This is a genomic window from Pseudomonas sp. 13B_3.2_Bac1 (assembly GCF_025466205.1).
Lineage (GTDB): Bacteria > Pseudomonadota > Gammaproteobacteria > Pseudomonadales > Pseudomonadaceae > Aquipseudomonas > Aquipseudomonas fluorescens_H.
Window position 1 is genome coordinate 1 of the sequence record NZ_JANLOG010000070.1, and the last position, 56,857, is coordinate 56,857.

A 56,857-nucleotide genomic window follows, 5' to 3' on the forward strand; every position below is an offset into this window, starting at 1 on the left:
TTGATATTGCCCGGTATCAAAAATTGGGTTCGACGCCCAAATCCTCGGGCGTCGAAGGGTCTATCAGGCTTGCGTCAGTGTTGCTGCGGCGCGTTCGAAGCGGTCCAGACCGGCGTCGATATCGGCGTCTTCCACCACCAGGCTCGGGGCGAAACGAATCACGTCCGGGCCAGCCTGCAGAATCATCAGGCCTTCTTTTTCAGCGGCGTTGAAGATGTCCTTGGCCTTGCCTTTCCAGGCTTCGCTCAGCACACAACCGATCAACAGACCGAGGCCACGCACCTGAGTGAACAGGCCGTACTTCTCGCCGATCTGCTGCAGGCGGGTCTTGAATTTGTCGTGCTTGGCGTTGACGCCGTTCAGCACCTCAGGGGTGTTGATCACGTCGATCACTGCCTCGGCAACGGCGCACGCCAGCGGGTTGCCGCCGTAGGTGGTGCCGTGGGTGCCGACGACCAGATGCTTGGCCAGCGCTTCGGTGGTCAGCATCGCGGCGATCGGAAAACCACCGCCCAGGCTCTTGGCGCTGGTCAGGATGTCCGGGGTCACGCCGTAATGCTGATAGGCGAACAGGTGGCCGGTACGGCCCATACCGGTCTGCACTTCGTCGAACACCAGCAGCGCGTTGTGCGCGTCGCACAGTTCGCGGGCACCTTGCAGGTAAGCCAGCTCGGCCGGCAGTACACCGCCCTCGCCCTGGATCGGTTCGAGCACGACCGCACAGGTCTTGTCGGAAACCGCCGCTTTCAGCGCGGCCAGGTCGTTGTAAGGGACGTGGGTGATGCCGGTGATTTTCGGACCGAAACCGTCGGAGTACTTCGACTGGCCACCGACGTTGACGGTGAACAGGGTACGGCCGTGGAAGCTGTTGAGCGCGGCGATGATCTCGTACTTCTCGCTGCCGAAACGGTCGAACGCTACGCGACGGGCCAGCTTGAATGCGGCCTCGTTGGCTTCAGCGCCGGAGTTGCAGAAGAACACGCGCTCGGCGAACGTGGCGTCGATCAGCTTGTGCGCCAGGCGCAGGGCCGGCTCGTTGGTGAACACGTTGGATACGTGCCACAGCTTGTTCGCTTGCTCGGTCAAGGCACCGACCAGCGCCGGGTGCGCATGGCCCAATACATTAACGGCGATGCCGCCGGCGAAGTCGATCAGCTCGCGGCCGGCCTGATCCCAGACGCGGGAACCGGCGCCACGCACCGGAATGAAAGCGGCAGGCGCGTAGTTGGGAACCATTACCTGGTCGAAATCGGCGCGTTGTACCGCAGCGTGCTCAACGGACATCGGAGTCTCCTGATGAGGGCCACCCGCCTGAAACTGGCGAGCGATGGGGGGATTGTAAGGACAGTTTTCAGCCCGGCCTTGCCGCCAAGCGACAACTTCTTATAGCGCAAACCCCGGATTTTCCCGGGTTTACGGCAATGCGACATATAGCGTCGCAAAGGCGCAGTTTAAACTGCACGCCGCCGTTTGCGCAGACGTACTCGGGATCTTACGCAAGAGAGTTTTATGGGGTGCGGTATATATGTACCGCACATCGAATCAATGGCCGGTGTTTGCTATGGACCTTTCCCAGGCAAATGGCCTCACCCCATGATTCACGAAACCACCTCCACCCTCGCGACACTGCCCGACGCACTGCTGCTTCCCCGGCAGGACGCACACTATCAACCGCTGCTCCAAGCCATTCCGACATGGTTGAGCAAGGCTGCAGCACACAAGCGCGAAGCTTTGAAACAGGCCAGTCCTCTACTGCCCGTCAGCCTCGTGCGAGCATCGCGCAACGACCATGAAAAGCTGCGCACGCTGAATGCCGCGCACTGGACTGCACACAACCGAGTCGAGCAAAGCCTTGCCCGCCTGCAAGACGCCAAAACCTTCGCCGAACCGTTACTGCGCGCCGAGCTGCAAAAACGCTTTGGCCTGCTGCTGGATGTCAGACAGGTTTTCCTGCGCCTGTACCTGCCAGCTCATGTTCCGTGGCTGCGAATCAAATCCGGCGCCGCGCGCACCTGGACCGTCTCGCTGCTGGACGCCGCGCTGCACAACTTTGAAAGCAGCGAGACCTCCGATGACGCTTTCGAACCCGCTTCGGCCTATATCAGCCAGCCTTCACCCGAAGGCCGGTTCCGCATATTGCCGGGCATGCTTGAGTCGATGCCGATCATCGCCTTCACCCGCCTGTGCCGCGAACTGGATATCGGCCGGCGCTACAGCGTGTATCTGCAAGACAACCTGGGCTTGAGCAATCCGCTGGTCGCGGCGGTGCTGCAAGCCAGAGTCTGCGCCAGCGAAAAAGCCGCGCTAGTCGCCGCCCTGCAGATGGCCTACTTGCAAAAAAACCTCGGCGCCGATGTGCATCGCCTGATTCTCGGCCTGCTCGATGGCTTGCAGCATTTGCGCCTCAATCGTCAGGCGTGGCAATGCCATGCGCTGACGATGCTGGACGCCAGCCTGACCGGCATCGTGCTGTTCGCGCCGAACCTTGAAGCAGCAAACGCGCCAGCGCGGGTGGTGGTGTACATTCCCGATGACCCGCTGCACCCGATCAAGGAGTACGCCAGCACCGGCGCCTTTACCGAGGAGCTGGCCCAGCGCCTGCGCGATCCGCAATACCAGGCCTTTTTCAGCCGCTTTATCGAGCATGCCGAGCGCGGTCATTTTTTCGGACGGTTGAACAACCTCCTCGGCCCTGTCACCTGGCAACCGGTACAGACCGGCGACCCACGCCCCACCTGGCGCGAGACCGCGACTGAACGCCCGCTCCTGCAAATAGCCGCGACCGCGATTCGCGCTGAGCTGTTCACCTATCTGTACCAACGCAAGCTCGACAAAATGCTCAACGATGCCCGCGTCGTCGCCGTTTCGACCGCCACGGTCGATCGCAAAGCGCGCTGGGCACTCTGGGATTCCTTCACCGAAATCGCCCAGACCCTGCTCAATATCGTCGCTTTCGTCGCCCTGCCATTCGTGCCGTTTCTCGGTGAACTGATGCTCGCCTACACCGCCTACCAGATGCTCGACGAGGCGTTCGAAAGTATCGTCGACTGGGCCGAAGGACTGCCACGTGAAGCCCTCGGGCACTTCATGGGCGCCGTGGAATCCGTCGTGCAAGTCGGCACCTTTGCAGCCGGAGGCGTCATCACGGCCGGCGAGTTTCGCGCGCTGCTGCCGAGCGATGTCGTCAAGTTCATCGACCGCTTCATTCCGGTGAAGGCCGCGAATGGCAAGACCCTCTACTGGAAGCCCGACCTGCGCCCCTACGAATTGCCCGGCGCCTTGCCCAAAGACCTGCAAATCGACGCATTGGGCCTGCAACACCACCAAGGCAAAACCCTGCTGCCCCTGGGACAAAAGCGCTATGCCGTCAGCCGCGCCGCCGAAACGGGCGCGCATCGCATCGACCATCCGACGCGTCCCGAGGCCTACAAACCGGCCCTGCGGCACAACGCCGCCGGCGCCTGGCAAACCGAACTCGACCAGCCACTGGGCTGGGACCGCGCCACCGTGCTGAGCCGCAGCAGCCCGTTGATGCAGCGTCTTCCCACCGAGCTGCAAGAACGCCTGCTGAACATCAGCGGCTGCGAAGAAAACGCCTTGCGCCAGATGCATGTCGAGCTCGGTCAGTTGCCACCGCTGCTGGTCGACACGCTCGAACGCTGGCAGATCGACCAGGACCTTCAATTGTTCATCGAACAGGTCGGCAGCCACCGTGCCGAGGACTACCTCAAGGCCGATCCCGCCAGCCAACTGCAACTGCTGTTTGACCACGGCCACTGGCCCGCCGACTGCGGCCTGAAACTGATTGATCGCCAGGGGCGAACCCTGTGGCGCAGTCCCGTCGCCGATGTGCCATTCATCCAGATTGAAGGAACACGGCTGGACGATGGCGACCTGCTGAAAACCTGGCTGCGACGTCTGACCCCTGCACAAAGAAACACACTGCTGGGCGAAGCACCGCAGGCACCGGCCCCCACACCAGAGGCGGCTGCCACGCGCCTGCGCCAAACCGTTGCCGAACTGGCGCAACAGCAGCGCCAACGCCTGTTCGAAGATCGCTATCGCCAACTGCAACGGGGTGCCGGCGCGCTGACCCAGGCATTGATGGACGCCGAACCCGACCTGCCCAGGCATCTGGCCCAGGCAATCGTCGAAACCGCGAGTGACGCCGAGTGCCAGCAACTACAGCGCTCGACGCTGTCCCAGCGTCTGGTCGAACTGACTCAGGAGGCGCGCCTGCAAGTGCGCGCAAGCCGAGCCCTGGAGGGCCTGACGCTGAAAGCCACAGCGCACAATCTCGACACGGATCGCCTGATCCTGCACACACTGCCACGCCTGCCGGGCTGGTCGGATTCGTTGCGCCTTGAGGTCAGGCATTACAGCCGCAACGGGCGCCTGCTCGACAGCATTGGCCCGCAGAGCGCTACCATTCGCAGGACACTGGTGCTGACTGAACAGGGTGATTATCAGCCCTTCGATGAGACCGACCAACCACTGCGCACCTCCGGCTCACTGCCCTCCAGCCTGCTGCAAGCCTTGCCAGCCACCGAGCGCTCGGCGCTGAACATCGGCATTGGCGAAATGACCGAGTTCGAACAGCTGATTCGCCAACACTCGCTGCCCCGGGAAACGCTACTGGCACTGCTCGCACAAAACCCGAACCGCAAACCTGCCTACGACCCGACGATCATGCGCTTGCACGGAGGCGCCACCGGCCATCGGCGCATGCCCACCGACACGCCGACCTTGCAAACACACGCGCACTGGCTGCTGCCGCATTTGCTTCCGGAAGAGCTGGAAGAATTTGTCGCCCGCCTGCAACGCCACCCGAATGGTCCGCGCAGCGAGCTGTACCGGTTGATCACTGAGCGTCAGCGCCTGGTCGCAGTCCTTGATCCGTGGGTCGATGCGGTGCCCCAAGTGCACCCGGAAACCGGGGTCCAGCTCAACACCGAGCAGTACGCCATCCAGCGCCAGCGCCGACGGCAAATGCGCGTCGACCTCATCGACTGCTGGAAGCAACAGGTGGTGCTGCCGGAAGACACCGAACACACGATCGACCTGCGCCTGTCCCATCCGATTCTCGGCGAGCTGCCGCAAGTGGAGGTCAATTTCAGTCACGTGGATTACCTGACGATCGAAGGTGTCGCCGGCACTCGGGGGGTGCACGGGTTCCTCAACAACTTCTCCGGCCTGCGGCGCCTGGTGTTGCGCAGCATGCCTCTGGGCGAACTGCCGCAAGCCATCAACCGTTCACCGCAACTGCGCGAACTGGTGCTCAGCGAGTGTGGCATTACCCTGACGCCGGAAACTCAAGCAACACTGGCAGCCCAGACAAATCTGAAAATCCTCGACCTGTTCCATAACCCGCTGGGCCTTGCGCCCAACGTCGAGAGAATGGCCAGGCTGAGTTACATCGACGTCTCGGAAACCGGCATTTCGACGCTGCCGGCCGGCCTGTTGTCGCGCCAGCAACTGCGCACCGCATTGCTCAATGACAACGCGATCGAAGCGTTACCCCAGGCGCTTTTCGACCTGCCCAACAACATTCCGGAAGGCTTCGACCTCGGGGGTAACCCGATCGGTGCCGCAGACCGCGAACGGATCAAACATCACTTCAATCAAACCCGTCAGGACTTCGGCGTACTGGCCGAGACCGCCGACCTGCAGCGCGTACAAGCGCTGTACACCCAGATGGATCAGGAACAGGCCAGCGAGCTCTTCTACCTGCTGCCCGGCACGCTGGCTGAGGGCCGAGTCGAGCTGACGCGCCGCGAGTCCGAGTTTCGCGACATGAGCGACAGCCTCGCCGACTGGAGCACCGAACACCCCTTGCTGCATCCGATCAGTGGCGAACCCTTTACCCTCGAAGAGGTATTGAACGAGCAGGAAGCGCGCCTCGAATTCAAGAACCGTATCGAACAGAGCTGGCGCCGGGAAACCGAACAGGATGATTTTGATCAGGACAGCCAACCGCTCTACGACCTGAACCTGTCCATGACCATCACCGGTGATCTGCCCGTGCTCAACGCTGACTTTTCCCACCTCACGCATCTCTACATGAGGAGCCGACCGGGGCACACCTCCGGCACTGCGGAGTTTCTGCAGACCTTTCCCAACCTGAAGGCGCTGACGCTCTACCAGTTCCGGCTCGAACAGATTCCTGCGGCGATATTCCGGATGGCCGACCTCAGCTACCTGTCGCTCTCGGAATGCCACATCACCCTGACCCGCGAAACGGCTCTGGAGCTGGCGCAAATGGAGCGCCTGGATCATCTGGATCTGAGCGACAACCCACTGGGAGAAATTCCGGATGTCAGCCAGATGAGCGACCTGTCGACTCTGCTGCTGGACAACACCGGCATTACCGGCCTGCCCCGTGGCTTGCTGCAGCTCGAACATCTGGATGTCGTCGCGCTGGATGGCAACGCCATCAGCGATATCCCCAGCGACATCCTCGAACTGCCCGAGGAGCGCGCAGACAAAATCAACCTGCGGGACAACCCGCTCTCTGAAACCAGCATTCAACGGCTGATCGCCTACTTCAGAAACTACCGCATCGACTTTGGCGTGGAGGCGGTCATCGACCGCGCGGAAATGGAGGTATCGACGTCCGAAGACTCCGAAGCCGACGAGTGATGTTCAGCGCGATTGGCCGGGACGCGTCAACCGCGCTCCGGCGGCACCGACGACAGTTCGAACGGACTGCTGCTGCGCCGCTGGTTGCGATCTTCCCGCGGCGTGGCGCCGAAGAAGTTGCGATAGGCGCTGGAGAAATGCGGTCCCGAGGAGAAACCGCAGGACAGGCCGATCTGGATGATCGACTTGCTGGTCTGCATCAACATCTGCCGGGCCTTGTTCAGGCGCAGTTCCAGGTAGTACTGGCTCGGCACGCGGTTGAGGTATTGCTTGAAGATCCGCTCCAACTGCCGACGGGACACGCACACATGCTGGGCGATTTCGTCGGTGGTCAGCGGCTCTTCGATATTGGCTTCCATCAGCAACACGGCTTGGGTGAGCTTCGGATGGCTGGAACCGAGGCGGTTCTGCAATGGGATGCGCTGACGCTCGCCGCCCTCGCGGATGCGTTCGACCACCAGTTCTTCGGAGACCGCACCGGCCAGTTCTGCTCCATGATCACGGGCCAGCACCGCCAGCAGCAGGTCGAGTACCGACATGCCGCCGCACGCGGTCAGGCGATCGCGATCCCAGTCGAACAGGTGACTGGTGGCGATGACTTTCGGGAAGCGCTCGGCGAAATCGTCCTGCCAGCGCCAGTGCACGGCCGCGCGATAACCGTCGAGCAGACCGAGTTGCGCCAACGGATACACGCCCGCCGACAGGCCACCGATCACGCAACCGGCCCGCACCAGTTGCTTGAGCGCGCTGCTGAGTGCCGGGGCCAGGGTGGTCGGCGGCTCGTCGGCGAGCAGGAACAGTTTCTGGAAGTTTTCCAGCTTGCCGGTCCAGGCCTCGCCCGGCAGTTGCCAGGCGCCTTCGGCCGTGGCTTCGGTGCCGGCTTCGGCCTGCAGGAACGACAGTTCGTAAACCACCTCCGGATGCACCCGCTGAGCAACACGCAAGGCCTCCTCCGCCAGCGCCAGCGTCAAAGCTTTAGTGCTGGGCCAAATCAGGAAACCAATTCGATGGGCAGTCATGGGCGGGCAATCCGAAACGAAGAACGGTGATGAAGGCATGGGCCAATGCTAGCCCGTAATCGAAACTGTCGCAGATCCATTGTGGGAGCGGGCTTGCTCGCGAATGCGGTAGATCAGACACCAATGATGTCGACTGAAACACCGCTTTCGCGAGCAAGCCCGCTCCCACAGAGGGCCGAGCAAGTCTTCAGGTCGCGAAGCATGACCTAATTTGGTGCATAACGGGAGCGATTACTTGAGGCTACCCGACAGGAATTGTTGCAAGCGCTCGGATTGCGGATTGACCAGCACTTCGCGCGGGTTGCCACTCTCTTCCACCACACCTTTGTGCAGGAACACCAACTGGTTCGACACTTCACGGGCGAAGCCCATTTCGTGCGTAACCACGACCATGGTGCGGCCTTCCTGAGCCAGCGCTTGCATCACTTTGAGTACGTCGCCAACCAGCTCCGGGTCGAGGGCCGAAGTCGGCTCGTCGAACAGCATCACTTCCGGTTCCATCGCCAGCGCACGGGCAATTGCCACGCGCTGCTGCTCGCCACCGGACATGTGCCCCGGGAACGCGTCTTTACGATGGGCCACGCCAACCTTGTTCAGGTAGTGCTCGGCCTTCTCGCGCGCTTCAGCCTTGGAAACACCGAGTACGTGGACCGGCGCTTCCATGATGTTTTCCAGCGCGGTCATGTGCGACCACAAGTTGAAATGCTGGAACACCATCGACAGGCGCGAACGCATGCGCTGCAGCTGTTTCGGATCAGCGGCCTTCAGCGCGCCGTCCTTGTTCGCCACCAGCTTCAGCTCTTCGTTGTTGAGCAGGATCTTGCCCGCGTGCGGCTGCTCAAGCAGGTTGATGCAGCGCAGGAAAGTACTTTTGCCGGAGCCACTGGAGCCGATGATGCTGATCACATCGCCGGCTGCCGCTTTCAGGGACACGCCCTTGAGCACTTCGTGACTGCCATAGCGTTTATGCAGGTCTTGGACTTCAAGTTTGTACATGCGGTCGGTTCTCACAAAAACAGTCAGTCAGTCGTTGAGCAAGCGCCCGTGACGCAGCGCTTCGCGCCCCGCCACCTTGGCCAGCCAGAAACCGGGTTGGGCATAGCGCAGCCGTTCAATGGCAAACAGCACCCCGGACGTACCAGCACACACCGTGCTGACCCGATCGGACACAGGGTCGATCACTTCGAAAATCTCATCCCCGGCTTCAACCCACTCGCCGGGTTTACGCAGAAAACTCACCACACCGGGGTGCGGTGCCAACAGTAATTCAGTGCCTTCGAACGGCATGCCTTCGCACGCTTCGTTGGCCGGTTTCGGCCACTCGCCCGTAATCAGGCCCTGCTCGGCAAGGAACGCCAGAATGCCTTCGGCCCAGGCCACCGCATCAGCGCGGTCGGTATTGGCCTGACCGCCGAGCTCGACGGTAGTCGCCAGGCACGCCAGCGGAATCTGCGCATCCGGGAACTGCCGCGACAGGCGCAGCCACGGCAACGAGCACGCTTCATCGAAGGAGCTGCCGCCGGAATCTTCCGCCAGCAACCCGACCTTCACATTCAGGTGCGCGGCCAGCGAACGCCACTGCGGCCAATGCTGCGGCAGCGCATACATGTGCAGCGCGGCTTCAGCGTCGCAATGCAGATCGAGCACCACGTCGGCGGTGCAGGCGTGGCTGAGCAAAACGCGCTGCATGCCTTGCAACTGGCTGCTCGCCTCGGGCAGTGCCGCCAGATGATCAGCCATGGCCTGACGGATCAGGCGAATGTTGGCGTGTGGATCGTCACCGAGACGGTCGGCCAGCGCCGCCGCAACCGGCGCGCTCAGCTCGACGAAATCACGGTTGAAATTCTTGCCGCTGCCCGCCTCGAAACGCCCCTGATGATTGCCTTGCAGCAATTGGCCGAGGCCCAGCGGGTTGGCGACCGGCACCAGCTCGATCACACCGTTGAGCAAGCCTTGGGCTTCGAGCTCGCCAAGGCGCTTTTTCAGCTCCCAGGCGGTGCGCATGCCGGGCAGTTCGTCGGCGTGCAGGCTGGCCTGGATGTAAGCCTTGCGCTCGCCGCTGCCGAAGCGGAAGACCGAGATCTTGCGCTCGCTGCCCAAGTGGCTCCACGGCAATACGTGGTCGATGCGTTCCATATCAGTGCTTCCGCGGGGCCAGGTAGCTCAACCAGCGGCGCTCGGCCAGCTTGAACAGCTTCACCAGAATGAAGGTCAGGCACAGGTAGAACACGCCGGCGGTGATGTACGCCTCGAACGGCAGGTAGTACTGCGCGTTGACGGTACGGGCCGCGCCGGTGATGTCGATCAGGGTCACGATGGACGCCAGACTGGTGGTCTGCAGCATCATGATCACTTCGTTGCTGTACTGCGGCAGCGCCCGGCGCAGGGCCGATGGCAACAGGATGCGCTTGTACAGTTTGAAGCGCGACATGCCCATGGCCTTGGCGGCTTCGATCTCGCCGTTCGGCGTGGCCTTGAGGCTGCCGGCAATGATCTCGGCGGTGTAGGCGCTGGTGTTGATCGCGAACGCCAGGCACGCACAGAACGTCGCGCTGGACAGCCACGGCCACAAGAAGCTTTCACGTACTGCTTCGAACTGCGCCAGACCGTAGTAGATCAGGAACAGCTGCACCAGCATCGGCGTACCGCGGATCACGTAGGTGTAGAGCCACGCGGCGCCGTTGACGATCGGGTTCTTGGAGACGCGCATCAGGCCCAGCGGCAGTGCCGCCAACAGACCGAACAACAGCGACAGCGCGAGCAGTTTGAGGGTAGTCAGCAGGCCGCCGAGGTACAGCGGCATGGCCTCCCAAATGACGTTGTAGTCGAAGATCATAGATCAGCCGCCCTTACGCCTACCGAGTAGCGCTTCTCAAGGTGACGCAGCGCCAGCAACGAGACACTGGTAATCACCAGGTACATCGCCGCCACTGCGAGGAAGAAGGTGAAAGGCTCGCGGGTGGCATCCGCCGCCTGCTTGGCCTTGAACATCATGTCTTGCAGACCGACCACCGAAATCAGCGCGGTGGCCTTGGTCAGCACCAGCCAGTTGTTGGTGAAACCAGGGATCGCCAGACGAATCATCTGCGGCACCATCACCCGGAAGAACACTTGAAAACTGCTCATGCCGTACGCCATGCCTGCTTCAGCCTGGCCCTTGGGGATCGCCATGAACGCGCCACGGAACGTCTCTGACAGGTACGCACCGAAGATGAAACCGAGAGTGCCGATACCGGCGGCCAGCGGATTCAGGTCGATGTAGTCGTCATAGCCGAGCATCGGCGCGACGCGGTTGAGCAAGTCCTGACCGCCGTAGAAGATCAGCAGGATCAGCACCAGGTCGGGAATCCCGCGGATCACCGTGGAATACAGATCGCCCAGCCACGCCAGCCAACGAATCGGCGACAGGCGCAACGCGACCCCGATCAGCCCGAGAACGATGGCCAGGGCCATGGACGACAAGGCGAGCTGAAGCGTCAGCCATGCGCCATCGAGGATGACAGCCCCGTAGCCTTTCAACATGATTCAGGTCCTCGAAAGTTGGGATGAAAAAATGGCGCAAACCGCAGAGATCCTGTTGCTTGCGCCATTTCTGACTTGTCGCAGAGACGTGTTACTTGCCGTAGATATCGAAGGCGAAGTACTTGTCCTGGATGGCTTTGTATTTACCGTTTTCACGGATGGCCGCGATGGCCGCGTTGATCTTGTCTTTCAGCGCGTCGCCCTTGCGCACCGCGATGCCTACGCCGTCGCCGAAGTATTTGACATCGGTGAACTGCGGGCCAACGAAGGCGAAGCCTTTGCCGGAATCAGTGTTCAGGAAGCCGTCCTGCAGCAGGGTGGCGTCAGCCACGGTACCGTCGAGGCGACCGGCGGCCACGTCGAGGTAGATTTCGTTCTGCGAGCCGTATGGCTTGATCTCGGCACCCAGCGGGGCCAGGACTTCGCGAGCGAAACGCTCGTGGATCGAGCCACGTTGCACACCGATGTTCTTGCCCTTGAGCTCAGACAGGTTGTCGCTGACAACGGTGCCTTGCTTCATGACCAGACGGGCCGGGGTGTTGTAGTACTTGTTGGTGAAGTCCACGGATTTCTTGCGGTCTTCGGTGATCGACATGGACGACAGGATCGCGTCGATCTTGCGCACTTTCAGTGCCGGGATCAGACCGTCGAACTCTTGCTCGACCCACACACACTTGACCTGCATCTGCTCGCACAGGGCGTTGCCGATGTCGTAGTCGAAACCGACGATGCTGCCATCCGGCGCTTTGGAAGCGAACGGAGGGTAAGCCGCTTCGATACCGATCTTCAGAGGTTTTTCATCAGCGAAGGAATTCAGCGACAGCACGGACAGTGCCAGGGCGCCAAGCAGCACAAGTTTCTTCATCTTGGGACTCCATCGGTAAAGGGCAAAAACGGCAGAGTGAGCGACAGCCCAATATGCGAATGGGTGAATCGGGAAAGCGGCGCAGCATCGGTGGGAAATTTCCCATTGAAACCATCGGGGGTTTCAACGTCAGCCACGATGAGCGAGTGATCGGCATTCTAACGACAGGCCCGAAGCCGATATTTCTTCAATGCGACAACTAATTACAGATGCACAGAGAAACCCGCTTGAGCGCATTGACAGCCTTGCAAATTCATGCAAGAGCGAAAGACAGTGAACCGATCTATGCTGCAAATTGCGGGCCTATTATTCGCAAACCCTTCTAATCCGGCAAGCGCAGCGTTGTGTCTTATTTTTCACCGGGAGTTTTAAGGCTCTAAAACGGGGCATTGCGTTTCCCTTCGCCCCGCGGCGGGGCGGGCGGTTACACATTTGGTTACTCGGACGGGGATGGGTAACAGCGGGAAGGGGCTTACGCAGGAAATCGATAATTATTGGCTGGGTGGGTTGGGTTTCTGACAGGGGATTACTGCGGCGTCTGACAGATTGCCTTCGCGAGCAAGCTCGCTCCCACAGTGGCCCTGCATTCTTTCAGACGGACCGCGATCAACCTGTGGGAGCGAGCTTGCTCGCGAAGAGGCCAGCAAAACCACCACAAACCCACCAGACAAAATAGCCCCGGCTGGACTGCATTCTTCCAGACAGACCACACATCAACCTGTGGGAGCGGGCTTGCTCGCGAAGAGGCCGGCCCTGCCACCCCAAAACTTCCAGACACAAAAAAGCCCCGCCCGGCATCACCGGACAGGGCTTCTACAGAGCTAACGCTTACGCCACATTCATCGTCTTGTGCGTATCAATCAAATGCTGCACCACACCCGGATCCGCCAGGGTAGAGATATCCCCCAACCCCTCGTACTCAGCCGTAGCAATCTTGCGCAGAATCCGCCGCATGATCTTGCCCGAACGGGTCTTCGGCAACCCCGGCGCCCACTGGATCACGTCCGGCGAAGCAATCGGGCCGATCTCTTTGCGCACCCAGTTCTTCAGCTCCAGACGCAACTGCTCGCTCGGCTCTTCACCATTCTTCAGGGTGACGTAGACATAAATGCCCTGCCCCTTGATGTCGTGCGGCACACCGACCACCGCCGCTTCGGCGACTTTCGGGTGCGCAACCATGGCGCTTTCGATCTCGGCGGTGCCCATGCGGTGGCCGGAGACGTTGAGCACGTCGTCGACACGCCCGGTGATCCAGTAGTAACCATCAGCGTCACGCCGCGCACCGTCACCGGTGAAGTACATGCCACGGAAAGTCTTGAAGTAGGTGTCGACAAAGCGGTCATGATCGCCATACAGCGTACGCGCCTGACCCGGCCACGAATCGAGAATCACCAGATTGCCCTCGGCCTCGCCCTCGATGATGTTGCCGAGGTTATCGACCAGCGCCGGTACCACGCCGAAAAACGGACGTGCCGCCGACCCCGGCTTCAGCGCATGCGCCCCCGGCAGCGGACTCATCATGTTGCCGCCGGTTTCGGTCTGCCACCAGGTATCGACGATCGGGCAACGCGACTTGCCGACATTCTTGTAGTACCAGTCCCAGGCTTCCGGGTTGATCGGCTCGCCCACCGAACCGAGCAGACGCAGGCTGCTGCCATCCGCGCCTTCAACGGCGGCGGTGCCGGAGGCCATCATCGCGCGGATCGCGGTTGGTGCCGTGTAGAGGATGTTGACCTTGTGCTTGTCGACGATTTTCGCCACCCGGGTGATGTCCGGATAGTTCGGCACGCCTTCGAACAGCAGGGTGGTCGCGCCATTGGCCAGCGGGCCGTAGACGATGTAGCTGTGACCGGTGACCCAGCCGACGTCGGCGGTGCACCAGTAGATTTCGCCCGGGCGGTAGTCGAACACACGCTCGTGAGTCATCGCCGCGTACAACAGATAACCGCCGGTGGTGTGCTGCACGCCCTTCGGCTTGCCGGTGGAGCCGGAGGTGTAAAGGATGAACAACGCCTCTTCGGCGCCCATCTCTTTCGGCGCGCAGACGGTGCCCGCCACTTTCATCAGGTCTTCGTACCAGATGTCGCGATGCTGGTTCCACTTGATGTCGCCACCGGTGCGCTTGCACACGATGACTTTCTGGATGCTGCTGGTTTCCGGATTGGTCAGCGCGTCATCAACGTTGGCCTTCAGCGAGATCTTCTTGCCGGCACGGATGCCTTCGTCAGCGGTGATCACCACTTTCGATTTGCAGTCGATGATCCGCCCGGCCAGCGCTTCCGGCGAGAAGCCACCGAACACCACCGAGTGAATCGCGCCGATCCGGGTGCAGGCCAGCATGGCGACCACGGCTTCGGGGATCATCGGCATATAGATAGTCACCACGTCGCCGCGGTGCACGTCCTGACCACGCAGGGCGTTGGCCAGTTTGCAGACTTGTTCGTGGAGTTCGCGGTAGGTGATGTTGCGGCTTTCGGAAGGGTCATCGCCTTCCCAGATGATTGCGATCTGATCGCCGCGCTCGGCCAGATGACGGTCGAGGCAGTTGTAGGAAACGTTCAGGGTGCCGTCGGCGAACCATTTGATGTCGACATGGTGATCGTCGAAGGAAGTCTGCTTCACCGTGGTGAAAGGCTTGATCCAGTCGAGGCGCTTGGCTTGCTCGCGCCAGAAACCGTCAGGGTTGACGACCGACTGCTGGTACATGGCTTTGTAGGTCGCCTCGTCAGTCAGCGTATTGGCCAGAACCTCGGGACGAACGGGATACAGAGAAGCCGCACTCATCTTTCTTACCTCGGTGAAATAGTTGTTTTTGTATGACCCCGTTGTAGCCGGGCCGGGCCCATAGAACCATTCGACGATGGTAGTAACAAGCCCTGCGCCCTCAAGACCCCCACCCCTGTAGGAGCTGCCGAAGGCTGCGATCTTTTGATCTTGCCCTTTAAAAACAGGATCAAAAGATCGCAGCCTTCGGCAGCTCCTACAGGGGATTTTTGGTGTTTTGCGGCGATTGTTACCAAAACCGCGAAAAGTGTTTATCAAAACCCCACCTGTTTACCCCCACCCCACCTCCCTAAAATCCGCATCGCCGACAAGGCAAACCGATTAACAACGTTACAGCCCCCACGAAGGCCGTTAATCAACTTATCCAAGTGATGAAGTTCCACACGCAACCCTAAAAAGGTTGCGTGACCCCACTCGACCTCAAAAAGGTAAATCTGAAATGAAAGCTTTATTGGTTCTGGCCCTCAGCAGTCTGTGCGCAACCGCCATGGCAGACGAGGTCCCGACTGATGTCGCACAGCAACAACCGGCTATCGAGGAATACACTTACTCGACTCACCTGGACATCGCCAACGTAGTTTCCATGAGCGAAGTTCCAAACGTCTGCGAAGTTGTTCCGATGAAAATGGAATACGACGACTCCAAGGGTCAGCGTCACATCCTGCGCTACAGCGTCATGGGTAACGGCTGCACCAATTGATGATCGAGACTGCACCGAATCGGACCGCTCAGCGCCTCATTTGAGGGTCGATCCCAGCCCGACTTCGGTCGGGCTCAGTTGTGTCTGGAGTCGTCAAAAATGCTTGCAAAACACTAGATGTAGTGAAAAACCGGTTTTTTTGTTCGTTTTTTGAGCAAATCCACAATCGCGAGATTTTTGCGAAAAAAAATCTATCCCCGGCAAAGCCCTGTAAACCCGCACTCTCATCGAAAAACCAGCCTCCTCGACCGCTCCATGCGCGGATTCGCCTCAGCACAGCCGTGTTTTTTTCCCTATAATGCCGCCCTAATCGGGTCAGCAATATTCCCTTACAGGGAACAAAAGCCATTCTGAAGCCCCGCAGCAGCGTCAACGCTGAGCTGCGCCCGTCAGAGGCTCTCGGAAACCCGTACAAAATTCTGTTTTATTGCCTGCCTTAGCTGCTGCAAAAAACGATTCCTTAAGATCCAACGCGGTCTGTACGACCGTGTGAACAACCAACCAATCAGGTTTCACACGGGGCGACAGGCCCTCACGCAGGAGACGACACGTCATGCTGAGCTGGGACGAATTCGACAAAGAAGACAGTGAAGTAGCAACCGTGAAAGGCGCCAACGCCGGCCACGCTACTGAAGCCAACATGGACCGCCTCGACAGCGCCGGCGGTGCCGCAGCGCTGGAAGCCCGCGCCGTGACCGCCGACGACTCGGCCGCCGTGGCCCGCGCCAAGGCCGCACTGGATTCCCTCGACGTCGCCGAAGGCCTCGCCGAACTCGAAGGCGCCTCCGCCCGTGTCGCCGTTGACGAAAAGCGCATGATCAACTGCCGCGCCGACCTCAACCAACTCGTACCTTTCAAGTACGACTGGGCCTGGCAGAAGTACCTGGACGGCTGCGCAAACCACTGGATGCCGCAAGAAGTCAACATGACCGCCGACATCGCCCTCTGGAAAAACCCGGAAGGCCTGACCGACGACGAGCGCCGCATCGTGATGCGCAACCTCGGCTTCTTCTCCACCGCCGACTCCCTGGTTGCCAACAACCTGGTTCTGGCCGTGTACCGCCTGATCACCAACCCGGAATGCCGCCAGTACATCCTGCGCCAGGCGTTCGAAGAGGCGATCCACACCCACGCCTACCAGTACTGCATCGAATCGCTGGCCATGGATGAAGGCGAGATCTTCAACATGTACCACGAGATCCCGTCGGTCGCGAAAAAGGCAGCCTGGGGCCTGAAGTACACCCGCTCGATCTCCGATCCGAAGTTCGAAACCGGCACCCCGGACACCGACAAAGAACTGCTGCGCAACCTGATCGCCTACTACTGCGTTCTGGAAGGCATCTTCTTCTACTGCGGCTTCACCCAGATCCTGTCCATGGGCCGCCGCAACAAAATGACCGGCGTCGCCGAGCAGTTCCAATACATCCTGCGCGACGAATCCATGCACCTGAACTTCGGCATCGACGTGATCAACCAGATCAAAATCGAAAACCCACACCTGTGGGATGCCGAGATGAAGGAAGAAGCGACCCAGATGATCCTGCAGGGTACGCAACTGGAGATCGAATACGCCCGTGACACCATGCCTCGCGGCGTGTTGGGCATGAACGCGGCGATGATGGAGGACTACCTGAAGTTCATCGCTAACCGTCGTTTGTCGCAGATTGGTTTGAAGGAAGAGTACCCAGGGACGACTAACCCGTTCCCTTGGATGAGCGAGATTATGGACTTGAAGAAAGAGAAGAATTTCTTTGAGACTCGGGTTATTGAGTATCAGACTGGTGGGGCGTTGAGCTGGGATTGATGATGGCTCAATAACATGATAGAAATGCTCCTACCAATAGGGACATTTTAAAAACCCCGCATAGCGGGGTTTTTTTTGGAGCACATAATGACAAATAACAATTCAAACTCGACAAAAAACACCCAAACCCTGACCTTCTACAACAATAAAGGTGGAGTATCAAAAACCACCACTTTATTTAACGTAGGTGCTTATTTATCAAAACTTGGGAAAAAGGTTCTTTTTATAGACGCCGATTCTCAATGCAACCTCACAGAGCTCTTCTTTGCGAATGATGAGGAATACTTCGACAACCCAAACAAACAACTACCTGGAGATTCGATACTTGACGTCTTCAGACCACGACTAGACGGCGCAGCAGCCCGCATAGATGTTAGAAATATTTCCCTCGCCGAATCGAACATATACAGCAACCTCTACCTAATACGTGGCGATATAGAATTTAGTGCACAAGCAGAACCTTACTTCGGAACATCTATCAACCAAGCTATAACTACTAACATTAACGAAAAAAATACTTACATTAGCTTTCGTAGGCTTATTGAAGATCTAGGTAAAGAGTTTGCCCTAGACTACATATTGATTGATCTCGGACCAAGCACTGGCGCTATTACCCGACTGGCTTTTCTTGCTTCGGACAAGTTCATCATTCCAGTCACGCCGGATCGATTCTGCTATCTAGGGATAAACACGCTACCTAAACTTATCGAAGACTGGATTAAACACGACAAAATAATCCTCGACACTCTAGAGCCATATGGAATCGAGAGCAACTATGGATCGCCAGAATTCTGTGGACTGATTAACCAAAACTTCCAAGTTCACAAATCACTCATCAAAGAATCATATCAAAAATGGTCTAAAAATATAAAGAAAGAAATCAAGTCAAAACTCATGGCCTCAAAAATTATCAATATAAAGCCAGGACTTTCTGATCCTATAATTTGTTCAATTGAAAACCTTGGACAACTGGTTCCTGTTTCCCAAATGCTAGGGAAAGCAATTTTCGACCTTACCCAATCAGACTCAGCATTAGCATCAAAAAGCGGTGTTCAGTTCTATGGAAGTGTCTGGGAACCATGGGATAAAAAAATCAATGCCTACAGAAACGAAATACAAAAAATCACGAAGGCTATTGAATAATGGCTTACTCGTACTTCGCCTTTCTCGACGTCATGGGTTATCGTTATTATCTTAATAATGACGAAAAAAATGGTACTGAGCTTTTCAAAGAAAAACTGATTACCTCATATAGAGTATTTGAACAGATGGAAGTAGGAGCTGTTCAGCACAAAAGCATTTCCGACTCAATATTTATGAGCTCAAGCAATAATATCGTTCAGTTTCTGAACGCTGCAAAAGATGTGTATCTTCGCTTTTTACAGAATGGACTTCTTATAAGAGGCGGGATTGCTTACAATAAACATTATGAAACCACTCACATTACCTATAGTCTCGCCTTGACAGAAGCGTACAATCTGGAGTCTTCAAAATCAATTTTTCCAAGAATCCTAATCCATAAATCTGTCATTCAAAAGCTAATCAACGAGAGTGAGAGCCCGGCCGAAAGCGATGAATTAAGCCAATTAATTCAAAAAAAACTAATAATCCGATGTGGGGAACACTACCAACTTCATGTTCTTGACAGCAAAAACTGGAAGAAGGTATACGATAACGCCAAATCCATTTACCTTGACAATGAATCCCATATCTTGGATGACCCAAAGCTTCTTGAGTACCATAGCTGGCTGCAAAACTACTTATTTCATTTCCAGCCATCTAGAAGTAAAAAGTCTAGATACATTAAAAATTTTGAATTGTTAACACACCCGATCGTTTCTAGTTAGCGCTCATAACACTTAGGATTAATCCTACATCAACGGTGTCTACAGATAGCTAAGTCATAATCGTCAACACAGCACCTAAGAAATGCTTCAAGTAGCGGCCTGACCGCATCCGAAAGATGCGGCTCTTTGCCTACAGACTTCTTGTGATTTAAGAAACCCTGATATGACGGAAGTGGGCTAATACAAGACCCGCAAGGGAAATATGACTGGCCTACTATTTGGGGTTTCTTAACTCCCGACGCCCTTGTCCTAAGAAATCTATTAAGTAGGCATAATAGATAATCCTGAGCATTTCCATTCGGCATGAAGCAAATCGCCTACAGCTTTGCTGCTGAAATTATGCTTCCTGTTCGGAAGGCTGATCATGTCTGACTCACGCAATTCCACAGTATTTACCCCCCATAACCTTCATCTGCATAGCCTCCTTCCCGAAAAGGAACCGTGGTCCAGTGCACGCGATATAGATCGTTTAATGGGCGTCCAGCTCAGTGATCGCATGGTCGCTAGGCTAGACAAGGTTCAATACCGTTTTCTGTGGATTAATCATTACCGGCAGCCTGAAAAGCTGTTGATGATCAGCGAGTCCGGCGTCTATGCGCTGCTTATGTATCACTACGTCCCAGAAAATCGGCTTTTGCGTGAACGGCTTACTCATCTGGTGGTGCCAACGTTACGCGACTCGGAACACTCGATAAGTTCAGATCGGCCAATGTCGAGTTTGCTGAATTGGCCAGAGATGTCGTTGAGCTTGGTGCATTGGCAGGACGAGAGCTGGATCCGGCTAAGAGATATGCCTTACCTGCGGAACCATCAGTCCCAACGACAGGTTGCAGTGCCAAAGCCTTGGTGGCGTAGGGTTACGCAAGTGTTTCAACCGTCGAAGCATCTGATGGGCTAGAGAGGTGTTTGTAGGATCTCGCGAAATCCGTCGCTATTTCTTGTAGGAATTTTCGTAGACAGCCATGATGGCCACTCAGTATCGTCCGAGGGTTTTCAACCCTCGGCGATTATATGGATACTGGAAAGAGCAACAGCGATTGGAGTGACGCGGAGATTCAGGCTGCGGTCGATGCCTATCTCAGCATGTTGTCACGCGAGCAAAGCGGTCAGAAGGTCAATAAGGCTCATGAGAATCGCGTGCTGCGCAAGGGTGCCTTAGCGGGCCGCACCAAAGGTTCGGTTGAGTTTCGGATGCAAAACATCTCTACCGTGTTAATCGAACTCGGAAGAGATCGCATTGAGGGGTACAAACCCGCCAAGAATGTCGGTGCAAATGTTGAACGCAGTATTCGTGAAGCACTTAACGCTCGAAGCACTTTGACGCCCGAAGATTTTGCTCCAACGGCTGATGAGGCAACACTGGAGCGCCGCGCCGTCAAACTTGAGAAACAGCAGTTCAAGGGTGAGCCGAAAGGGATTGTGGAACCAGAGCAAATTCAGACAAGCGGAAAATCCTATGTTCGCGATCCGGAGGTGAGAGCATGGGTTCGTCAAGAGGCCAAAGGTATCTGTGAGGGCTGCGGCCAACCAGCTCCGTTTGAAAAAGACGGCAGACCGTTTCTTGAGGTCCATCACGTTAAACATTTGGCGCAGGAAGGTTCGGATCGTCCGAGCAATGCCGTGGCCCTATGTCCGAATTGTCATCGACGCTGTCACCATGCAAGTGATCGGGATGAATTCACAGCTTCGCTTTATATGAAGGTTGAGCGGTTGAAGCCTGAGTAATTGGGCTGAATAAAATTGTGACGAGGGATCTTGTTCCCGTTCGACTGCTAAGAGTTCGCCAAGCAAACAACTTGATCTGTCTGATGTACCACGTTTGTCGAGTTTTGGGCTGCTGAGCAGCCCAGCGAAAGCAAATTCCCTCCCCACAAATGTATGCGTATGTACAAGACGTCAGTTACTGATTTTTTTGAGAACCCCGAGCTTTTAGATTAAAGCAAACTAGTACTTGGATTTAAGCTTTTCTAGTTCTTCCATAACACTATTAACAAAGTGCCCACCTGCCTCCCAATCTCCTGAAGCAGGAGCTAAGTGACCTAAAGGGCCATCAACCTTCAAGTAATTAACTATATCTTTATAGGGCAACTTAACTACAAAGCTCCCGCACACCCCGGGCGTAACCTCATACTCACTAAACACAAACTCAACATCATTTTCTTTAATAAAAAACCTAGGCACATAACTTGCTTTTTCAAAACGATCATCAAATACACCATACTCACATATCTTACTCATCTCCCTAGATATCTTCTTCTTAAGCTCATTTAAAGCATCTCGCCTTGCATCAAAAACATCGAAAAAATCAAAAAACCTCTCTGCAACAGGATCAAAATTAAGAGAAAACTCAGACTCATTCCCGTTCATCGCACCATCGTAATAATAGTATTGATAAACTTTCAAACTAATTAGATTCTTCGTCAAAACACCAGTTTCATAACGCACCCGATATTCCAACAAATTACTTTGAATCGCATCCAAAACATTACTTTCAATCTCTCGATTAATCTTATCAACAAAACCACTTGAAATTATCGTACTAACGTATGGATAAGATACATCTATATTGCGATCCGAATTAAAGCTAGAAAAAACGTCCTTAAAATCATCTCCCACCATCACGACATCAACAATACCGATTTGACTTGACAAATACCTCTCCACCTTTACAGCAACATAAGACATCCCACCTATAACCATAGGCAACAGTGTTAAATAAAAACCCACCGCTGTTAACTTACTAGGCAGACTCCACCCAATCCATTGCTTTTTGCTTGGAAAAAAACGCACTTACATCTCCTTTCTTAATTAAGCATCCAACATCACCAAACTTAGCAACCCAGTAATCAGAAGATTAAACCACAACAATAAATCGTGAAAAAGCACTTCCACCCTACCTATCCTATAAAAAGGAAAACGTGCACTCTAGCCTCTACCCCAACACCTAGGAACCGAGCCTGCCATGAAATTCGACCTCGCCTATTGCCTCAGCCTCGACGACAAGCTGTCGATCTATGACGTGCGCGATTTGAATTTCGACGAAACCATGGAGTTCGATTCCGCCAAGGAGCATTTCCAGTGCCCCAACGATGCCTGCCGTTTGGCGTTCGATGCGGCCAACTTGTTGGGGACGTTCAACGCTAAGAATGTGAATTACGTGCGCACGCCGCACTTCAAGAACATGCCCAGCACGCGGCATGTGTCGGATTGCCCTTATGTCAGACTGAAGACGCCGGCGTCGGGCCTGGAGGCGGACGGGGCGGAATCGGATGACGGTCGGGAGGAGCATTTTCCGTCGGAGTTGTTGCTGACGCGGCGTGAGTATGTGCGCAAGCCTATTGCGCCAGCGGATGCGGCGGATGTGTTGCGGGATGATCCGGTGCGGGTGGCGCAGGTGAGTTCCAGGGAGTCGCCGGGGCGTGAGACGGCGCCGGACAAGACCAGTGTGTTTGCGCATCCGGTGGAGTGTTTTGTGTCGAACTTCGCCGACAAGGAATTGCTCAAGCGTATGCCGTTGAAGATCGGCGACCACACGGCGCCTTATGGCTCGTTCTTCAAGAAGATCGAGTATCTGACGGATAACAAGGGGCTGATTTACTGGGGCAAGATCAAGGAGATCAGGGATTACACCCAGAGTTTTCGCATAGATTTCGAGCAGAAAGTCTGGTTCAAGCAGGCGGATGAGGCGAAGAAGAAGCCGTATTCGGTGAACGTTTACTTGAGCAAGAAGTTGATCGACAACTACCGCAAGCGCAAGGCGTTTCTGGAAGAGATCAAGCACGCGATCGACAGCGACAAGGAGTTGTTCTGTTTCTTCTATGGCGTGACGCCGGAGTTGAAGCAGGTGCCGAGCAAGAAGAACCCCGAACAGACGTTCGGGGTGTTCAGTGCCAACATTGAGAACCTGGATCACTTCATTGTGCGGGAAGCGCCGGGGTTGGCGTGACGGTTAACCTTTGGGCAATTGCAGTTTGGCTGCGCCACGATGCTGGTTGACCAGCGAGTACGGCAGCACTGACCAATCGGGGTTGTCGCAGTTACGTTGGTAACGGGCGAAGTAAGCGCCCAGGTAAATCCCCTTCGGCGCGAAGTGCCAGTTGGAATAACCCCAGACACTTTCATCGGAGTAATCGCAACTGCCGTCATCTTCGGCGGGCTTCTTCATCTCTTCGGGATAGAGCGTGGTGAACTGTTTGACCAGCCACGGCGCCATGACTTTCAGCTGATCGTATTCGGTGGCCGCGCTATTCGGTTCACCAATCCACAGTACATCTTTGAGTTTCAACAATTCGCCGGTGTGGACGTCGAGGTTGATTGGCGAACTGCCGAAATCCGGGTGGGCACCGCCGCAGCTGTAACCGGTGGAGATGTCCAGGCTGACCACGTCCGGCGAGAGAAACTCAGGGGCAGCCCCTTGATCGAACTCGGCGTATTCCCCGCCATCCATCATGCAGCGGTGATAGTCGATGACTTCAGTCCAGAGCCGTCCGAGCAAGTGGTTATTGATCCGCTGCTGCTCTTCTTTCGTATAGCCAGACTCGACACTGAACAACGATATCTTCGACTCAGGCTCCGTCCACCATTGCAGGTCGTAGCCCATGAAGTTTTCTTTCTTCTCCGGCTTGAGCTTGAGCCCCTGTAAGCGCAAATACTCGTAGGGATCGCTCTTCGGCAAAGTGGCAATAAAGGGCAGCGTAGTTGCGCTCGGCGCAGGAAGTTTGGCTTCGGTCAGTTGCACCGGCAGCTTCTTGCCCTTGGGGTTTTGCCATTCGCCCTGCCAACCATTGGCGGTGGATTTCAACTTCAGGGTGGGCAGCGGTTTGTCGTCGCCATAGCGGTTGTTGCCTTCAACGAGATTCAATGTGCTGTCTTGCAGCGAGCCGCTGAGTTCCAGGTCGCGGTGATACTTCTCGTAGAAGTAGCGGCCGGTGACTTCGTCCTGCTGCGTGGTGTTGAGCTCCACCACAATCGGCATCTTGCCCAGCGTACCGGTGAACACGCGCCGGCCATCTTCGGCATGGCTGGTGGTGGAAATCAGTGTGAACAGCGCCGCAGCGTATGGCGCCAGGCGCAGCAGTCCCTTGAGCATGGATCGATCCCTGAATGAATGAGGCTGCGAAGTATGCAGAGGATGCGCGCAGGAATCGAGGCTCTACTTGAGCAGCATGCCCAGCATCACGACGATTAACAGACCGATATACACCCAAGCATGCACCCGATCCGGTATCCGCCCGATCCACGGCGTGGCCAAGCGAATCCCGACCAACGACCCCAGCGTCAGCACCGCAAACGCCAGCAAATCCACATACCCGACAAACCACGCGCCCAGATCCGTCTCACTGAAACCGGCCAGTGCCATGTAGGTCAGCGTTCCGGCCACTGCCACCGGCACGCTCAACGGGTTCGCCATGGACGTGGCCTGGGACATGCTCAGTCCGCAGCGGCGCAGGAGCGGCACGGTCATGACGCTTCCTCCTACACCGAGGAACGTGGCGATGGCGCCGATGCCTACACCGCCGCCGGATGTTTCTGTACTGCGGAGTCGGCGTGGGATGACGCCTTCGCTGCGGGTGAGGAAGCCGCGTCTGAGCAGGCAGTCGATGATGGTCACGCCGAGGTAGGCGATGAAGGCGTAGCGAATGATTTCGCCGCTGGCCCACACCGCGGCTATCGCGCCGATGATCGCGCCGAGGGCGATGAAGCCGCCGAGCGGCCACAGGTATTGGCGGATCAGGTTGCCGGCGCGGCGGTGTTTGTCGGTGGCCATCAGGGCGTTGACGATCATCACGCAGGTCGAAGTGGCGACGGCGATGTGCATGGCCGATTGGCCGATGGGGTCGTCGACGCCGTGGCTGGCGCTGAGCATGCGGTAGAGCAGCGGCACGACGACGAAGCCGCCGCCGAAGCCGAACAGGACGGCGGTGATGCCGGTCAGGCAGCCGAGGAGAGTCAGCAGTAGGTAGAACATGGCGCGTCTTCCGGTGATGGCGAGCTGTCGACGATAGAGCGCCGCGGCTTGGCCTGCTTCAGCAACTCAGCCAATAATGTTTGCGTTTACGCCAATCACCGGGACGCCCTCGATGCGCAATATTTCGATCAGTCAGTTGGATGACACTCCGCGCCCGGTGGTGGCGATCGGTACGGATTATTCCCACGGCCATCTGTTGCCATTTCATACGCACCGGCGGGCGCAATTGCTGTACGGCGCGACCGGGGTGATGCAGGTTCGTACTCATGACGGCAACTGGGTAGTGCCGCCGCAACGGGCGGTGTGGATTCCGCCGGGAGTGGCGCATGAAGTGCTGATGCTCGGCGTGAGTACGCGCAGTTTGTACATCGAGCCGGGGGCGGTGGATTTGGGCCAGCGTTGTCAGGTGATCAGCGTTTCACCGTTGATGCGGCACTTGTTGATGGAAGCCGTGGAAGTGCCGCTGACTTATGACCTCCAAGGACGCGACGGCGTGTTGATGGAGCTGCTGCTGCATGAACTGGCGCGCAGTGCGCCCCTGCCCTTGCATATTCCGCTGCCGACTGACGGAAAGCTGCTCGCTTTGTGTCAGACCTTTCTGCTTCAGCCGAACGCCCATCAGTCGCCGCAACACTGGGCCGAGCAGTTGCACATAAGCTTGCGCACCTTCAACAGACTGTTTCGGCAGCAGACCGGGTTGAGCTTCAGCCAATGGCGGCAACAGGCCTGCGTGGTGCTGGCACTGGCCCGTCTGGCGGCCGGTGAAGCGGTGACGCGGATCGCCCTGGATTTCGGTTATGAGAGCCCGGCGGCGTTCTCGACGATGTTCCGGCGCATCCTCGGACAGGCACCGTCCGTCTGGTTGGAGGCGGCGAACTAGGGCAAATCAAAAAATGCGTTTGATCCCGGCCGAAAACAACTGTACAAAAACACAGTACATTTTCAATCAGCACTCTTGAGCCCGGAGCACACCATGGCCTCTCTTGCGATGAACCACATCCTCGAACGCATTGCCCTTTTCCAGTTCACCCCGACGCACTGCGTCCAGGCCCGAGCGATGCTGGGCTGGAGCGTGGAACAGCTGTCGCGCGAGGCGCAGGTTGCGGTGGACGATATTCAGCGGTTTGAAGCGCAGCAGGACGTGGCGGATGCGGCGCGGCTGGCGTTGGCTTACCGGTTTGAGGCGCAGGGGCTGGTGTTTTTTCCGGGGTTTGCGCCGGGTCGCAGTGCGAGTATGGGCGCGCCATCGGAAGCAGTGGGGCGTGGGGATTATGCGATGGCTGAATAAGGACGCGGAAATTGAGTGAAATCGAAGAAAGCAAAGGTTGCGTTTATAAGGATCTGGAAGGCGTGGATGCGGGTGACATGCAAAATAAGGTCCGGCATGTCACACGATTAGCTGCACTCATCGAAACAGCTCCCATGAGCAAAGCCGACGTAGCTCAAAGACTTGGTTTGAATCCGGAAAGTCTGGAAGAGATTCTCCGGGGGAAATTCCGCGACATAAACGTTTCCACATTGGTGAGCTATGGGGACTTGATGTCGGAAAACAATCTCGAAAAATAAGGTTCGCCTCTATAGAGGCGAACCGGTTTTAACTCATCAGGCGTTCTGAACCACGCCCTCACTCTCCCCTTCAACCGCCAACCACCACGCACTCCCGCGCTGCGGCTGCATCAGGTTGAACGCCTCGCCCATTTGCGGCGTGGTGATCGCAACACTGCGTTCCCAGGCCAGTGACAGAATCCGGTCAAACGGTTCGTGCCAAGCGTGCATCGCCAGGTCGAAGGTGCCGTTGTGGATCGGAAACAGCCAACGGCCCTTGAGGTCGATGTGGGCTTGCAGGGTTTCTTCGGGTTGCATGTGCACGTGCGGCCATTCGACGTTGTAGGCGCCGGTTTCCATCAGGGTCAGGTCGAATGGGCCGTACTGTTCGCCGATCCGTTTGAAGCCGTCGAAGTAGCCGCTGTCGCCGCTGAAGAAGATCCGCGTGTCGCCGTCGATCATCACCCACGAGGCCCAGAGGGTGCTGTTGCCGTCGAACAGGCCACGGCCGGAGAAATGCTGCGACGGGGTGGCGACGAAGCGGATGCCGGCAATTTCAGTGCCCTGCCACCAGTCGTATTGACGGACTTTGCTGGCGTCGATGCCCCATTTGATCAGGGTATCGCCGACGCCCAGCGGGGTCAGGAAGTAATTGGTTTTAGCCGCCAGTTTCAGTACCGCCTGGTAATCGAGGTGGTCGTAGTGGTTGTGCGACAGGATCACCGCTTCGATCGGCGGCAACTGGTCGATGCTGATCGGCGGCTGGTGAAAGCGTTTCGGGCCGGCCCATTGCACTGGCGAGGCACGCTCGGCGAAGACCGGATCGGTGATCCAGAATTTGTCGCGCAGCTTCAGCAGCAAGGTCGAGTGTCCGAGGCGGTAGACGCTGTGGTTCGGGGCTGCCAGCAAGTCTTCACGCGTCAGCGCGTGCACCGGGATCGCAGCGGCGGGACGGGTATCGCGTGGCTTGTGAAAGATCATGTTCCACATGATCCGCAGCATCTTGCGCAGGCCTTCGCGTTGCACCGGCGCATGGTTACGGAACAGTCCTTGATCCTGGCGAGAGGCTTCAGGCGTGGAAGTTTGATCCGCAGGGAATTCTGGGTTGGCCATGACTGAGAGACTCCAGAAAAACCGCGCAATTCACGGTTTTTCACGGTGGGACGATAAATGGCCAAGGCACGCACGCATCAGCCGAACTGTCTGGTTTTTAGGTTGCGCGGATTAACGCAACATTACACTGGGCGGTGTAGTTTCTAGGTTGCATCAAACCGGATGACAAGTAAACTGCCAAGTGTAATTCCCCCCCTTCTCTGCCGAAGCGTACTTATGACAGCTCCAAAGCGCCTCACCGACCGCAAACGCGAAGCCATCATTCAGGCGGCGATTGCCGAATTCCGTGCCAACGGGTTCGAGATCACCAGCATGGACAAGATCGCGGCCACCGCCGGGGTGTCGAAGCGCACGGTGTACAACCATTTCCCGAGCAAAGAAGAACTGTTCGCCGAAATTCTCAACCAGCTCTGGGCACGCATCACTGCCGAACAGGCCGTGACCTATCGCCCGGATCAGCCGCTGCGCGAGCAACTGCAGCAGATGTTGTTGGCTAAACTGCAGATGATGGCCGATGACAATTTTCTCGGTCTGGCGCGGGTGGCGATTGCCGCCACCATCCATTCTCCGGAGCGCGCGCAGGATATGGTGGCGCGCATGGGCGAGCGGGAAGAAGGCTTGACGGTGTGGATTCGCGCCGCTCAGGCGGATGGTCGGCTCAAAGCCGTTGATCCGGAGTTCGCCGCGCAGCAGGTGCAGGGGCTGTTGAAGTCGTTTGGTTTCTGGCCGCAGATTTCCATGGGCCAGGCGCCGCTGGATGCGGCAACACAACAAGCCGTGGCCGAGTCGGCAATGGAGATGTTTCTGGCGCGATACCATCTCTAGACCGCCCCTCTCCTGCACCCACCGCGATTAAATGGCTCGGAAGGACACTGATTATTCCCGTTGGAATAAATGACAATGTCCGACATTTGACCGACGAACGGTCAGCCTGAAAAAGACACTGCAAAGTATTTCAGGATGAATCTGGCGCAGGACATCATGGAAAACCAACGCGGCAAAGGCTTGTCATTCGCCAGACGCATCTATCTGCCCAGGGCCATCGGTCTGGGCGTCGGCTTTTTCAGCGTCGCGGCAGCACTGTATCCGCTGCACATGCCGGCCTGGCTATGGGCGCTGCTGGTGTTCAACGGTTTTATCTGGCCGCATCTGGCCTTTCAGGTTTCGACCCGCTCGAACTTTCCCTACCACGCCGAACGTCGCAATCTGTTGTACGACTCGTTGTGCGGCGGCTTCTGGACCGCGTGTTTTCAGTTCAACCCGCTGACCACCGTGACCATCCTGTCGATGATGACCATGAACAATGTCGCCGCCGGGGGCCGACGCCTGTTCGTATTCGGTGCACTCGCCCAGTTCGCCGGGGTGCTGCTGGGCTGGGCAATTTTCGGTTTCAAGTTCAGCCTGACCATGACGCAGATCCAGGTCTGGGCCTGCCTGCCGATGCTCACCCTTTATCCATTGGCACTGGGCATGGTGTCTTATCAACTGGCGATCAAACTCGCCCAGCACAAACGAGCGTTGAGCGCCCTGAGCCGCACCGACAGCCTCACCGGGCTGCTCAATCACGGCGCCTGGAAAGATCTGCTGCACAGCAAATTCGAGCGCTGCCAGCAGCAGCACGTCCCGGACATTCTGGCGCTGATCGACATCGATCACTTCAAGACCATCAACGATAACTACGGGCACATCATTGGTGACGCTGTGCTGCGCCATCTGGCCCGTGAACTCAAACTGCTGGCCGAAGGTGAACCGGCGGGCCGGTATGGCGGCGACGAGTTCTGCGTGATCCTGCCCGACCAGCCACTGCTCAAGGCCGAGGCGCGGATGGAACAATTGCGCCTGGCCTTGCACCAGTACCGTCATCCCGATGTGCCGGAATTGCGGGTCAGCCTGAGTATCGGTCTGGCGCGCTTTCAGCCTTCCTACACCGATGCGATTGCCTGGCTGGATGACGCCGACAAGGCGCTGTACACCGCCAAACACACGGGGCGCAACACGATCAGCGTGGCGCTGGGTCGACCGAGCTCAAACGACGCCAGCCAATTCAGCCTTTGAAAAAGCTCTACACATGTTGGCGCGCACTTTCTTGTACAAGACTAATTAGTTTGTATAAGATTGGCGCGTCAGCCTGGATGCTGGCACTTTGCAGTTAATGGCAAATGTTCATCCGGCATTTGCTCTGCCAGCGCGGAAACAGGGACACAAACCTCGTCTTTCCCTACTTCCAGGTACTGCTCACATGTTTTTCAATCGCCATCAGTCCGCTCTCAACGACCTTCAACACACCATCACCGAACAGAATGGCCTGCTCGAAGCCATCAACCGCTCCATGGCGGTGATCGAGTTCGACCTCGATGGCGTGGTGTTGAAGGCCAATGACAACTTCCTCAAAACCATGGGTTACCGCGCCGAACAGGTGATCGGCCAGCCTCATCGCTTGTTCTGCACCCCGGAGTTTGGCCGTAGCGCGCAATACACCGAATTGTGGTCGCGCCTGAAAAACGGCCAGTTCCAGTCCGGCACCTTCGAGCGCGTGGACAGCAAGGGGCAGCCGATCTGGCTTGAAGCCAACTACAACCCGATCAAGGATGCGTCGGGGCGCGTGGTCAAAGTGGTCAAGTTCGCCATGAACGTGACGACCAAGGTGCAGCAGGAAAGCGAGGCCAACGCCAAGCTTCAGGCAATCGACCGGGCGATGGCGGTGATCGAATTCAACCTCGACGGCAGTATTCTCACAGCGAACCAGAATTTTCTGACGCGTATGGGTTACACACTCGCCGAACTCAAGGGTAAACATCACCGCTTGTTCTGCCGACCGGAGCTGGTCAACAGCAGCGCTTACGAGGATTTCTGGCGGCGGCTGAACCAGGGTGAGTTGTTTCAGGGTCAGTTCGAGCGCGTCGACAAGCGCGGGCAGACTGTGTGGCTCGAGGCCAACTACAACCCGGTGTACGACGCCTCCGGGCGCCTGTGCAAAGTGGTGAAATTCGCCACGGACGTCACCACCCGCGTCGAGCAACATGAGCAGGATGCCCGCAGCGCCAGCGCGGCTTATCACATCTCCGTGGAAACCCGGAAAGTCGCCGAGCAAGGCACCCAGGTGATCCAGCAAGCGGCCGGTGAAATGCGGGAGATCGCTGACGACATCGCGCAGTCGTCGACCTTGATCGCGCAACTCGGCGAACGTTCGGAGCAGATCACGGCGATCGTCAACACGATCCGCGCGATTGCCGACCAGACCAACCTGCTGGCGCTCAATGCCGCCATTGAAGCGGCGCGCGCCGGGGATCAGGGCCGCGGCTTTGCGGTGGTGGCGGATGAGGTGCGGCAACTGGCGGCGCGCACCAGCGGCTCGACGGCGGAGATTTCCAACATGATCGGTTTGATCCAGAGCGAAACCCGCCAGGCGATCAAAAGCATGGAAGGCACCCGAGGGCGGGCAGCACAAGGCGTTGAACTGGCGGATCAGGCCGGCAGCGTGATTCTGCAGATTCGCGATGGTGCCAGTGAAGCGGTGCAGGCGGTGAGCATGTTTGCCAATGAGCGGGCGCCGGGGTGATCGCGGTGCTGAGGCTTTAGACCGAGTCGCGGCCTTCGCGAGCAAGCCCGCTCCCACAGGGAAATGCATTCCAGGGTGGGAGCATGTTTGCCAATGAGCGGGCGCCGGGGTGATCGCGGTGATGAGTCTTTAGACCGAGTCGCGGCCTTCGCGAGCAAGCCCGCTCCCACAGGGAAATGCATTCCAGGGTGGGAGCATGTTTGCCAATGAGCGGGCGCCGGGGTGATCGCGGTGCTGAGGCTTTAGACCGAGTCGCGGCCTTCGCGAGCAAGCCCGCTCCCACAGGGAAATGCGTTCCAGGGTGGGGCATGTTTGCCGATGAGCGGGCGCCGGGATGATCGCGGTGCTGAGGCTTTGGACCGAGTCGCGGCCTTCGCGAGCAAGCCCGCTCCCACAGGGAAATGCGTTCCAAGGTGGGAGCGGGCTTGCTCGCGAAGGGGCCGTCAGCCTTGATGCAGGGCTATAGTGATCTTCAGTCCCAAATCCTGCCGAGCCCATCATGACCACAGAAAAACCTGACACGCCCGCTGCTGCCCCAGTCGATCACCTGCGTTTCCACCGCACTCACGCGCACTTGAACACCACTTTCGGCAACGACAAGTTCGCCCTGCGCGCCGAGGCGTTCGCGCGATTTTTCGGCACGCCGACGTTTCTGGGCGCGCAAACCCTGATCGTGCTGTTATGGGTTGTACTCAACGTGACGGGCGTCACCACCTTCGACGTTTACCCGTTCATTCTTCTGAACCTCGCGTTCAGCCTGCAATCGGCTTATGCCGCACCGTTGATCCTGCTGGCACAAACCCGTCAGGCCGCGCGCGACAAGGCGCAAGCGGATGCCGATGCACAGCACCGCGAAGCGCTGGCGGAGGCCAACACCGAACGCCAGGCGCAGGCGGCGAAGACCACCGCGCAACTGCTCGAGCTGTTGGAGCAGAACACCCAGCTCACCAAAATGACCAAAAGCCTGACCGAACGCATTGAGGGTTTGACCCGCGAGTTGCACGAACACATTTGCCAGACTCGCCAGCCCTGATCACGCCAGTCGCAGCGCCCGCCCGAGTTCATCGAACAGCGTGACCACCGAGCGCAACGCCCGGCAGTCCGGGCGGGTGAGCAACCACAGCGCGGTGTCATAACCGTGCAGCGGTTCGCTCAAGGCCTGTAAACCCTCGGTCATCAGAAAGTCCGGCAACGCCGCCACGCCCAGCCCGGCACGCACCAGTTCAGTGACCGAAAGCATGCTGTTGCAGCGATAACTCGGGATCACGCCGGGCAACTGTTGGCGCCGCCAGGCGACGGTCGGGTGATCGGGCAAAAACTCGTCCGGAGCAATCCAGGTCAGCGCCGCCAGATCCGTCGCATCGACGTTTTGCAGGTAACGCGCACTGGCGCAGACCCGGTAGGAAACCTTCGCCAATTGCCGTCCGACCAGGTGCTCCGGCGGCGTACGCGTCAGGCGCAGGGCGATGTCGGCATCGCGGCGGCTGAGGTTGGCGAAATCGTTGGTGGTGCTCAGCTCGATGGTCAGCGCCGGATAGTTCGGCATGAACTGCGCCAACGCCGGTAGCAGCAGACCTTGCAGCACCGAATCGGTACAGGTCAGGCGCACCGTGCCGCTGACCACTTCGCCGCCCTGCTCCACACCGATCCGCGCCGCTTCCAGTGCCTGCTCGGCGCGTTCGGCCTGCTCGGCCAAAGTCTGCGCGAGGGTGGTTGGCAAGTAACCGGCGCGGCTCTTTTCGAACAATTGCTGACCCAGCGCTGACTCCAGACGACGCACCGCGCGAAACACCGTCGACACATCGACCCTGAGCAACTGCGACGCCCGGGCCAGAGAGCCGCCACGCACCAAAGCGAGGATCAGCGCCAGATCCGGGTAGTCGAGCCGATAGTGCGTCGCTGCATTGATCACTTGGGGAAACGCCAATATTGAGTGCGTGAACGCCAATCTATAGTGAGCCCCGGTGATCGACAACTGCACACAGAGATTCATCACTCACTCAAATCAAGGAAAGCCCATGGACGCCATTTCCATCGCCCTGATCGGCGATCACGATCCCCAAGTCACCGCCCACCAGGCGATCCCCGTTGCCCTCGGCCTGATCGCCGAGCAGAGCGGCCGCGATGTGCAATTCGAATGGCTGCCCACCGAGCAGATCCACGCCGATACTCCGCTGCAAAACTTCGACGGTTTCTGGTGCGTCCCGGCCAGTCCCTACAAGAGTGAAGCTGGCGCACTCAGGGCCATCCGTTTTGCCCGCGAACAACAGCGCCCTTTCCTCGGCACCTGCGGCGGTTTTCAGCATGCGGTGCTGGAATTTTCCCGCAACGTGCTGGGCTGGGCCGATGCCGAGCATGGTGAAACGTCGCCGGACTCGCAGCGAGCGGTGCTCACGCCATTGACCTGTTCATTGGTGGAAGCGGTGGACAGCATTCATCTGGTCGCCGGCTCGTTGATTGCCAAGGCGTACGAAACGTCGGAGATTCATGAAGGCTATCGCTGTCGCTACAGTGTGAATCCGCAGTTCGAAAGAGAATTGCTGACTCATCAGCTACACGCCGTGGGGCACGATTCGGCGGGTGACTTGCGGGCGATCGAATTGAAAGACCATGTGTTTTTTGTCGCCACGCTGTTTCAACCGGAACGTGCGGCGCTCAAGGGCCAGGTTCCGCCGCTGGTGCGGGCGTTCGTCGAAGCGTGCGTGGAGCTGCGCCCATGAAGCCGGACGAAACCTGTTTCGCAGTGATATTCACCTCGACCCGCACCGAGGGTGACAACGGTTACGCCGCGGCGTCCGAGCGCATGATGGAACTGGTCAGCGAGCAACCGGGGTTTCTCGGCATTGATTCGATTCGCGGGGAGGACGGGGTCGGGATCACCATTTCGTACTGGCAGAGCGAGGCGGCGATTCTGGCCTGGCGCGAGCATCCCGAGCACCGGGTGATTCAGGCGCGTGGGCGGGCGCAGTGGTATTCCAAGTTTCAGACGCGGGTGTGTCGGGTGGAGCGGGAATACCGGTTTGGGCAGTGACGATGGCGGCGTGCTGACTGGCCTCTTCGCGAGCAAGCCCGCTCCCACAGGTACAGCGTTCGGGCTTTGAATTTGGTTGTGTTCTCACTGGCCTCATCGCTGGCAAGCCAGCCCCCACAGGAATTTGTGAACGCCACAGATCCAATGTGGGAGCGGGCTTGCTCGCGAAGAGGCCGCAACAGCCACTACAAAAACTTCAGCCTTTCACCAGACTGCGCACCGCCACAATCTCCGGCACCTCAACCTTGCTCATGTACACCCGCAACGGCTCGGTGATGTTGATCCGGTCATCAATGTTCTGATCCAGCAACAACTGGATCAGCTCGCGTTTCAGGGTCATGGTTGTATCAGAAGCCGCCGCCCAGACAAATTCGCTGGTGGGAATGATGCCGTCATTGGCGACGTCCATGCCGAACGAATCCTCGCTGAAACGCACGATGTACTGGCCGGTCTTGCGGTTGAGGCCGACGAAACCCTTGAGGTCATCGGCGGCCTGACAGATGAGTTGGGAAGTGATGCGCATGGTAAACCTCACGAAAAATCATCGATGGTTTACACGCAGGGCAACAGACTCGGCGCGCCCTCTGCCGGGGCGTCTGCCACGGGCAAGCGTACTGTAAACCGCGCCACAAAAGTGCAGGAAAAATCGCTTTTAATACGTTTATGTCGGTCTGGCGATAGCACGCAATCGATTCAGTTGTTAAAAGGTACGTCTTTGAAAATGCCCTGCGAAAGGAACTCGAACATGCCCGCCACTTTCACCAAAAGCGCTCTCATGCTGAGCCTGATGCTCGGTTTCGGCCAGGCCCACGCCGCCGCCCAGACCAACATCGACGCGCTGGCCGCCGCCCATGGCATCCCGCATCCAGCCGTGATCGCCCACCGTGGCGCATCCTTCGATGCACCGGAGTCCACCGCCGCGTCCTACAAACTGGCCCGCGACCTTGGCGCCGATTACCTGGAAATGGACCTGCAACGCAGCAAGGACGGCGTGCTGTTCGCGCTGCACGACAACAACCTGCAACGCACCACGGATGTCGCCAGCAAGTTCCCTGAGCGCAAAGACAGCCCGGCCAATGCCTTCACCATGGCCGAACTGAAAACCCTCGACGCCGGCAGCTGGTACAACAAGGCCTACCCGGATCGCGCGCGTCCGACCTACGCCGGCCTGAAGATCCTGACCCTCGACGAAATCATCGACATCGCCCAGGCCAACCCGCAGCACAAGCCGGGCCTGTACATCGAGACCAAGGAGCCGCAGCTGTTTCCCGGCATCGAGCATGACCTCAAAGAGAAGCTGCAGGATCGCGGCTGGCTGAGCCCGGCCGGTTCGAAACTGGCCAAGAGCGAACTCGGCGTCGGCCAGGGCAAAGGCAAGGTGATCCTGCAGACCTTCGAGAAAAACAGCCTCGAACTGCTGCAAAAGGAAATGCCGCAAGTGCCGAAAATCCTCCTGCTGTGGGTTGGCGAAGGCAGCATCGAGCCGAAGTCGAAAGTGACCTTTGCCGAGTCCGGCGAGAAGGACAAGAACGTGTTCTACGGCAAGCAAGAGCCGAAGTCCGAAGCCGAATTCAAACAATGGGTGGATTTCGCCAAGTCGCAGGGCGCCATCGGCACCGGCCCTTCGGCCAAGCTGACCAAGGGCGGCGACCAGAGCTATTCGGATCTGGTGCAACCGTGGATGAACCAATACACCCACGATCAGGGCATGCTGGTGCACGTCTACACCGTTGATGAGCCGGTGGACTTCGAGAAAGTCATGGCGGCGGGTGTCGACGGCATCTTCACCAACCGCGCCAGCGAACTGTTGAAGTTCTACAAGCGCCCGGCGGCGGCCAGTGTTGATCAGGTGTTGAAGAACAACGGGTTCTGAGTGAACACGCACACCGAGTGGACAGGCCGCCTCTGGCTGGGGCACGACTATGGCCTGATCCACGGAGTGTCGGGGCGCACCGCGCCCCATTCCCACTACGCCCACCAGATCATCCTCGCTCCCGAGCGCCCGGCCACCGTGCTGCTGGACGGCACGCCTGTCACCGCCTCCCCGCTGCTGATTGCTTCCAATGTGCGCCACGCGATAGTCGACGCGCCGGATCCGCTGTTTACCGTTTACGCCGAACCGCTGCTGTTTGATGCGCAGACGCTTGTCGATCGACTGTCTGCCGCCGAACTGTCGCTGCCCGCACTTGATCGCGCGATACGCCAATGTCCGCGCCGCTCGCTGAGCGATCCACGCATCGAACGCGCACTGGCTGCCATCGATGCTTCGCTGATCGACAAAGTCGCGGCGCGCGCCGTGGCTGACGCTGCACATGTGTCGCTGAGTCAGTTGCAGCGGCTGTTCGTCAGTCAGGTTGGTCTGCCGGTGCGCCGACTGGTGCTGTGGCGCCGCTTGCGCCTGGCGATGGCGGCGATTCTGCTGGGCAGCCCAGTGACCGCTGCGGCACATTCGGCGGGGTTTGCCGATTCGGCGCACTTCTCGCGCAGCGTGAAAAAACTCTTCGGCGTCACCGCGTGTCAGGCGTTGCGGCGTATCGATTTGCAGCTGCTGGACTGATTCAACGGCGCAGCGCTGGCGGCACCACTGACTCGCGACTCAACGTGACCGTCGCGAACGGATCAAGCAATTGCGCGGCGTAGTCACGGGGAAAATCCGGGCGACTGCCGATTCCCAGATCACCCTGGCGGATCTGATAGTCCGGGGTGTAGAAACCGGTGCCCAACAGCCAGTCCCACAGCGTAAAAAACAGCCCGAAATTGACGTCCCCGGCACGCCCGTACTTCATGTGATGAAAGCGGTGCAGCGGCGCCCAGGCGAAAATCCAGCGCAGTGGCCCCATGCGGATATCGACATTCGAGTGCTGCAAGAGCAGTTGAATGGCAATGGCAAACGCCAGTAACGCCGCGACCTGCGAGGGAATGCCCAGCACCAGCAACGGCAGCAGCCCCGACGTCGCTTCCAGCAGTTGATGCAGCGGATGTTTCATCAAACCGTTGAAACCATACAGTCGCTCGACACTGTGATGCACCGCGTGCAGCCGCCATAGCCACGCCACGCGGTGGCTGGCGTAATGCATCAGGCTGATCCCGGCGTCGGCAATGAATATCGCCAGCGCCAGCTGCAGCCATAACGGCCACTCCCGCGGCCATGCGCCGTCAATCGCAAAAAGCGTTACCAGGCCCGGCAATGCCAGCAGGCCCAGTGCATTCAGTGCTTCGTTGACTAATGCGTGCAGGATGTCGCGGCGCCGGTCACCGGCCGGATGGTTCCAGCCCGGCTCATAGGGCAGCGACCATTCGGCAACAAACGAAACGAGCAGCGCGCTGACAAACAGCGGCAACAAGCACAACGTCGACACTTCCGACACCCAAACTCCGAACCCGATGAATCCGCCCCAGAACACTGGCGCGTACAACCCGGCAACCTTGCGTTTCATGTGCACCTCCGTTGATCGAAGGCACAGCATGCGAGCGCGCGGCGAACGGCAATTGAACAAACGACGCAATCGAACAAGGCCAATTAAGGGTGAATTAAGTTGCGCTGGTTAGTCTGGCCCCACTGAAACAGATCAACCCCATTCGATACCCAAGGAACGAAACGATGAAAACTTTGACTGCCCTGTTCACCGCCGCTGCTCTGACCCTGACCGCTGGCCTGGCCCAGGCTGATGTGCGCGTCGACCAGATCCCGCAACTGGTGAAGGAAGGCAAGATCAAGTCGCTGGAGTCGATGAACGCCGAAGCGCTGAAACTGCACCCGGGTGCGACCATCACCGACACCGACCTGGATAACCACTTCAACGGTTACGAATACGAAGTCGAGCTGAAAACCGCCGATGGCAAAGAGTTTGACGTCGACTTCGATGCCACCACCGGCAAGGTGCTGAGCAACAAACTAGACACCTGATACAACTCCACCCGAAAGCCGCACGATCACCGATCGTGCGGCTTTTTTGCGTCCGTTTGCCGGCAAATCACGCGGATGCAGCCTGAAGGGATGCCAAAACCGCCATCAGACCGCTAGTATGGCCCCCAATCAATCAACCAATGCAGCCGGGAACGATGGCATGGGGCAGAGCAAAGCAGCAGACATCGCCACCATCGGACGCATTAGCGCGGTGCCGGCCATCCTTCAGGTGATCCGCGAACTGACCGGGATGCGTTTTGCCGCCGTGGCGCGGGTCACCGAGGACTCGTGGACCACGTGTGCGGTGCTCGATCAACTGGAATTCGGCCTGCAAGTCGGCGGCGAACTGGATGTGGTCACCACCCTGTGCCACGAGATCCGCCAGTCACATGTCTCGGTGGTGATCGACAAGGCCAGCGAAGACCCGCTCTACCGTGATCACCACACCCCGCGCCTGTACAAATTCGAGAGCTATATCTCGGTGCCGGTGTTCCGCACTGACGGACGGTTCTTCGGCACCATTTGCGCCCTCGATCCGATCCCGACGCACCTCAGGTCCAGTACCATCCAGAGCACCATGGAGTCTTTCGCGCGGATGCTCGCGTTGCAGATCGAAGCGGAAGAAAACGCGCAACGCACCGAAACAGCGCTGTTGCAGGAGCGCGAAACCGCCGAGCTGCGAGAACAGTTCATCGCCGTGCTCGGCCATGACTTGCGCAACCCGTTGTTCGCCATCAGCGCCGGCGCCGAAATGCTCCTGCGCAAGCACCCGGAACCGGCCATCGAGGTGCGGGTGCGTAATATCCTTGGCAGTGCGCAACGGGCGACGCGGCTGGTGGATGACGTACTCGACTTTGCTCGCGGGCGCTTGGGCAAAGGCATTCCGGTGGATATCCAGCCCTGCACGGACCTGACCGAAGCGGTGCAGCAGGTGGTGACGGAGATCCGCAACGTGCATCCCGGACGTACGATCAGTGCGTCCATTGGCGACTTGCAGGGTGTGCGCTGCGACCGAGGACGGATTGCCCAGCTGCTGTCGAATCTGCTGGCCAATGCCGTGGCCCATGGCGACTCGATCGGGGATATCGAAGTCATCGCTCAGGTCGAGCAAGGTGCGTTGATGCTGGCGGTGAAAAATCAGGGGCATATTCCCGATGCGGTCCTGCCGCACCTGTTCCACCCCTACTCGCGCCCTGCCGGCAGCGCGCCCCAGGCCGGCCTCGGGCTGGGTCTGTACATCGCCAGCCAGATCGCGCAGTCCCACGGCGGGCGCTTGCATGTCGCGTCCACCGCCCAAAGCGGCACGCTGTTCACCTTCAGCCTGCCCACTGCCTGAAAAGCACACCTTGGATCCCTGTGGGAGCGAGCTTGCTCGCGAAGCTGTTGTGTCTGCCACACATGAGGCGACTGGCACACCGCTTTCGCGAGCAAGCTCGCTCCCACATTGGTTCTGCAGTGGTTCGCAGTTGTCAGGCCGAAGTGCTGACCAGCGAACCCGAGCTGCTCGACCCGGAATCCTGCAACGCCTGCAACAACGCCGCCGTCGCCGTCTGCAACGAAGCCGAGGTGCTGGAGATTTGCGACTCGGCGGAGGCCACGTCGGCAGCCTTGGCATCAGCGTCTTCCTGCTTGGCCTGAGCCGCTTGCAGCGCCTGTTGCTGTTCCTGCAATTGCTTTTGCAGCTCGGCGATCTGCTTGCGCAGTTCTTTCACCGAATCCGACTCACCGCTGCTGTCGGAACTGCTGTCGCCCGCCGGAGCCGCGCCACCGCCGGCCGCCACTTTGCTGGTATCGGCGCTGACGCCCGCGCTGCTGGTTGCACTGGTTGAGGTGTCGTCACTGGCGTCGCTGATCTTGGTTTTGCTGGTGGCGGTGGTGACGGTCTGATTGATTGAAACAGAGGTGATGCTGACCATGGGATGGCTCCAATGCCGGTTATAGATAACCGGCCATCGGCGGCAGTCGCACGGATTTGAGATCGACTGTGTACCGACTCGGTAACCGAACCGGTACACGTCGGCAGACGTCAGGCGCTCAGGCGCGCGGTGACTTCATTGAGTTGCCCGGACAGGCCATGCAGGTTCTGGCTGGCGCTTTCGGTGCGCTGCACGCTGTTGAGGTTGGTGCTGGCGATCGAGGTGATCTCGGTCAGGTTGCGCGAGATGTCTTCGGCCACCGAGGTTTGCTCTTCGGCAGCAGTGGCAATCTGGCGGTTCATGTCGCGGATCGCTTCCACGGCGTGGGTGATGCGCTCCAGCATGGCGCCGGCCTGGGTCACTTGCTCGACACTTTCGTCGCTGCGCGTCTGACCGCTTTCGATCGCTTGCGCCGCGTCCACGGCACCGGTCTGCACGTTCTGAATGATCTGGTTGATCTCGATGATCGACTCCGCCGTACGCTGCGCCAGGTTGCGCACCTCGTCGGCGACCACCGCAAAACCACGCCCGGCCTCGCCGGCCCGTGCCGCTTCAATCGCCGCGTTGAGCGCCAGCAGGTTGGTCTGCTCGGCGATGCCGCGGATCACTTCCAGCACCTTGCCGATGCGCCCGCTGTCGGCTTCCAGACGACGGATCACTTCTGCGGTGTTGGCGATTTCGCCACGCATCCGGGTGATGCTGTGGATGGTGCTCTGCATGACCTTTTCACCCTGCTGGGCAGACTGGTCGGCATCGTCGGCAGCCCGCGCCGCATCGGCGGCATGCCGGGCGACTTCCTGGGCGGTGGCGGACATTTCGTTCATTGCCGTGGCCACCTGATCGGTGCGGTTGAACTGCTCGTTGGTACCGCCGGCCATGGTTGTAGCGATGGCGTTCAGCTCGCCGCTGGCGCTGTCCAGATCACTGGCGCTGCGTTGCAGTTGGGTGAAGGTTTCGGCGAGAAAATCACGCAGGGTATTCGCCGCAGCGGCAAGGTTGCCCAACTCGTCCTGACGGTCGTTGGCGACGCGCTCGGCGAGGCGCCCACGGCTCAATTGGGTGACGTAATCGATCAGCTTGCGGATCGGGTCGATCAGGTTGCGGTTGACCAGCCACAGGCTCAGCAAACCGATCAGCAGACCGGAACCGAGCATCACCAGAATCCCCAGCAACACAGTACGGTCGGCGCTTTCGCTGATGCTGGCCGACAACACATCACCCTGTTTGCGCAACTCGGCCACCAGTTCGCTCATCTGATCGCTGGTGGCACGGTCCACACCTTTGACGGCGCTGTCGCCGGCCGTTGGATCGGCACCGGCAGCGACGTAGGCATCGCGGCCTTTCTGGTAGGCGCTGCCGAGTTGGCGGTGCTCTTCACGCAGACGTTCGATGCGGGTTTTCAGCGCCGGCTCAAGGCCTTTCTGGCCGGCCAGTTCACCGAGAATGTTCTGCACATCGCGCTGACGATCTTCGAACTGGCCCCAGTACTTGGCCAGGTCCGCCGGTTGCTTGCCGCGCAGCAAGACGTTTTTCCATTCCTGCACCTGCACCTTGAATTGCAGGTTGGCCTCGTCGATCAGTTGCGAGGTGTGCAACGGGCCGGCGATCAACTGGCTGTAGTTCTGCACGCCGTTGGACAGGAAGTGAAAGCAGGCCAGTGCGATCAACAGCATCGCCAGCAGGCTGCCGCCCAGCAGGGCGAGAATTTGTGCTCTCAAGGATTTTTGCAGCATCGCGAGATACTCAGGACAGGGATGAGGCACGCCCGGTAAGGCGTGGAATTTTGCCGGACATCCGTGTCGGCGAGCCTTGGCTCATGGCCAAGCGCGCGCAACGTAACCTAAGCGTGATCGGCGTACCAGAGCGCTTCTTGAAGAAATTCCGACCATTGGTAGGTGAATTAAGAGACTGTGATCGACCATGGCACAGGGTGGGAGCGGGCTTGCTCGCGAAAGCGGCGTGTCATCCACATCATCACTCAATGATCATCCGCATTCGGGAGCAAGCCCCCTCCCACAGGATTGCCGGTAATGATCACGATCACTGTCATTTTGCAGTCACACAAGCGTCATGCGTGATTGCGATGATGCGGCTCAGTGAACCTGCCATTCCGCGACCGGCGTCCCCTCCTCGCAGCGAGCCTCCATGAATCACAGCCTCGATATCAGTCATCGCGATCCTGATTTGTTCGGTTTGCTTTACGGCTTCCGTTTTCGTCCCGGTGAACGTGGCCGCGAAGTCGACTCGGCGACCGCCCTGCGTTGTCTGCAAGACGACAGCGACAGTGATGAATTCCTTTGGCTGCATCTCAATCTTGCGCACGCCGCCTGCGAGCGCTGGATGAAAAGTCATCTGCAATTGCCTGAAGAGTTTTTCGAAGCGCTGCACGAAGGCTCGCGCTCGACGCGCATCGAACACGTCGATTCGGCGTTGCTGGCGGTGGTCAACGACGTGGTGTTCAACCTCAGCAGCATGGTTTCCTCGGACGTGTCGACGCTGTGGGTTTGCGTGCGCAGCAAACTGATCGTCAGCGCACGCCTGCAACCGCTGCACTCGGTGGACAAATTGCGTTCGTCGGTGAAGGCCGGCGAATGCTTTCGCTCGCCGTCGGAACTGCTGGTGCACTTGCTGCGCGATCAGGGTGAAGTGCTGACGCAGATCGTGCGCAAGACCAGCATGAGCGTCGATCAGGTCGAGGACGAATTGCTCTCCTCACGCCTGTCGACCGACCGCGCCGAACTCGGCGCCAATCGCCGGGTGCTGGTGCGCCTGCAACGCCTGTTGGCGCTGGAGCCGGGTTCGCTGCTGCGCCTGCTCAACCGTCCGCCGCCGTGGCTGCAGAAGGAAGACGTCAAGGAGCTGCGCAAATCCACCGAGGAGTTCGCGCTGATCATCAACGACCTCACCGCCCTCGGCGAGCGGATCAAATTGCTCCAGGAAGAAATCGCCGCCAACCTCAACGAACAGAGCAACCGCACCCTGTTCACCCTGACCGTGGTCACGGTGCTGGCGCTGCCGATCAACATCATCGCCGGTTTCTTCGGGATGAACGTGGGGGGCGTGCCGCTGGCGGGTGATCCGGAGGGGTTCTGGATTCTGGTGGCGCTGGTGGTGACGTTTACCGCGATTGCCGGGCGTTGGGCGTTTCGCAAGCGTGGGGATTACTAACCACCAAACTTGATGTCCAGCACAGTTCCCCTGTGGGAGCGAGCTTGCTCGCGAAAACGGAATATCAGGCACCATCATTGTTGAATGACACACCGCTTTCGCGAGCAAGCTCGCTCCCACAGGGATCTGCTTCAGCCTTCAGATCAGTGGTGGAGCTAAAAACCCAAACACTGACCTGTCGCAGTCTCTCTGTAATATTTAGCAACGATCATGACCGACATTCCTTCCCTCGCTCAGGATTGTCCGCTCATGGCTACTCCCTCCCTGACCGCCCGCCAGGCCTCTGCCCCCAGCGGCAGGCCAGCCCTCGACAAGAAAACCGGCCCGTTCACCTACGTGATCTTTTTCGCGGTGCTCGCGATGGGGATGCTGTTCACCGCTTACAGCCTGATGCACGACATGCATGAGCTGGGCACTACCGTCACCACCTGGACCCCGTTTCTGCTGCTCGGCGTGGCGCTGCTGATTGCGCTGGGCTTTGAGTTCGTCAACGGTTTCCACGACACCGCCAACGCGGTGGCGACAGTGATTTACACCCACTCGCTGCCGCCGAATGTGGCGGTGGTCTGGTCGGGGTTCTTCAATTTCCTCGGGGTGCTGCTGTCCAGCGGCGCCGTGGCGTTCGGCATCATCGCCCTGCTGCCGGTGGAGCTGATTCTGCAGGTCGGTTCGTCCGCCGGTTTCGCGATGATCTTCGCCCTGTTGATCGCGGCGATCCTGTGGAACCTCGGCACTTGGTGGCTGGGCCTGCCGGCCTCCTCTTCCCACACACTGATCGGCTCGATCATCGGCGTCGGCGTCGCCAATGCCTTGATGCACGGGCGCGACGGCACCAGCGGCGTGGACTGGGCGCAGGCGACCAAGATCGGTTACGCCCTGCTGCTGTCGCCGTTGGTGGGCTTCGGCTGCGCGGCGCTGTTGCTGCTGGCCATGCGCGCCTTCATCAAGAATCGCGCGCTGTATAAGGCGCCGGAAGGCAACAACCCGCCACCGTGGTGGATTCGCGGTTTGCTGATCGCCACCTGCACCGGCGTGTCGTTCGCCCACGGCTCCAACGACGGGCAGAAAGGCATGGGCCTGATCATGCTGATTCTGGTCGGCACCTTGCCGATGGCCTACGCCTTGAACCGCACCATGCCGGCCGATCAGGCGTTGCAGTTCGCTGCCGTCGCCGAAGTCACCCAGCAAGCGCTGGTGAAAAATACCCCGCTGCCAGCCCCGGTCGATCCGCGCCCGGTGCTGTCCGATTACGTGCGCAGCAAGCAAGCCACCCCGCAACTGATCCCCGCCCTCGCCGCCCTCACCGGGCACATTGGCGAAGAGGTGAAAGGTTATGGCTCGCTGTCGAAAGTCCCGGCCGAAGCCATGGGCAACGTGCGTAATGACATGTACCTGGCCAGCGAAAGCATCCGCCTGATGGACAAGAACAAGGTCGGCAACTTCGACGCCGACACCACTGACAAACTGCAGCTGTTCAAGCAGCAGATCGACAACGCCACGCGCTTCATTCCGTTGTGGGTGAAGATCGCCGTGGCCATCGCCCTGGGCCTCGGCACCATGGTCGGCTGGAAACGCATTGTGGTGACGGTCGGCGAGAAGATCGGCAAGACTCACCTGACCTACGCCCAAGGCGCCTCGGCGGAAACCGTGGCGATGCTGACCATCGGCGCGGCGGACATGTTCGGTTTGCCGGTGTCGACCACTCACGTGTTGTCATCGGGTGTGGCCGGGACCATGGTTGCCAATGGCGGCGGGCTGCAGATGAAGACCATCCGCAACCTGCTGATGGCGTGGGTGCTGACCTTGCCGGCGGCGATTCTGCTGTCGGGCAGCCTGTACTGGCTGTTCACCCAGATTTTCTGACCCCACAAATCCCCTGTAGGAGCTGCGGCACGCTGCGATCTTTTGATCTTGTTTTTAAAAAGCAAAATCAAAAGATCGCAGCCTTCGGCAGCTCCTACATTTGGATTTGTGTTGTTGGCTAGAGCGCGGAACGAATCACCTCCCCCAACCAATCCATGAACACCCGCACCCGCAGCGGCAAGTGCCGTTGCCGCGCATACAGGATAGAAATGCCCATCGCCGGCGCCGTGAACTGCGGCAGCACAGTCAGCAGTTCACCATTGTCCAGATGCGGCTGCATGCCGGTGCGCGGCACCTGGATCAGGCCGAAGCCGCCGAGGCACGCCGACTCATAGGCATCGGTGCTGTTGACCGTGACACTGCCAGCCATCGGCAGGCGCCGCACCTGTCCGTCCTGTTCATACACAAAACCTTCGGAACGCGAACCCAGCACGCCGACGTAATGCACCAGCCGATGCTGCGCCAGATCCTCCAGGGTCTGCGGTACGCCATGGCGTTCGAGGTAAGCGGGGCTGGCGCAGTTGATCATCGGAAAGTCGCCCAGATGCCGCGCCACCACCGACTGATCCGGCTGCGCGCCAATACGCACCACGCAATCGAAACCCTCGCTGAGCAGATCGACGCGACGGTCGGTACTGCTGATTTCCAATTCCAGATTCGGGTGGCGCGCCATGAACTCGGGCAGCAGCGGCATGATCAAGCGGCGCGCGAGGATGTTCGGCATATCGACACGAATCCGCCCGCTCAGCGACGCTGGATCCTGCCGAAACAGCCCCTCGATCTCGTCCATGTGCGACAGCAGATCCTTGCTGCGTTCGTACAGCACCAGGCCGTCCTGAGTCGCCTGCACTTTGCGCGTGGTGCGTTGCAGCAAGCGTGTGCCGAGTAGGGTTTCCAGCGCCTGCACGTGCTCGGACACGGTCGAACGCGGCAGCCCGAGACTCTCCCCGGCGAGGGTGAAACTCGACAGTTCGCTGACCCGGACGAAGGTGCGCAGCAGTTCCAGTTTGTTCATCAGGACACCCGTTGATTGTTCGGCAGAGTCGATCAGTGATTCCGGTTTCAGTCTGTTTATCACCCAATGGCGGATAAATAAACTTTGCTCATCACCACTCACCGCAATCGAGGATTTCACATGAGCCGCAAAATCGCATTGATCACCGGCGCCAGCCGGGGCCTGGGCAAGAACGCCGCACTGCACCTCGCCGCGCAGGGCGTGGACATCATCGGCACCTACAACAGCCGCGCCGATGAAGCCCAGGCACTGGTCGCAGAACTGGAACAACGCGGCGCCAAAGCCGTGATGCTGCAACTGGACGTCGGCCGCAGCGAAACCTTTGCCGATTTCGCCTCGCGGGTTGCGCAAGCGCTGCAGCAACTGGAGCGTCCGCGCTTCGACTTCCTGATCAACAACGCCGGGATCGGTGTCCACGCGCTGTTCGCCGAGACCACCCCGGAACAATTCGACCTGCTGATGAACATCCAGCTCAAAGGGCCGTTCTTCCTGACTCAGCAACTGCTGCCGCTGATCAATGACGGCGGCCGGATCATCAACATCTCCAGCGGCCTGACCCGCTTCAGCCTGCCGGGTTATGCCGCCTACGCGGCGATGAAAGGCGCGATGGAAGTGCTGACCCGCTATCAGGCCAAAGAGCTGGGCGCGCGGCAGATCGGCGTGAACATTCTCGCGCCGGGCGCGATCGAGACCGATTTTGGTGGCGGCGCGGTGCGCGACAACGCGGCGTTGAACGCCATGGTCGCGAGCAACACCGCACTGGGTCGCGCCGGGCAACCGGATGATATTGGTGGTGCGTTGTCGATGTTGCTGGCGCCGGGCGCGCAGTGGATCAACGGACAGCGGGTCGAGGCATCGGGCGGGATGTTCCTCTAAACCCAAACATTGTGGCGAGGGAGCTTGCTCCCGCTGGGGTGCGAAGCGCCCCCCAAAACCGGCCAATGCGGTCTGACAGACAGACCGCGTTTATCGGGTTTACGACTGCTGCGCAGCCGAGCGGGAGCAAGCTCCCTCGCCACAGGTTGTGTTCCAGACTTAAGCAGCACGGGCCATCAATAACCGCTCGCGCACCACGTCATACCCCCAGTGATACACATAGGTGTACGGCAGGAAAAACAGCAGCACGCCGATGTCCAGCAAGAACGCCTGCCACAGGCTGACCGACAGCCACCAGGCAATCAGCGGCACGCCCATCACAATCAACCCGCCTTCAAACAACAGCGCGTGGACCACCCGCGTCCAGGCGTTGTGCGCGACGTTCAGGCGCTTGAGCATGCGATCGAAAAAACCGTTGAACAGCACGTTCCACGCCAGCGCCAGCAGAGCAATCAGCACGGTTACGGCGCCCATGTCCAACAGCGGCTTGTCCATGATCCACGCCAGCAACGGCGTGCAGATCAGGATCGCCAGAAACTCGAAACCGATGGCCTGAAAGATACGTTCAACAATGGATTTGTTAGCTGTCATGGCCTGACTCCTTGAGTGAAGAGAGTTGCCATGATCGGCCCTCACACCGATACTTCATAACCAATAACCATCGATCAAGGCGATAGTTCATGGCTTCGCAAGAAGTGCTGCTGGCGTTTGTCCAAGCGGCTACTCAAGGTTCGTTCTCGGCAGCAGCGCGCAAACTGGGACGCAGTCAGTCGACCATCAGTGCGGCAGTGGCGAGCCTGGAGATCGATCTGGATCTGGTGCTGTTCGACCGCAGCAGCCGCAAACCGACCCTGACTCCGGCCGGTCATGTGATGCTGCAACGGGCCGAGGCGATTCTGGCGGCCACCAGTCGTCTGCAAATGACCGCGCGGCAACTGGCTGAAGGCGTCGAACCGAAGCTGACCGTGGCGATTTCCGACACCTATCAATCGGCACGTTTCGAGGCGGCGCTGGTCGGCTTCGAACAGCGCTATCCGGATCTGGAACTGGAATGCCTGATCGCCGAGTGCGACGACCTGATCGAGTTGGTCCAGCGTGGCCGCGCGCACCTGGCGTTTGCCGAAATGCAGGACACCTATCCGCCGGATCTGGTGACCTCGACCGTCGCCGAGCGCACGGACCTGGCGCTGTTCGTCAAACGTGATCATGTGTTGACCGGCATCGAATGTGTCGACCAGCAAGTGCTGGAGCAGCATCGCGAGTTACGCCTGGCGACCATCGTCAATCCCTATGACAGCCGGGCGAAGGGCCGGGTATGGTCGGCGCCGAGTTACCTGATGCTGATGGAAATGGCGGAAATGGGTTTCGGCTGGGCGGCGTTGCCGCGCTGGCTGGTGGCGCGCTTCGGCAACGACACGCTGGTGGAGTTGACGGTGCGTGGCTGGCCGCGGCCGGTGTATGTCGATGCATTGTGGTCGCGGCTGTATCCGCCGGGGCCGGCGGGGAGTTGGTTGCTGAGCAAAATGCTGGAATAGGTGGTGCGCCCCTTCGCGAGCAGGCTCGCTCCCACAAGGATTTTGTGAACACCACAGATCCAATGTGGGAGCGAGCCTGCTCGCGAAAGCGATCGGTCAGGCCGCTGCAATTTCCACCGGCCGGTTCTCCTGAAAATACCCCTGCAACCCACGCATCGCCGGCAATTCCAGCGCCTGCGCCGCATAGCACAAGCCGACCCGGCGAGTCGGTGCCGGCAAGTGCAGCGCACGTACCACCACCCGCGCATGCCCGCTGACGAGCGACTGCGGCAACATCGCCACGCCGACACCCGCCGCGACCATATGCAGCGCCTGCTGCAACGAGCCGGCATGCCCCGCCACTGCCTCCGGCGAGCGCCCGTACAACGCCATCAAGCGCTGATGCGACGGATGCTGCGGGCAGGTGATCCAGTCTTCAATCGGCGCCCATCCGGCCTGCGCCACCGCCATCGGATGCTCCAGCGGCAGCGCCATCACATAGGGTTCTTCCCACAGCGGCAGGAACAGTTCGTCCTCGCAGCACATCTCCTCCACCGCCAGCCGCCCGTCACCGTGACAACCCTCCTCCAGCGTCAGCAACAGATTGGGCAAGGCCTGATGGGCCATGCGCACGAAGGCTTCGATGTGGCTGGCGGCGATGTCGCCTTCGATGCCGAGGGTCAGCGGCGCGCGGTTCTCGCCGCCGCGAAACATCCGGCTCAAGGCTTCGGCCTCAGCGACCATGCGCCGCGCCTGCGGGTACAGCAACCGCGCCTCGGCGCTGACCTCGACCCCACGCGGTTGACGCACGAACAGCGTCGCGCCGAGTTCTTCTTCAAGCTGCTTGATGGTCACCGACAGGGTCGGCTGACTGATGAACAAGCGTTGCGCCGCTGCGGTGATGTTGCGTTCTTCGAACACCGCGAGAAAGGCTTTGAGGTGCCGGATATCCATAGGTGATTCCGATGACAGACAGAGGAATAAGGCATTTTTCAGCCGAGAACGCGCTAAATATACTGCGCCCAGCATTCAGTCATTTGATTTTCTTATTTCAGGAGTTCACGTATGAGCAAGCCCTTGATCATCATCACCGGCGCCAGTTCGGGCATTGGCGCAGCCGCCGCCCGCCGTTTCAGCGCTGCCGGGCACCCGTTGTTGCTGCTGGCGCGGCGTATTGAACGCCTGGAGGCACTGAAACTGCCGAACAGCCTCAGCCGTCAGGTCGACATCACTGATCGCACCGCCCTGCTCGCGGCAGTCGCCGAAGCAGAAGCAAAATTCGGCCCGGCCGACGCGCTGATCAACAACGCCGGCGTGATGCTGCTGGGGGCGATGAGCGAGCAGGATCCGGCGCAGTGGGAACGGATGCTCGACGTCAATGTGAAGGGTCTGCTCAACGGCGTGCATGCCGTCGTCGCCGGGATGGTCGAACGCAATCACGGCACGATCATCAATGTCAGCTCGGTGGCCGGGCGCAAGACTTTCCCGAATCACGTCGCGTATGTCGGCACCAAGTTCGCGGTGCATGGTTTGTCGGAAAACCTGCGCGAAGAACTGGCGCCGCACAACGTGCGCGTGACCACCATTGCACCGGGTGCGGTGGAGACCGAATTGCTCAGCCACACCACCGACGAGGCGATCAAGACCGGCTATCAGGCGTGGAAGCAGGAGATGGGCGGCACGGTATTGAGCGCCGAGGATGTGGCGACGGCGATTGCCTATGCGTATGAGCAGCCGCAGGGCGTGTGCATTCGCGAGATCGTGCTGGCTGCGACCCGGCAGCAGGCCTGATGGTTTGAGGTCGGCTGCACTGGCCCCTTCGCGAGCAAGCCCGCTCCCACAGTTGGAACGCGGTCAACTGTGGGAGCGGGCTTGCCCGCGAAGGGGTCGGCACTGCGAATGAACATCTCGGATCAATCCAGTTCGCGAAGCCGCCCCTCGATAAACCGCCGCTCCGGCTCCTGCCGGGTCAGTTCCAGGACTCGCAAATAAGCCGCCCGCGCCTGCTCCACCCGACCCAACTGCCGACAAAACTCCGCCCGCGCCGAATGCGCCAGGTGGTAATCCTGCAACTCGCCGCGATCCAGGATCCCCTCGATCAGCGTCAGCCCCGCCAACGCCCCATCGCGCTTGGCCACCGCCACCGCACGGTTCAACTCGATCACCGGCGACGGCGACGCCCGCAACAGCACGTCATACAGCCCCACTATCTGCTGCCAATCCGTTTCCGCCGCTGACGGCGCTTCGGCGTGCACCGCCGCTATTGCCGCTTGCAGACAATACGGCCCGAAGCGTCGGGTGGTCAGCGCCTGCTCAACCAGCGCGCAGCCTTCGGCAATCAACCCGGCATCCCAGTGCGAACGATCCTGGTCATCCAGCAGCACCAGTTCACCACTGGGCGAAGTGCGCGCCGGCCGACGTGATTCGTGCAACAGCATCAGCGCGAGCAAGCCCATGACCTCCGGTTCCGGCAGCAGCTCCATCAGCAACCGCCCGAGCCGGATCGCCTCGCGGGTCAGCTCTTCACGCGTCACCTCCGCCCCCATCGACGCCGAATAGCCTTCGTTGAACACCAGATAAATCACCCGTAGCACGCTGTCGAGGCGCTCGGGCAACTCACTCAGGCTGGGGACTTGATAAGGGATTCTGGCGTCGCGAATCTTGGCCTTGGCCCGCACGATGCGCTGGGCAATCGCCGCCGGCGCCGAGAGAAACGCCCGGGCGATTTCCTCGGTGGTCAGGTCGCAGACTTCACGCAGGGTCAGCGGCACTTGCGCATCCGCCGCCAGCGCCGGGTGACAGCAGGTGAAGATCAGCCGCAGGCGGTCGTCTTCCACGTCTTCGCCACTCCAGTCGGCCTGCTCCAGTTCTTCGAGCTGCGCCAGCAACAGCGGCTGCGAGGCCTTGAAGCGGGCGCGGCGGCGCAACACATCGATGGCCTTGAAGCGCCCGGTGGACACCAGCCAGGTACGCGGATTGTCCGGCACGCCGTCGCGCTGCCAGCGCTCGACCGCGACGAAGAATGCCTCGTGCAAGGCTTCTTCGGCGAGGTCGAAATCGCCGAGCAGACGAATCAGCGTCGCCAGAATCCGCCGCGAGTCTTCGCGATAGACCTGCTCGACCCGCGCCCGGACGTCAGACATTCAACTGCCGGACCGGGCGCACTTCGACGCTGCCGACCCGGGCCGCCGGAATATGCCCGGCGACCTGAATCGCTTCGTTCAGATCCTTGGCGTCGATCAGGTAAAACCCGGCCAGTTGCTCCTTGGTTTCAGCGAACGGGCCATCGGTGATCGACAGCTTGCCGTTGCGCATACGCACCGTGGTCGCGGTCTGCACCGACTCCAGCGCTTCGGCCGCGACCATCCGCCCGCTGCCCTGAATCGACTCGGCGTAGGCCCAGCATTCGGCGTCTTCCGGGCTGTCGGGCGAGGTGTGCAACAGGCGCTCATCGCTGTAGACCAGGCATAGATACTTCATGGCTTTCTCCTGAATCGAACGGATCAACTATGGCTGAAGATCAGGGCTGCACATCGAACAGCGTGGCGCCGCTCATCGGATCGAACGGTGCCGACCAGTGCTCGTGGACAATCTTCCATGTCCCGCCCACTTGCCGATAACAGGCGGTGGCGCGCATCCAGCAGCTCTGGGTTTCACCCTTGTCGTTGGTACCGCCGCAATTGGCGACCCAATGGGCAAACGCGAGGTGGTCGGCAGTCTCGATGGCGATCTCGTGGAACTCGAAAACGTGCGGGCCGGAACACATCTCCATGCAGGCTTCCCAGTGTGCGCGGTAGGCCGCCTTCCCCTTGAATTGCAGGGCCTTGATCGCGTCGAAGGAGAGAATGTCATCGGCATACAACGCCATGACCTTCTCGACGTTCTTGGTCATCACCGCTTCGCGGTAAGTGTTGATCAGTGCCTGGATTTCAGTCTGTGCGCTCATGGTGTTCTCCGTGTTTTTTGTGGTGAAGACACCCTTAGTCGTTCGGCCATCGAGCAGATCGACAGACGAAACAAAACATTTCCGCCGAAGACAAAATCGCTAGAATCCGAGGCTCATCTTTTGTAGGAAAAAGGAAATTCCCGTGTCAGCCCAACTCGTGCCGTACGACAGCCTGAACGCCTTGCAGCGTCAGCAAGTCGAGGCGATTGAAATTCATCCCGAGCAGATCAAATTCTCCGGCGACATTCACGGCGCGTTGCACACGCTGCTGTCCAAACCCGGTCCTGGCGTAAAAGGTTTCGCGCTGCTGGCCGATCAGGTGCCGGTGGCGTTTCTGCTGCTCAAGCGCCCGCCCGTGCTGCCGGCCTGGGCCAATGAACACAGCGCCACCCTGCACGCCTTGCAGGTCGATCACCGCGCGCAAGGCAAGGGTTACGGCAAGGCCTGCCTGCAAGCGCTGGCCGACGTGGCACGCGAAGCATGGCCGGAGATCAAGGGGCTGGAACTGTCGGTGGACGCCGATAACGACGCGGCGATTGCGCTGTACGCCAGATACGGTTTCGTCGACAGCGGCGAAGCGTACAAGGGTCGGATCGGGTACGAGCGGCGCATGGGGCTGTTTTTCTAAAATCATCAAGGGATGCACGACGATGTTACGGCCTGCCCACGACCGAAAAAAGTACGTGATCCCCTTGTAGGAGCTGCCGCAGGCTGCGATCTTTTGATCTTGATCTTCTTAACAGCAAGATCAAAAGATCGCAGCCTTCGGCAGCTCCTACAGTTTTGAATGGTGTTGGCTTATAGGGTCAGGATCATCTCGTGCCACGCCATCCCGCCATGGTCTGACTCCGACGGCTTGATATAGGCAAAGCCAAACCCGGCATACAGCGGAATGTGCTTCTCTTTGCACATCAGATGAATCGTCGCTTTATCCATCCCGCGCATGCGCTCGATGAACTCGGCCATCAGCCGCTTGGCCAGGCCCTGCCCCTGATAGTCCGGGTGCACCACCACCGACATGATCACCACGTTCGGGCCCTTCGGATCATGGCCGATCAGTTCCTTGAACGCCTCGTCCGACATCTGCACCTCAAACGCCGCGCCCGAGTTGATGAAACCGGCGACCACGCCGTCCACTTCGGCGACGATGAAACCCTCTGGCCAAGTGGCAATGCGCGTGGCGATCTTTTCGCGGGTGGCAGCTTCATCGCCTTCGTAGGCAACGGTTTCGATGGCGTAGCAGCGATCCAGGTCGGCGGCGGTGACGTTGCGGATGACGGTGTTCATGGCAGCTCGAAAATCAGCGGAGAAAAGTGCGCAAAGCATAAAGGAATAAGGTGTTCATATCGATCCGCACGGGGGGCGTAAAGCCTGCGTATAAGCGCTTTTCTTCGTGCGGGTGGCGGGCTATTTCTGCGGTGTGTCTCTGATCACCCTTGAGGGGAACCGCTTATGAGCAGCGTTGAAATCGGCCTGTTGATGGTGTTGGGCATCAGTACGTTCGGCTTTATCACCCTGGGCATTGACCTGTTGCGGGCGCGACGGGTGGGCAAGGGTAAACGCGGTTGAAAACATGAGGCGGATCAGTGATCCGCCTCATGTTTTATGGCTCACGCCTTGGTATCGACCGGCACACAGATTTCCAGTTTTCCGGTGTGCAGTCGCGGATTGAAATCGGCGCTGTAGCGTTCCAGCTCCGGGGCATTCAGTTCCACGTAGTGGGAGGTCGGCAGCCAGGTCTTGTAGATGTATTGCAGGGTCTGCGGCAACTGATCGAGCGGGCCCTTGTGCTCAAACACCGCGTACTGCCGGGGCAGCACTTCAACCCACTGGTAGATCTTCTGGTCGAGGTCATCGAGCTTGCTGATTTCCACCCCGGCGATGTAATCAAAGCCACCCTTGCCGTCGAAATTGCTGCAGACGCCGTAGGTCACTTCGTTTTTTTGTCCCTGTATCTTTCCCAGGTGCGGCAAGAACTTTTCCCACAGCGCGGGGATGTCCTTGGCGGTGTCCTGGGTAAATCGACCACGAAATCCTGCGATCAGCAGGAAGTGTCCATGTTCGAAGCGAGGTTCAGCCACTTCGACGCGTTTTTGCTCATCCATGACTCGACTCCTGGAACAAAAGAAGGGGTTCGGCTGCTGAGTATAGAAGCCAAACCCGATTCGCAATGTTACAAGGCGTGCAGCTGGTCGGCGGCCCCGGAGCCAACGAACTCGTTATAACCGGATACGATCACGTAAACCGCGAAATAGCAGAAGATCGCCGCCGATGCCATGTAGGAATAGCGCAACAGCTTGTCACCCAGCAGCTTGCCACCGTGGCTCGCGGCGAAGCACAGACCGGCCGACCACAGCAGCCCGGCGCAGAGGAAACCGCCGAGGAACAACGCCGAGCTCAGCGGGCCGCCGCCACCGGAGCGGGCGATCAAGGTGCCGCCAACCGCGGCGAACCACAGAATCGCGCTTGGCGAGGACATGGCGAGGAAGATCCCGCGAAAGAACTCCTTGCGATGCGAGTTCTGCCCCACTTCCGCCGTCGCCGCCAACTGCGCCTCGTGGTGAATAGCCGAATAGATCATCTTTGCCGCAAAGTAGATCAGCAGCGCCGACCCGCCGATCCACAGCACCCAGCGCACGATTTCGTACTGCAACAGCACGGTCATCCCGGCCAGCGCCAACACCGCGTAGATCAGGTCGCCGACGCAGGTGCCGAGGCCCAGCGCGAAGCCCTGAAAGTATCCGCGCTGCATCGCCAACGTGATCATTGCGATGTTGGCCACGCCGATATCCAGGCACAGCGAGAGGCTCAGCAAGAAGCCGCTGGTGAATTCCATTAAGCATTTCCTTGGAAAAATTATTGTCGTGCACGCTGGACAGTCCGCCATCGCTGCCCTTATCTTCCGCCACAGGTCACCGCAGTGACCAGCGTCGCTCGGACGGTTCCGGGCGCTTACGTTATCCGAGGCAACAATGGCTGAACAAGGTTCGCCGCGCCGCTTTGCGCGCATTGATCGACTCCCCCCTTACGTTTTCAACATCACCGCCGAGCTGAAGATGGCCGCGCGGCGTCGTGGTGAAGACATCATCGACTTGAGCATGGGCAACCCCGACGGGGCCACACCGCCGCACATCGTCGAAAAACTGGTGCAGGTTGCACAGCGCGAAGACACCCACGGGTACTCCACGTCCAAGGGCATTCCGCGCCTGCGTCGGGCGATTTCCAACTGGTACAAGGAACGCTACGCGGTCGATATCGACCCGGAAAGCGAAGCCATTGTCACCATCGGTTCCAAGGAAGGCCTGGCGCACTTGATGCTGGCGACCCTGGATCAGGGCGACACGGTACTGGTGCCGAACCCGAGCTACCCGATTCACATCTACGGCGCAGTGATTGCCGGCGCCCAGGTGCGTTCGGTACCGCTGGTGCCCGGCGTAGACTTTTTCGCTGAGCTGGAACGGGCCATCCGTGGCTCGATCCCGAAACCGAAGATGATGATCCTCGGCTTCCCGTCCAACCCCACCGCGCAGTGCGTGGAGCTGGATTTCTTCGAACGGGTGATCGCCCTCGCCAAGCAGTACGACGTACTGGTGGTGCACGACCTGGCCTACGCCGACATCGTCTATGACGGCTGGAAAGCCCCGTCGATCATGCAGGTGCCCGGCGCCAAGGACATCGCGGTGGAGTTTTTCACCCTGTCCAAAAGCTACAACATGGCCGGCTGGCGCATCGGTTTCATGGTCGGCAACCCGGAGCTGGTCAACGCGCTGGCGCGGATCAAGAGCTACCACGACTACGGCACTTTCACTCCGCTGCAAGTGGCGGCGATTGCCGCGCTGGAAGGCGATCAGCAATGCGTGCGCGACATCGCCGAGCAGTATCGCCAGCGTCGCAACGTGCTGGTCAAAGGCCTGCATGAGCTGGGCTGGATGGTCGAGAACCCGAAGGCTTCGATGTACGTCTGGGCGAAGATTCCCGAAGCTTATGCGCACCTCGGTTCGCTGGAATTTGCCAAGAAGCTGCTGGCCGAGGCCAAGGTCTGCGTCTCGCCGGGGGTGGGTTTTGGTGAGTATGGTGATGATCACGTGCGCTTCGCGCTGATCGAAAACCAGGACCGGATTCGTCAGGCAGTGCGCGGGATTCGCGGGATGTTCCGGGCGGATGAATTAGCACCGAAAGCCGTCTGACAACACGTCACACTGTGGGAGCGGGCTTGCCCGCGAATGCGGTGGTTCAGACAACATTGATGTCGACTG

At 59.1% G+C, this 56,857-nt stretch carries 53 protein-coding genes and 3 pseudogenes; 30 read left to right on the top strand and 26 right to left on the bottom strand.

From position 1 onward, the window contains the following. Nucleotides 1-63: 63 nt before the first annotated feature. Nucleotides 64-1,284, bottom strand: a complete 1,221-nt coding sequence (locus tag NTD85_RS10480; protein WP_262142091.1) for an aspartate aminotransferase family protein — start codon at nt 1,282-1,284, stop codon at nt 64-66. A 309-nt stretch (nt 1,285-1,593) separates the two neighbouring features. On the opposite strand from NTD85_RS10480, the gene NTD85_RS10485 reads away from it, so the two are divergent. After that, the gene (locus tag NTD85_RS10485; RefSeq protein ID WP_262142092.1) at nt 1,594-6,639 is read left to right on the top strand and encodes a dermonecrotic toxin domain-containing protein; all 5,046 of its coding nucleotides are present in this window, start codon (nt 1,594-1,596) and stop codon (nt 6,637-6,639) included. A gap of 26 nt (nt 6,640-6,665) precedes the next feature. Here the strand turns inward: NTD85_RS10485 and argR are convergent, their stop codons facing one another. From argR to acs, 7 genes are all read right to left on the bottom strand, one after another. Continuing rightward, nucleotides 6,666-7,658, bottom strand: coding sequence for a transcriptional regulator ArgR (gene argR / locus NTD85_RS10490; protein WP_262142093.1), 993 nt, complete (start codon nt 7,656-7,658; stop codon nt 6,666-6,668). A 231-nt stretch (nt 7,659-7,889) separates the two neighbouring features. Next, nucleotides 7,890-8,654, bottom strand: coding sequence for an ABC transporter ATP-binding protein (locus tag NTD85_RS10495; RefSeq protein WP_003227281.1), 765 nt, complete (start codon nt 8,652-8,654; stop codon nt 7,890-7,892). Between the two features lie 27 nt (nt 8,655-8,681). Continuing rightward, nucleotides 8,682-9,794: a M14 family metallopeptidase gene (locus tag NTD85_RS10500; RefSeq protein WP_262142094.1), complete on the bottom strand. Its 1,113-nt coding sequence runs from the start codon at nt 9,792-9,794 to the stop codon at nt 8,682-8,684. A gap of 1 nt (nt 9,795) precedes the next feature. Further along, on the bottom strand, nt 9,796-10,494 hold the full coding sequence (locus NTD85_RS10505) for an ABC transporter permease (protein ID WP_003227285.1): 699 nt from the start codon (nt 10,492-10,494) through the stop codon (nt 9,796-9,798). Next, complete coding sequence (locus tag NTD85_RS10510; protein ID WP_003227287.1) at nt 10,491-11,180, bottom strand: ABC transporter permease; 690 nt, start codon at nt 11,178-11,180, stop codon at nt 10,491-10,493. The genes NTD85_RS10505 and NTD85_RS10510 overlap by 4 nt, the downstream gene beginning before the upstream one ends. Nucleotides 11,181-11,271: 91 nt before the next feature. Next, nucleotides 11,272-12,045, bottom strand: coding sequence for an ABC transporter substrate-binding protein (locus NTD85_RS10515; RefSeq protein ID WP_003227288.1), 774 nt, complete (start codon nt 12,043-12,045; stop codon nt 11,272-11,274). 828 nt (nt 12,046-12,873) lie between these two features. Next, nucleotides 12,874-14,829 carry an acetate--CoA ligase gene (acs, locus tag NTD85_RS10520; protein WP_262142095.1) on the bottom strand — a complete coding sequence of 652 codons (1,956 nt, stop codon included), beginning with the start codon at nt 14,827-14,829 and terminating at the stop codon, nt 12,874-12,876. 439 nt (nt 14,830-15,268) lie between these two features. Here acs and NTD85_RS10525 point away from each other — a divergent pair, with 439 nt between their 5' ends. The 6 genes from NTD85_RS10525 to NTD85_RS10550 all read left to right on the top strand — a co-directional run bounded on the left by NTD85_RS10525 (nt 15,269) and on the right by NTD85_RS10550 (nt 20,905). Then, nucleotides 15,269-15,529 (top strand): DUF2790 domain-containing protein, encoded by a 261-nt coding sequence (locus NTD85_RS10525; protein WP_003227290.1) that lies wholly within the window; start codon nt 15,269-15,271, stop codon nt 15,527-15,529. 553 nt (nt 15,530-16,082) lie between these two features. After that, nucleotides 16,083-17,333: a ribonucleotide-diphosphate reductase subunit beta gene (locus NTD85_RS10530; RefSeq protein ID WP_003227292.1), complete on the top strand. Its 1,251-nt coding sequence runs from the start codon at nt 16,083-16,085 to the stop codon at nt 17,331-17,333. Nucleotides 17,334-17,420: 87 nt separating this feature from the next. Further along, entirely contained in the window at nt 17,421-18,476 is a 1,056-nt protein-coding gene (locus NTD85_RS10535) for a ParA family protein (RefSeq protein ID WP_262142096.1), read from the top strand. After that, nucleotides 18,476-19,180 (top strand): hypothetical protein, encoded by a 705-nt coding sequence (locus tag NTD85_RS10540; protein ID WP_262142097.1) that lies wholly within the window; start codon nt 18,476-18,478, stop codon nt 19,178-19,180. Before NTD85_RS10535 ends, NTD85_RS10540 begins: the two co-directional genes overlap by 1 nt. Nucleotides 19,181-19,544: 364 nt before the next feature. Beyond that, complete coding sequence (locus tag NTD85_RS10545) at nt 19,545-20,078, top strand: Bro-N domain-containing protein (RefSeq protein WP_262142098.1); 534 nt, start codon at nt 19,545-19,547, stop codon at nt 20,076-20,078. A 113-nt stretch (nt 20,079-20,191) separates the two neighbouring features. After that, nucleotides 20,192-20,905 (top strand): HNH endonuclease signature motif containing protein, encoded by a 714-nt coding sequence (locus NTD85_RS10550; protein ID WP_262142099.1) that lies wholly within the window; start codon nt 20,192-20,194, stop codon nt 20,903-20,905. A 219-nt stretch (nt 20,906-21,124) separates the two neighbouring features. Here the strand turns inward: NTD85_RS10550 and NTD85_RS10555 are convergent, their stop codons facing one another. Further along, a complete protein-coding gene (locus NTD85_RS10555; RefSeq protein WP_262142100.1) occupies nt 21,125-21,970 on the bottom strand; it encodes a DUF3298 and DUF4163 domain-containing protein in 846 nt (281 codons plus the stop codon). A 172-nt stretch (nt 21,971-22,142) separates the two neighbouring features. On the opposite strand from NTD85_RS10555, the gene NTD85_RS10560 reads away from it, so the two are divergent. Then, nucleotides 22,143-23,126, top strand: coding sequence for a hypothetical protein (locus NTD85_RS10560; protein WP_262142101.1), 984 nt, complete (start codon nt 22,143-22,145; stop codon nt 23,124-23,126). Nucleotides 23,127-23,129: 3 nt separating this feature from the next. Here NTD85_RS10560 and NTD85_RS10565 read toward each other — a convergent pair whose 3' ends face one another. Further along, nucleotides 23,130-24,269, bottom strand: a complete 1,140-nt coding sequence (locus NTD85_RS10565) for a hypothetical protein (protein ID WP_262142102.1) — start codon at nt 24,267-24,269, stop codon at nt 23,130-23,132. 63 nt (nt 24,270-24,332) lie between these two features. Next, nucleotides 24,333-25,148 (bottom strand): sulfite exporter TauE/SafE family protein, encoded by an 816-nt coding sequence (locus NTD85_RS10570; RefSeq protein ID WP_262142103.1) that lies wholly within the window; start codon nt 25,146-25,148, stop codon nt 24,333-24,335. A 112-nt stretch (nt 25,149-25,260) separates the two neighbouring features. Here NTD85_RS10570 and NTD85_RS10575 point away from each other — a divergent pair, with 112 nt between their 5' ends. The 3 genes from NTD85_RS10575 to NTD85_RS10585 all read left to right on the top strand — a co-directional run bounded on the left by NTD85_RS10575 (nt 25,261) and on the right by NTD85_RS10585 (nt 26,714). After that, nucleotides 25,261-26,028: an AraC family transcriptional regulator gene (locus tag NTD85_RS10575; protein WP_262142104.1), complete on the top strand. Its 768-nt coding sequence runs from the start codon at nt 25,261-25,263 to the stop codon at nt 26,026-26,028. A 93-nt stretch (nt 26,029-26,121) separates the two neighbouring features. Then, entirely contained in the window at nt 26,122-26,436 is a 315-nt protein-coding gene (locus NTD85_RS10580; RefSeq protein ID WP_123588732.1) for an XRE family transcriptional regulator, read from the top strand. An 11-nt stretch (nt 26,437-26,447) separates the two neighbouring features. After that, the gene (locus tag NTD85_RS10585) at nt 26,448-26,714 is read left to right on the top strand and encodes an XRE family transcriptional regulator (RefSeq protein WP_201136803.1); all 267 of its coding nucleotides are present in this window, start codon (nt 26,448-26,450) and stop codon (nt 26,712-26,714) included. Between the two features lie 36 nt (nt 26,715-26,750). On the opposite strand, the gene NTD85_RS10590 is transcribed toward NTD85_RS10585, so the two are convergent. Next, nucleotides 26,751-27,806, bottom strand: a complete 1,056-nt coding sequence (locus NTD85_RS10590; RefSeq protein WP_045122595.1) for an MBL fold metallo-hydrolase — start codon at nt 27,804-27,806, stop codon at nt 26,751-26,753. A 216-nt stretch (nt 27,807-28,022) separates the two neighbouring features. On the opposite strand from NTD85_RS10590, the gene NTD85_RS10595 reads away from it, so the two are divergent. From NTD85_RS10595 to NTD85_RS10610, 5 genes and pseudogenes are all read left to right on the top strand, one after another. After that, nucleotides 28,023-28,631, top strand: a complete 609-nt coding sequence (locus tag NTD85_RS10595; protein ID WP_103520091.1) for a TetR/AcrR family transcriptional regulator — start codon at nt 28,023-28,025, stop codon at nt 28,629-28,631. A gap of 156 nt (nt 28,632-28,787) precedes the next feature. Then, nucleotides 28,788-29,861 (top strand): diguanylate cyclase, encoded by a 1,074-nt coding sequence (locus NTD85_RS10600; RefSeq protein WP_262142149.1) that lies wholly within the window; start codon nt 28,788-28,790, stop codon nt 29,859-29,861. 274 nt (nt 29,862-30,135) lie between these two features. After that, nucleotides 30,136-30,819: pseudogene (locus tag NTD85_RS27730) on the top strand (PAS domain-containing protein); the annotation flags it as partial. Between the two features lie 108 nt (nt 30,820-30,927). Continuing rightward, nucleotides 30,928-31,365 (top strand): annotated as a pseudogene (locus tag NTD85_RS27735) (methyl-accepting chemotaxis protein); the annotation flags it as partial. A gap of 499 nt (nt 31,366-31,864) precedes the next feature. Beyond that, nucleotides 31,865-32,398: a DUF1003 domain-containing protein gene (locus NTD85_RS10610; RefSeq protein ID WP_262142106.1), complete on the top strand. Its 534-nt coding sequence runs from the start codon at nt 31,865-31,867 to the stop codon at nt 32,396-32,398. On the opposite strand, the gene NTD85_RS10615 is transcribed toward NTD85_RS10610, so the two are convergent. Continuing rightward, complete coding sequence (locus tag NTD85_RS10615; protein WP_103522550.1) at nt 32,399-33,340, bottom strand: LysR family transcriptional regulator; 942 nt, start codon at nt 33,338-33,340, stop codon at nt 32,399-32,401. Nucleotides 33,341-33,383: 43 nt separating this feature from the next. Here NTD85_RS10615 and NTD85_RS10620 point away from each other — a divergent pair, with 43 nt between their 5' ends. After that, nucleotides 33,384-34,085: a CTP synthase gene (locus NTD85_RS10620; RefSeq protein ID WP_262142107.1), complete on the top strand. Its 702-nt coding sequence runs from the start codon at nt 33,384-33,386 to the stop codon at nt 34,083-34,085. Continuing rightward, entirely contained in the window at nt 34,082-34,396 is a 315-nt protein-coding gene (locus NTD85_RS10625; RefSeq protein WP_262142108.1) for an antibiotic biosynthesis monooxygenase family protein, read from the top strand. The genes NTD85_RS10620 and NTD85_RS10625 overlap by 4 nt, the downstream gene beginning before the upstream one ends. Nucleotides 34,397-34,592: 196 nt before the next feature. Here NTD85_RS10625 and NTD85_RS10630 read toward each other — a convergent pair whose 3' ends face one another. Next, on the bottom strand, nt 34,593-34,919 hold the full coding sequence (locus NTD85_RS10630; RefSeq protein WP_262142109.1) for a DUF2025 family protein: 327 nt from the start codon (nt 34,917-34,919) through the stop codon (nt 34,593-34,595). 222 nt (nt 34,920-35,141) lie between these two features. On the opposite strand from NTD85_RS10630, the gene NTD85_RS10635 reads away from it, so the two are divergent. Together NTD85_RS10635 and NTD85_RS10640 are read left to right on the top strand one after the other, a co-directional pair. After that, a complete protein-coding gene (locus tag NTD85_RS10635; RefSeq protein WP_103520152.1) occupies nt 35,142-36,269 on the top strand; it encodes a glycerophosphodiester phosphodiesterase in 1,128 nt (375 codons plus the stop codon). Beyond that, the gene (locus tag NTD85_RS10640) at nt 36,270-36,953 is read left to right on the top strand and encodes a helix-turn-helix domain-containing protein (protein WP_003227335.1); all 684 of its coding nucleotides are present in this window, start codon (nt 36,270-36,272) and stop codon (nt 36,951-36,953) included. 1 nt (nt 36,954) lies between these two features. On the opposite strand, the gene NTD85_RS10645 is transcribed toward NTD85_RS10640, so the two are convergent. Next, a complete protein-coding gene (locus tag NTD85_RS10645) occupies nt 36,955-37,833 on the bottom strand; it encodes a sterol desaturase family protein (protein ID WP_262142110.1) in 879 nt (292 codons plus the stop codon). A gap of 164 nt (nt 37,834-37,997) precedes the next feature. Here NTD85_RS10645 and NTD85_RS10650 point away from each other — a divergent pair, with 164 nt between their 5' ends. Both NTD85_RS10650 and NTD85_RS10655 read left to right on the top strand, forming a co-directional pair. Beyond that, a complete protein-coding gene (locus tag NTD85_RS10650; RefSeq protein WP_262142111.1) occupies nt 37,998-38,303 on the top strand; it encodes a PepSY domain-containing protein in 306 nt (101 codons plus the stop codon). Nucleotides 38,304-38,463: 160 nt separating this feature from the next. After that, nucleotides 38,464-39,639, top strand: coding sequence for a GAF domain-containing sensor histidine kinase (locus NTD85_RS10655; protein ID WP_262142112.1), 1,176 nt, complete (start codon nt 38,464-38,466; stop codon nt 39,637-39,639). Between the two features lie 133 nt (nt 39,640-39,772). On the opposite strand, the gene NTD85_RS10660 is transcribed toward NTD85_RS10655, so the two are convergent. Both NTD85_RS10660 and NTD85_RS10665 read right to left on the bottom strand, forming a co-directional pair. Continuing rightward, nucleotides 39,773-40,219, bottom strand: coding sequence for a hypothetical protein (locus NTD85_RS10660; RefSeq protein WP_003227342.1), 447 nt, complete (start codon nt 40,217-40,219; stop codon nt 39,773-39,775). 110 nt (nt 40,220-40,329) lie between these two features. Beyond that, nucleotides 40,330-41,952 (bottom strand): methyl-accepting chemotaxis protein, encoded by a 1,623-nt coding sequence (locus NTD85_RS10665; protein ID WP_262142113.1) that lies wholly within the window; start codon nt 41,950-41,952, stop codon nt 40,330-40,332. Between the two features lie 412 nt (nt 41,953-42,364). Here NTD85_RS10665 and NTD85_RS10670 point away from each other — a divergent pair, with 412 nt between their 5' ends. The 3 genes and pseudogenes from NTD85_RS10670 to NTD85_RS10675 all read left to right on the top strand — a co-directional run bounded on the left by NTD85_RS10670 (nt 42,365) and on the right by NTD85_RS10675 (nt 45,250). Continuing rightward, nucleotides 42,365-43,387, top strand: coding sequence for a transporter (locus NTD85_RS10670; RefSeq protein WP_262142114.1), 1,023 nt, complete (start codon nt 42,365-42,367; stop codon nt 43,385-43,387). A 32-nt stretch (nt 43,388-43,419) separates the two neighbouring features. Next, a pseudogene (locus NTD85_RS27740) lies at nt 43,420-43,509 on the top strand (metal ABC transporter ATP-binding protein); the annotation flags it as partial. Nucleotides 43,510-43,636: 127 nt separating this feature from the next. Beyond that, nucleotides 43,637-45,250, top strand: a complete 1,614-nt coding sequence (locus tag NTD85_RS10675) for an inorganic phosphate transporter (RefSeq protein ID WP_003227350.1) — start codon at nt 43,637-43,639, stop codon at nt 45,248-45,250. 118 nt (nt 45,251-45,368) lie between these two features. Here the strand turns inward: NTD85_RS10675 and NTD85_RS10680 are convergent, their stop codons facing one another. Continuing rightward, entirely contained in the window at nt 45,369-46,265 is an 897-nt protein-coding gene (locus NTD85_RS10680; RefSeq protein ID WP_262142115.1) for a LysR family transcriptional regulator, read from the bottom strand. 120 nt (nt 46,266-46,385) lie between these two features. Here NTD85_RS10680 and NTD85_RS10685 point away from each other — a divergent pair, with 120 nt between their 5' ends. Next, a complete protein-coding gene (locus NTD85_RS10685; RefSeq protein ID WP_201136793.1) occupies nt 46,386-47,141 on the top strand; it encodes an SDR family NAD(P)-dependent oxidoreductase in 756 nt (251 codons plus the stop codon). A gap of 159 nt (nt 47,142-47,300) precedes the next feature. Here NTD85_RS10685 and NTD85_RS10690 read toward each other — a convergent pair whose 3' ends face one another. Further along, nucleotides 47,301-47,732, bottom strand: a complete 432-nt coding sequence (locus NTD85_RS10690; RefSeq protein WP_201136792.1) for a multidrug/biocide efflux PACE transporter — start codon at nt 47,730-47,732, stop codon at nt 47,301-47,303. 89 nt (nt 47,733-47,821) lie between these two features. On the opposite strand from NTD85_RS10690, the gene NTD85_RS10695 reads away from it, so the two are divergent. Further along, entirely contained in the window at nt 47,822-48,676 is an 855-nt protein-coding gene (locus NTD85_RS10695) for a LysR family transcriptional regulator (RefSeq protein WP_262142116.1), read from the top strand. Between the two features lie 96 nt (nt 48,677-48,772). Here NTD85_RS10695 and NTD85_RS10700 read toward each other — a convergent pair whose 3' ends face one another. After that, nucleotides 48,773-49,609, bottom strand: a complete 837-nt coding sequence (locus NTD85_RS10700; RefSeq protein ID WP_262142117.1) for a LysR family transcriptional regulator — start codon at nt 49,607-49,609, stop codon at nt 48,773-48,775. Nucleotides 49,610-49,720: 111 nt separating this feature from the next. Here NTD85_RS10700 and NTD85_RS10705 point away from each other — a divergent pair, with 111 nt between their 5' ends. Further along, nucleotides 49,721-50,446 (top strand): SDR family oxidoreductase, encoded by a 726-nt coding sequence (locus NTD85_RS10705; RefSeq protein WP_262142118.1) that lies wholly within the window; start codon nt 49,721-49,723, stop codon nt 50,444-50,446. 122 nt (nt 50,447-50,568) lie between these two features. Here the strand turns inward: NTD85_RS10705 and NTD85_RS10710 are convergent, their stop codons facing one another. Genes NTD85_RS10710 through NTD85_RS10720 form a run of 3 tightly spaced genes read right to left on the bottom strand, consistent with a single transcriptional unit; the run spans nt 50,569 to nt 52,601 of the window. Beyond that, nucleotides 50,569-51,798 (bottom strand): RNA polymerase sigma factor, encoded by a 1,230-nt coding sequence (locus NTD85_RS10710; RefSeq protein ID WP_262142119.1) that lies wholly within the window; start codon nt 51,796-51,798, stop codon nt 50,569-50,571. Continuing rightward, on the bottom strand, nt 51,791-52,135 hold the full coding sequence (locus NTD85_RS10715) for a YciI family protein (RefSeq protein WP_003227360.1): 345 nt from the start codon (nt 52,133-52,135) through the stop codon (nt 51,791-51,793). Before NTD85_RS10715 ends, NTD85_RS10710 begins: the two co-directional genes overlap by 8 nt. A 40-nt stretch (nt 52,136-52,175) precedes the next feature. After that, complete coding sequence (locus tag NTD85_RS10720; RefSeq protein ID WP_262142120.1) at nt 52,176-52,601, bottom strand: YybH family protein; 426 nt, start codon at nt 52,599-52,601, stop codon at nt 52,176-52,178. Nucleotides 52,602-52,743: 142 nt separating this feature from the next. Here NTD85_RS10720 and NTD85_RS10725 point away from each other — a divergent pair, with 142 nt between their 5' ends. Then, complete coding sequence (locus NTD85_RS10725; RefSeq protein ID WP_103486042.1) at nt 52,744-53,229, top strand: GNAT family N-acetyltransferase; 486 nt, start codon at nt 52,744-52,746, stop codon at nt 53,227-53,229. Nucleotides 53,230-53,399: 170 nt separating this feature from the next. On the opposite strand, the gene NTD85_RS10730 is transcribed toward NTD85_RS10725, so the two are convergent. The 3 genes from NTD85_RS10730 to NTD85_RS10740 all read right to left on the bottom strand — a co-directional run bounded on the left by NTD85_RS10730 (nt 53,400) and on the right by NTD85_RS10740 (nt 55,437). Next, nucleotides 53,400-53,888 (bottom strand): GNAT family N-acetyltransferase, encoded by a 489-nt coding sequence (locus tag NTD85_RS10730; protein ID WP_201136786.1) that lies wholly within the window; start codon nt 53,886-53,888, stop codon nt 53,400-53,402. Between the two features lie 323 nt (nt 53,889-54,211). Further along, nucleotides 54,212-54,706: a GyrI-like domain-containing protein gene (locus NTD85_RS10735; protein ID WP_003227370.1), complete on the bottom strand. Its 495-nt coding sequence runs from the start codon at nt 54,704-54,706 to the stop codon at nt 54,212-54,214. 68 nt (nt 54,707-54,774) lie between these two features. Then, entirely contained in the window at nt 54,775-55,437 is a 663-nt protein-coding gene (locus NTD85_RS10740) for a LysE family translocator (protein ID WP_262142121.1), read from the bottom strand. A 136-nt stretch (nt 55,438-55,573) separates the two neighbouring features. On the opposite strand from NTD85_RS10740, the gene alaC reads away from it, so the two are divergent. Then, complete coding sequence (gene alaC / locus NTD85_RS10745; protein ID WP_262142122.1) at nt 55,574-56,788, top strand: alanine transaminase; 1,215 nt, start codon at nt 55,574-55,576, stop codon at nt 56,786-56,788. The last annotated feature ends 69 nt before the right edge of the window (nt 56,789-56,857 follow it).

Coding starts and splice junctions, on each gene's coding strand:
- NTD85_RS10480 (WP_262142091.1), bottom strand. CDS start 1,284: ATGTCCGTTGAGCACGCTGCGGTACAACGCGCCGATTTCGACCAGGTA.
- NTD85_RS10485 (WP_262142092.1), top strand. CDS start 1,594: ATGATTCACGAAACCACCTCCACCCTCGCGACACTGCCCGACGCACTG.
- argR (WP_262142093.1), bottom strand. CDS start 7,658: ATGACTGCCCATCGAATTGGTTTCCTGATTTGGCCCAGCACTAAAGCT.
- NTD85_RS10495 (WP_003227281.1), bottom strand. CDS start 8,654: ATGTACAAACTTGAAGTCCAAGACCTGCATAAACGCTATGGCAGTCAC.
- NTD85_RS10500 (WP_262142094.1), bottom strand. CDS start 9,794: ATGGAACGCATCGACCACGTATTGCCGTGGAGCCACTTGGGCAGCGAG.
- NTD85_RS10505 (WP_003227285.1), bottom strand. CDS start 10,494: ATGATCTTCGACTACAACGTCATTTGGGAGGCCATGCCGCTGTACCTC.
- NTD85_RS10510 (WP_003227287.1), bottom strand. CDS start 11,180: ATGTTGAAAGGCTACGGGGCTGTCATCCTCGATGGCGCATGGCTGACG.
- NTD85_RS10515 (WP_003227288.1), bottom strand. CDS start 12,045: ATGAAGAAACTTGTGCTGCTTGGCGCCCTGGCACTGTCCGTGCTGTCG.
- acs (WP_262142095.1), bottom strand. CDS start 14,829: ATGAGTGCGGCTTCTCTGTATCCCGTTCGTCCCGAGGTTCTGGCCAAT.
- NTD85_RS10525 (WP_003227290.1), top strand. CDS start 15,269: ATGAAAGCTTTATTGGTTCTGGCCCTCAGCAGTCTGTGCGCAACCGCC.
- NTD85_RS10530 (WP_003227292.1), top strand. CDS start 16,083: ATGCTGAGCTGGGACGAATTCGACAAAGAAGACAGTGAAGTAGCAACC.
- NTD85_RS10535 (WP_262142096.1), top strand. CDS start 17,421: ATGACAAATAACAATTCAAACTCGACAAAAAACACCCAAACCCTGACC.
- NTD85_RS10540 (WP_262142097.1), top strand. CDS start 18,476: ATGGCTTACTCGTACTTCGCCTTTCTCGACGTCATGGGTTATCGTTAT.
- NTD85_RS10545 (WP_262142098.1), top strand. CDS start 19,545: ATGTCTGACTCACGCAATTCCACAGTATTTACCCCCCATAACCTTCAT.
- NTD85_RS10550 (WP_262142099.1), top strand. CDS start 20,192: ATGGATACTGGAAAGAGCAACAGCGATTGGAGTGACGCGGAGATTCAG.
- NTD85_RS10560 (WP_262142101.1), top strand. CDS start 22,143: ATGAAATTCGACCTCGCCTATTGCCTCAGCCTCGACGACAAGCTGTCG.
- NTD85_RS10565 (WP_262142102.1), bottom strand. CDS start 24,269: ATGCTCAAGGGACTGCTGCGCCTGGCGCCATACGCTGCGGCGCTGTTC.
- NTD85_RS10570 (WP_262142103.1), bottom strand. CDS start 25,148: ATGTTCTACCTACTGCTGACTCTCCTCGGCTGCCTGACCGGCATCACC.
- NTD85_RS10575 (WP_262142104.1), top strand. CDS start 25,261: ATGCGCAATATTTCGATCAGTCAGTTGGATGACACTCCGCGCCCGGTG.
- NTD85_RS10580 (WP_123588732.1), top strand. CDS start 26,122: ATGGCCTCTCTTGCGATGAACCACATCCTCGAACGCATTGCCCTTTTC.
- NTD85_RS10590 (WP_045122595.1), bottom strand. CDS start 27,806: ATGGCCAACCCAGAATTCCCTGCGGATCAAACTTCCACGCCTGAAGCC.
- NTD85_RS10595 (WP_103520091.1), top strand. CDS start 28,023: ATGACAGCTCCAAAGCGCCTCACCGACCGCAAACGCGAAGCCATCATT.
- NTD85_RS10600 (WP_262142149.1), top strand. CDS start 28,788: ATGGAAAACCAACGCGGCAAAGGCTTGTCATTCGCCAGACGCATCTAT.
- NTD85_RS10610 (WP_262142106.1), top strand. CDS start 31,865: ATGACCACAGAAAAACCTGACACGCCCGCTGCTGCCCCAGTCGATCAC.
- NTD85_RS10620 (WP_262142107.1), top strand. CDS start 33,384: ATGGACGCCATTTCCATCGCCCTGATCGGCGATCACGATCCCCAAGTC.
- NTD85_RS10625 (WP_262142108.1), top strand. CDS start 34,082: ATGAAGCCGGACGAAACCTGTTTCGCAGTGATATTCACCTCGACCCGC.
- NTD85_RS10630 (WP_262142109.1), bottom strand. CDS start 34,919: ATGCGCATCACTTCCCAACTCATCTGTCAGGCCGCCGATGACCTCAAG.
- NTD85_RS10635 (WP_103520152.1), top strand. CDS start 35,142: ATGCCCGCCACTTTCACCAAAAGCGCTCTCATGCTGAGCCTGATGCTC.
- NTD85_RS10645 (WP_262142110.1), bottom strand. CDS start 37,833: ATGAAACGCAAGGTTGCCGGGTTGTACGCGCCAGTGTTCTGGGGCGGA.
- NTD85_RS10650 (WP_262142111.1), top strand. CDS start 37,998: ATGAAAACTTTGACTGCCCTGTTCACCGCCGCTGCTCTGACCCTGACC.
- NTD85_RS10655 (WP_262142112.1), top strand. CDS start 38,464: ATGGGGCAGAGCAAAGCAGCAGACATCGCCACCATCGGACGCATTAGC.
- NTD85_RS10660 (WP_003227342.1), bottom strand. CDS start 40,219: ATGGTCAGCATCACCTCTGTTTCAATCAATCAGACCGTCACCACCGCC.
- NTD85_RS10665 (WP_262142113.1), bottom strand. CDS start 41,952: ATGCTGCAAAAATCCTTGAGAGCACAAATTCTCGCCCTGCTGGGCGGC.
- NTD85_RS10670 (WP_262142114.1), top strand. CDS start 42,365: ATGAATCACAGCCTCGATATCAGTCATCGCGATCCTGATTTGTTCGGT.
- NTD85_RS10675 (WP_003227350.1), top strand. CDS start 43,637: ATGGCTACTCCCTCCCTGACCGCCCGCCAGGCCTCTGCCCCCAGCGGC.
- NTD85_RS10680 (WP_262142115.1), bottom strand. CDS start 46,265: ATGAACAAACTGGAACTGCTGCGCACCTTCGTCCGGGTCAGCGAACTG.
- NTD85_RS10685 (WP_201136793.1), top strand. CDS start 46,386: ATGAGCCGCAAAATCGCATTGATCACCGGCGCCAGCCGGGGCCTGGGC.
- NTD85_RS10690 (WP_201136792.1), bottom strand. CDS start 47,732: ATGACAGCTAACAAATCCATTGTTGAACGTATCTTTCAGGCCATCGGT.
- NTD85_RS10695 (WP_262142116.1), top strand. CDS start 47,822: ATGGCTTCGCAAGAAGTGCTGCTGGCGTTTGTCCAAGCGGCTACTCAA.
- NTD85_RS10700 (WP_262142117.1), bottom strand. CDS start 49,609: ATGGATATCCGGCACCTCAAAGCCTTTCTCGCGGTGTTCGAAGAACGC.
- NTD85_RS10705 (WP_262142118.1), top strand. CDS start 49,721: ATGAGCAAGCCCTTGATCATCATCACCGGCGCCAGTTCGGGCATTGGC.
- NTD85_RS10710 (WP_262142119.1), bottom strand. CDS start 51,798: ATGTCTGACGTCCGGGCGCGGGTCGAGCAGGTCTATCGCGAAGACTCG.
- NTD85_RS10715 (WP_003227360.1), bottom strand. CDS start 52,135: ATGAAGTATCTATGCCTGGTCTACAGCGATGAGCGCCTGTTGCACACC.
- NTD85_RS10720 (WP_262142120.1), bottom strand. CDS start 52,601: ATGAGCGCACAGACTGAAATCCAGGCACTGATCAACACTTACCGCGAA.
- NTD85_RS10730 (WP_201136786.1), bottom strand. CDS start 53,888: ATGAACACCGTCATCCGCAACGTCACCGCCGCCGACCTGGATCGCTGC.
- NTD85_RS10735 (WP_003227370.1), bottom strand. CDS start 54,706: ATGGATGAGCAAAAACGCGTCGAAGTGGCTGAACCTCGCTTCGAACAT.
- NTD85_RS10740 (WP_262142121.1), bottom strand. CDS start 55,437: ATGGAATTCACCAGCGGCTTCTTGCTGAGCCTCTCGCTGTGCCTGGAT.
- alaC (WP_262142122.1), top strand. CDS start 55,574: ATGGCTGAACAAGGTTCGCCGCGCCGCTTTGCGCGCATTGATCGACTC.